48 protein-coding genes, 2 tRNA genes and 1 pseudogene (2 of these 51 cut by a window edge) are annotated in these 57,671 nt (G+C 36.1%); 29 read left to right on the top strand and 22 right to left on the bottom strand.

What is annotated here, in order from left to right; translation table 11 throughout:
* Together gltB and PBT89_RS14495 are read right to left on the bottom strand one after the other, a co-directional pair.
* A protein-coding gene (gltB, locus tag PBT89_RS14500) for a glutamate synthase large subunit (protein WP_270062478.1) crosses the window boundary here: on the bottom strand, window positions 1-847 show its 5' portion. Its footprint begins 3,677 nt before the window's first position; only the first 847 of its 4,524 coding nucleotides appear in the window; its start codon is at window positions 845-847; the stop codon falls past the left edge of the window.
* A 229-nt stretch (window positions 848-1,076) separates the two neighbouring features.
* Window positions 1,077-2,219: an acyl-CoA dehydrogenase gene (locus PBT89_RS14495; RefSeq protein ID WP_270062477.1), complete on the bottom strand. Its 1,143-nt coding sequence runs from the start codon at window positions 2,217-2,219 to the stop codon at window positions 1,077-1,079.
* A 90-nt stretch (window positions 2,220-2,309) separates the two neighbouring features.
* Between PBT89_RS14495 and PBT89_RS14490 the strand changes: the two genes are divergently transcribed.
* From PBT89_RS14490 to PBT89_RS14455, 8 genes are all read left to right on the top strand, one after another.
* Window positions 2,310-3,383: an anhydro-N-acetylmuramic acid kinase gene (locus tag PBT89_RS14490; protein ID WP_270062476.1), complete on the top strand. Its 1,074-nt coding sequence runs from the start codon at window positions 2,310-2,312 to the stop codon at window positions 3,381-3,383.
* A 39-nt stretch (window positions 3,384-3,422) separates the two neighbouring features.
* Window positions 3,423-4,649 carry a Glu/Leu/Phe/Val dehydrogenase dimerization domain-containing protein gene (locus PBT89_RS14485; RefSeq protein WP_270062475.1) on the top strand — a complete coding sequence of 409 codons (1,227 nt, stop codon included), beginning with the start codon at window positions 3,423-3,425 and terminating at the stop codon, window positions 4,647-4,649.
* Between the two features lie 136 nt (window positions 4,650-4,785).
* Window positions 4,786-5,487 carry a MotA/TolQ/ExbB proton channel family protein gene (locus tag PBT89_RS14480; RefSeq protein ID WP_270062474.1) on the top strand — a complete coding sequence of 234 codons (702 nt, stop codon included), beginning with the start codon at window positions 4,786-4,788 and terminating at the stop codon, window positions 5,485-5,487.
* Window position 5,488: 1 nt separating this feature from the next.
* Window positions 5,489-5,881: an ExbD/TolR family protein gene (locus tag PBT89_RS14475; RefSeq protein WP_084841259.1), complete on the top strand. Its 393-nt coding sequence runs from the start codon at window positions 5,489-5,491 to the stop codon at window positions 5,879-5,881.
* 1 nt (window position 5,882) lies between these two features.
* Window positions 5,883-6,713 carry an energy transducer TonB gene (locus tag PBT89_RS14470; protein ID WP_270060202.1) on the top strand — a complete coding sequence of 277 codons (831 nt, stop codon included), beginning with the start codon at window positions 5,883-5,885 and terminating at the stop codon, window positions 6,711-6,713.
* Window positions 6,714-6,716: 3 nt separating this feature from the next.
* Window positions 6,717-7,937: a bifunctional folylpolyglutamate synthase/dihydrofolate synthase gene (locus tag PBT89_RS14465; RefSeq protein WP_270062473.1), complete on the top strand. Its 1,221-nt coding sequence runs from the start codon at window positions 6,717-6,719 to the stop codon at window positions 7,935-7,937.
* A gap of 66 nt (window positions 7,938-8,003) precedes the next feature.
* Window positions 8,004-8,078 (top strand) — tRNA-Val (locus tag PBT89_RS14460).
* A gap of 55 nt (window positions 8,079-8,133) precedes the next feature.
* Window positions 8,134-8,208: transfer RNA gene (locus tag PBT89_RS14455), tRNA-Val, on the top strand.
* 54 nt (window positions 8,209-8,262) lie between these two features.
* Here PBT89_RS14455 and PBT89_RS14450 read toward each other — a convergent pair.
* Both PBT89_RS14450 and gldJ read right to left on the bottom strand, forming a co-directional pair.
* Window positions 8,263-9,552, bottom strand: a complete 1,290-nt coding sequence (locus PBT89_RS14450; RefSeq protein WP_270062472.1) for a UDP-N-acetylmuramoyl-tripeptide--D-alanyl-D-alanine ligase — start codon at window positions 9,550-9,552, stop codon at window positions 8,263-8,265.
* A 72-nt stretch (window positions 9,553-9,624) separates the two neighbouring features.
* Window positions 9,625-11,316, bottom strand: a complete 1,692-nt coding sequence (gene gldJ / locus PBT89_RS14445; protein ID WP_443089602.1) for a gliding motility lipoprotein GldJ — start codon at window positions 11,314-11,316, stop codon at window positions 9,625-9,627.
* Between the two features lie 356 nt (window positions 11,317-11,672).
* Here gldJ and porV point away from each other — a divergent pair, with 356 nt between their 5' ends.
* The 8 genes from porV to PBT89_RS14405 all read left to right on the top strand — a co-directional run bounded on the left by porV (window position 11,673) and on the right by PBT89_RS14405 (window position 19,890).
* A complete protein-coding gene (porV, locus tag PBT89_RS14440; RefSeq protein ID WP_270062471.1) occupies window positions 11,673-12,827 on the top strand; it encodes a type IX secretion system outer membrane channel protein PorV in 1,155 nt (384 codons plus the stop codon).
* Window positions 12,828-12,912: 85 nt separating this feature from the next.
* Window positions 12,913-13,395, top strand: a complete 483-nt coding sequence (gene cdd, locus PBT89_RS14435) for a cytidine deaminase (RefSeq protein ID WP_270062470.1) — start codon at window positions 12,913-12,915, stop codon at window positions 13,393-13,395.
* Between the two features lie 109 nt (window positions 13,396-13,504).
* On the top strand, window positions 13,505-14,503 hold the full coding sequence (gene pdhA, locus PBT89_RS14430; protein ID WP_270060208.1) for a pyruvate dehydrogenase (acetyl-transferring) E1 component subunit alpha: 999 nt from the start codon (window positions 13,505-13,507) through the stop codon (window positions 14,501-14,503).
* 5 nt (window positions 14,504-14,508) lie between these two features.
* A complete protein-coding gene (locus PBT89_RS14425; RefSeq protein WP_270062469.1) occupies window positions 14,509-16,137 on the top strand; it encodes a pyruvate dehydrogenase complex dihydrolipoamide acetyltransferase in 1,629 nt (542 codons plus the stop codon).
* Window positions 16,138-16,205: 68 nt separating this feature from the next.
* On the top strand, window positions 16,206-17,156 hold the full coding sequence (locus PBT89_RS14420) for a M28 family peptidase (protein WP_270062468.1): 951 nt from the start codon (window positions 16,206-16,208) through the stop codon (window positions 17,154-17,156).
* A gap of 1 nt (window position 17,157) precedes the next feature.
* Window positions 17,158-17,841 (top strand): SDR family NAD(P)-dependent oxidoreductase, encoded by a 684-nt coding sequence (locus PBT89_RS14415; RefSeq protein ID WP_270062467.1) that lies wholly within the window; start codon window positions 17,158-17,160, stop codon window positions 17,839-17,841.
* 9 nt (window positions 17,842-17,850) lie between these two features.
* The gene (locus PBT89_RS14410; RefSeq protein ID WP_270062466.1) at window positions 17,851-18,450 is read left to right on the top strand and encodes a SprT-like domain-containing protein; all 600 of its coding nucleotides are present in this window, start codon (window positions 17,851-17,853) and stop codon (window positions 18,448-18,450) included.
* Window positions 18,451-18,471: 21 nt separating this feature from the next.
* Window positions 18,472-19,890, top strand: coding sequence for a DUF389 domain-containing protein (locus tag PBT89_RS14405; RefSeq protein WP_270062465.1), 1,419 nt, complete (start codon window positions 18,472-18,474; stop codon window positions 19,888-19,890).
* Here PBT89_RS14405 and PBT89_RS14400 read toward each other — a convergent pair.
* On the bottom strand, window positions 19,887-20,651 hold the full coding sequence (locus PBT89_RS14400) for an ABC transporter ATP-binding protein (RefSeq protein ID WP_270062464.1): 765 nt from the start codon (window positions 20,649-20,651) through the stop codon (window positions 19,887-19,889). The two genes, PBT89_RS14405 and PBT89_RS14400, sit on opposite strands and share 4 nt — an antisense overlap.
* A gap of 2 nt (window positions 20,652-20,653) precedes the next feature.
* Window positions 20,654-21,391, bottom strand: a complete 738-nt coding sequence (locus tag PBT89_RS14395; RefSeq protein ID WP_270060215.1) for an MlaE family ABC transporter permease — start codon at window positions 21,389-21,391, stop codon at window positions 20,654-20,656.
* A gap of 115 nt (window positions 21,392-21,506) precedes the next feature.
* Here PBT89_RS14395 and pafA point away from each other — a divergent pair, with 115 nt between their 5' ends.
* Entirely contained in the window at window positions 21,507-23,147 is a 1,641-nt protein-coding gene (gene pafA, locus PBT89_RS14390) for an alkaline phosphatase PafA (protein ID WP_270062463.1), read from the top strand.
* A gap of 185 nt (window positions 23,148-23,332) precedes the next feature.
* On the opposite strand, the gene PBT89_RS14385 is transcribed toward pafA, so the two are convergent.
* From PBT89_RS14385 to gcvP, 4 genes and pseudogenes are all read right to left on the bottom strand, one after another.
* Complete coding sequence (locus PBT89_RS14385; RefSeq protein ID WP_270062462.1) at window positions 23,333-24,187, bottom strand: glycosyltransferase family 2 protein; 855 nt, start codon at window positions 24,185-24,187, stop codon at window positions 23,333-23,335.
* A 230-nt stretch (window positions 24,188-24,417) separates the two neighbouring features.
* Window positions 24,418-24,870: pseudogene (locus tag PBT89_RS14380) on the bottom strand (methyltransferase).
* A gap of 67 nt (window positions 24,871-24,937) precedes the next feature.
* Entirely contained in the window at window positions 24,938-25,996 is a 1,059-nt protein-coding gene (locus tag PBT89_RS14375; protein WP_270062461.1) for a 3-oxoacyl-ACP synthase III family protein, read from the bottom strand.
* Window positions 25,997-26,122: 126 nt separating this feature from the next.
* Window positions 26,123-28,972 carry an aminomethyl-transferring glycine dehydrogenase gene (gene gcvP, locus PBT89_RS14370; RefSeq protein ID WP_270062460.1) on the bottom strand — a complete coding sequence of 950 codons (2,850 nt, stop codon included), beginning with the start codon at window positions 28,970-28,972 and terminating at the stop codon, window positions 26,123-26,125.
* A 177-nt stretch (window positions 28,973-29,149) separates the two neighbouring features.
* Between gcvP and PBT89_RS14365 the strand changes: the two genes are divergently transcribed.
* Complete coding sequence (locus PBT89_RS14365; protein WP_270062459.1) at window positions 29,150-29,974, top strand: hypothetical protein; 825 nt, start codon at window positions 29,150-29,152, stop codon at window positions 29,972-29,974.
* Here the strand turns inward: PBT89_RS14365 and PBT89_RS14360 are convergent.
* The 5 genes from PBT89_RS14360 to PBT89_RS14340 all read right to left on the bottom strand — a co-directional run bounded on the left by PBT89_RS14360 (window position 29,952) and on the right by PBT89_RS14340 (window position 35,331).
* Window positions 29,952-30,215 carry a hypothetical protein gene (locus PBT89_RS14360; protein ID WP_270060222.1) on the bottom strand — a complete coding sequence of 88 codons (264 nt, stop codon included), beginning with the start codon at window positions 30,213-30,215 and terminating at the stop codon, window positions 29,952-29,954. The genes PBT89_RS14365 and PBT89_RS14360 overlap by 23 nt on opposite strands.
* A gap of 2 nt (window positions 30,216-30,217) precedes the next feature.
* Complete coding sequence (locus PBT89_RS14355; protein WP_270060223.1) at window positions 30,218-30,769, bottom strand: sigma-70 family RNA polymerase sigma factor; 552 nt, start codon at window positions 30,767-30,769, stop codon at window positions 30,218-30,220.
* A gap of 183 nt (window positions 30,770-30,952) precedes the next feature.
* Entirely contained in the window at window positions 30,953-32,983 is a 2,031-nt protein-coding gene (locus PBT89_RS14350) for a M3 family metallopeptidase (RefSeq protein ID WP_270062458.1), read from the bottom strand.
* A 495-nt stretch (window positions 32,984-33,478) separates the two neighbouring features.
* On the bottom strand, window positions 33,479-33,967 hold the full coding sequence (gene purE, locus PBT89_RS14345) for a 5-(carboxyamino)imidazole ribonucleotide mutase (protein WP_270062457.1): 489 nt from the start codon (window positions 33,965-33,967) through the stop codon (window positions 33,479-33,481).
* Between the two features lie 203 nt (window positions 33,968-34,170).
* A complete protein-coding gene (locus tag PBT89_RS14340; protein WP_270062456.1) occupies window positions 34,171-35,331 on the bottom strand; it encodes a 5-(carboxyamino)imidazole ribonucleotide synthase in 1,161 nt (386 codons plus the stop codon).
* Between the two features lie 122 nt (window positions 35,332-35,453).
* Here PBT89_RS14340 and hpt point away from each other — a divergent pair, with 122 nt between their 5' ends.
* From hpt to PBT89_RS14325, 4 genes are all read left to right on the top strand, one after another.
* Window positions 35,454-35,984: a hypoxanthine phosphoribosyltransferase gene (hpt, locus tag PBT89_RS16820; RefSeq protein WP_333474139.1), complete on the top strand. Its 531-nt coding sequence runs from the start codon at window positions 35,454-35,456 to the stop codon at window positions 35,982-35,984.
* A gap of 10 nt (window positions 35,985-35,994) precedes the next feature.
* Window positions 35,995-36,567, top strand: a complete 573-nt coding sequence (locus PBT89_RS16815; protein WP_333474138.1) for an adenylate kinase — start codon at window positions 35,995-35,997, stop codon at window positions 36,565-36,567.
* A 14-nt stretch (window positions 36,568-36,581) separates the two neighbouring features.
* Window positions 36,582-37,598 (top strand): GTPase ObgE, encoded by a 1,017-nt coding sequence (obgE, locus tag PBT89_RS14330; protein WP_270062455.1) that lies wholly within the window; start codon window positions 36,582-36,584, stop codon window positions 37,596-37,598.
* 149 nt (window positions 37,599-37,747) lie between these two features.
* Window positions 37,748-38,275, top strand: a complete 528-nt coding sequence (locus PBT89_RS14325) for a DUF4136 domain-containing protein (protein WP_270062454.1) — start codon at window positions 37,748-37,750, stop codon at window positions 38,273-38,275.
* 331 nt (window positions 38,276-38,606) lie between these two features.
* Here PBT89_RS14325 and PBT89_RS14320 read toward each other — a convergent pair whose 3' ends face one another.
* Genes PBT89_RS14320 through PBT89_RS14310 form a run of 3 tightly spaced genes read right to left on the bottom strand, consistent with a single transcriptional unit; the run spans window position 38,607 to window position 45,696 of the window.
* Window positions 38,607-40,214 (bottom strand): OmpA family protein, encoded by a 1,608-nt coding sequence (locus tag PBT89_RS14320; protein ID WP_270062453.1) that lies wholly within the window; start codon window positions 40,212-40,214, stop codon window positions 38,607-38,609.
* A gap of 11 nt (window positions 40,215-40,225) precedes the next feature.
* Window positions 40,226-41,164: a PorP/SprF family type IX secretion system membrane protein gene (locus PBT89_RS14315; RefSeq protein ID WP_270062452.1), complete on the bottom strand. Its 939-nt coding sequence runs from the start codon at window positions 41,162-41,164 to the stop codon at window positions 40,226-40,228.
* 20 nt (window positions 41,165-41,184) lie between these two features.
* Window positions 41,185-45,696, bottom strand: a complete 4,512-nt coding sequence (locus PBT89_RS14310; RefSeq protein ID WP_270062451.1) for a gliding motility-associated C-terminal domain-containing protein — start codon at window positions 45,694-45,696, stop codon at window positions 41,185-41,187.
* A gap of 204 nt (window positions 45,697-45,900) precedes the next feature.
* On the opposite strand from PBT89_RS14310, the gene PBT89_RS14305 reads away from it, so the two are divergent.
* The 6 genes from PBT89_RS14305 to PBT89_RS14280 are packed head-to-tail and all read left to right on the top strand — an operon-like array spanning window position 45,901 to window position 51,810.
* Window positions 45,901-46,788: a tetratricopeptide repeat protein gene (locus PBT89_RS14305; RefSeq protein WP_270062450.1), complete on the top strand. Its 888-nt coding sequence runs from the start codon at window positions 45,901-45,903 to the stop codon at window positions 46,786-46,788.
* A 54-nt stretch (window positions 46,789-46,842) separates the two neighbouring features.
* Complete coding sequence (locus tag PBT89_RS14300; protein WP_270062449.1) at window positions 46,843-48,195, top strand: UDP-N-acetylmuramate--L-alanine ligase; 1,353 nt, start codon at window positions 46,843-46,845, stop codon at window positions 48,193-48,195.
* Window positions 48,196-48,244: 49 nt separating this feature from the next.
* Window positions 48,245-48,943 (top strand): RadC family protein, encoded by a 699-nt coding sequence (gene radC, locus PBT89_RS14295; protein ID WP_270062448.1) that lies wholly within the window; start codon window positions 48,245-48,247, stop codon window positions 48,941-48,943.
* 11 nt (window positions 48,944-48,954) lie between these two features.
* Complete coding sequence (locus tag PBT89_RS14290; RefSeq protein ID WP_270062447.1) at window positions 48,955-50,244, top strand: polysaccharide deacetylase family protein; 1,290 nt, start codon at window positions 48,955-48,957, stop codon at window positions 50,242-50,244.
* Window positions 50,231-50,920, top strand: coding sequence for a YjjG family noncanonical pyrimidine nucleotidase (locus tag PBT89_RS14285; protein ID WP_270062446.1), 690 nt, complete (start codon window positions 50,231-50,233; stop codon window positions 50,918-50,920). The genes PBT89_RS14290 and PBT89_RS14285 overlap by 14 nt, the downstream gene beginning before the upstream one ends.
* 56 nt (window positions 50,921-50,976) lie before the next feature.
* A complete protein-coding gene (locus PBT89_RS14280; RefSeq protein ID WP_270062445.1) occupies window positions 50,977-51,810 on the top strand; it encodes a hypothetical protein in 834 nt (277 codons plus the stop codon).
* Here PBT89_RS14280 and PBT89_RS14275 read toward each other — a convergent pair.
* The gene (locus PBT89_RS14275) at window positions 51,807-53,081 is read right to left on the bottom strand and encodes a replication-associated recombination protein A (protein WP_270062444.1); all 1,275 of its coding nucleotides are present in this window, start codon (window positions 53,079-53,081) and stop codon (window positions 51,807-51,809) included. The two genes, PBT89_RS14280 and PBT89_RS14275, sit on opposite strands and share 4 nt — an antisense overlap.
* Window positions 53,082-53,167: 86 nt before the next feature.
* On the opposite strand from PBT89_RS14275, the gene PBT89_RS14270 reads away from it, so the two are divergent.
* Window positions 53,168-53,908: a rhomboid family intramembrane serine protease gene (locus tag PBT89_RS14270; RefSeq protein WP_270062443.1), complete on the top strand. Its 741-nt coding sequence runs from the start codon at window positions 53,168-53,170 to the stop codon at window positions 53,906-53,908.
* A gap of 3 nt (window positions 53,909-53,911) precedes the next feature.
* Here PBT89_RS14270 and rlmB read toward each other — a convergent pair whose 3' ends face one another.
* The 3 genes from rlmB to PBT89_RS14255 all read right to left on the bottom strand — a co-directional run.
* A complete protein-coding gene (gene rlmB, locus PBT89_RS14265; RefSeq protein WP_270062442.1) occupies window positions 53,912-54,646 on the bottom strand; it encodes a 23S rRNA (guanosine(2251)-2'-O)-methyltransferase RlmB in 735 nt (244 codons plus the stop codon).
* A 153-nt stretch (window positions 54,647-54,799) separates the two neighbouring features.
* Window positions 54,800-56,275: a SusD/RagB family nutrient-binding outer membrane lipoprotein gene (locus PBT89_RS14260; RefSeq protein ID WP_270062441.1), complete on the bottom strand. Its 1,476-nt coding sequence runs from the start codon at window positions 56,273-56,275 to the stop codon at window positions 54,800-54,802.
* Window positions 56,276-56,294: 19 nt separating this feature from the next.
* Window positions 56,295-57,671, bottom strand: the final stretch of a protein-coding gene (locus PBT89_RS14255; protein ID WP_270062440.1) for a SusC/RagA family TonB-linked outer membrane protein. Its footprint extends 1,791 nt past the window's final position; 1,377 of the gene's 3,168 nt are visible here — the last part of the coding sequence; the start codon falls outside the window, past its right edge; its stop codon occupies window positions 56,295-56,297.

Raw genomic sequence — 57,671 nt, 5'->3', positions numbered from 1 at the left:
CTGGTAATATTTTTTTGATGTCATCACCAAAAATCTCACTTTCAAAAAGCTCCTCACGGGCTTTCATTCGGCTTAAATTCCCTCTTAGTGTATTGATTTCACCATTATGACACATATATCTAAATGGCTGTGCCAAATCCCAGGTAGGGAATGTATTTGTAGAGAATCGTTGGTGAACCAAAGCAAGTTTGGTTACCAGATCTGGATCGTTAAGATCTTTATAGTAGATATTGATGTCTTGAGGCATCAATAATCCTTTGTAAATAATAGTTTTTGTTGATAAACTAGGAAGGTAAAAATATTCAGCTTCGCCTAAATTAGAACTATATATTTTATGTTCTGCAATTTTACGAGCTGCAAATAACTTAGCTCTAAAATGTAAGTCATTTGTATCTTCATCTTTACCAATAAAGATTTGTTGAACATTAGGTTCGCTTAAAGTAGCGATGCTTCCCAAACAGGATTTATCTACCGGGACTTCTCTCCAGCCGATAATATTTAATCCTTGATTAATAATTTCTTCTTCAAAAATCTCTTTACATATTTTCAATTGATTTTCTGATCTTGGGAGAAAAACCATCCCTGCCGCATACTCACCAAATTCTGGTAGGTTGAAATTGCAAACTTTTTTGAAAAAATTATGTGGAATTTCGATCAATATACCGGCACCATCTCCGGTTTTTCCATCTGCACTTACAGCCCCGCGATGCTCTAATCGAATTAAAATATCTAAAGCTTTATGGATAATATCATTTGTTTGCTTACCTTTTAGGTTACAAATGAATCCCGCGCCGCAATTATCTCTCTCAAATTCAGGCAAGTATAGCCCCTGCTCTTTTGGTGTCATATCCTATCTTCCTTATGTTATTACTACAAAAATATCTAAATTAGTAAAGAAAATGAAAGTAATAACACTAAAGAGCTTACAAAATTCAGCAAAACTAAATAAAATCTTAATTTTTATTAATCGTTCAAAGAATTAGAGTGTAAATTCCGAATTATGTAATGGTAAATTATAGATTTTGATATAAAAAAACTCGCTACGAATAGCGAGCTGATTTTATGGGTTTTAATGACTAATATTTAAGTACGCTTCTTGAAATTACAATTTTCTGTATTTCTGAAGTTCCTTCGTAAATCTGCGTAATTTTTGCATCTCGCATTAATCGCTCGACATGATATTCTTTTACAAAGCCATTGCCGCCATGTATTTGTACTGCCTCTACTGTCACATCCATTGCTGTTTGCGAGGCACTTAATTTTGCCATCGCACCACTTAAATCGTAACTTGTTTTCTGGTCTTTGTCCCAAGCAGCTTTCATTACTAAATGTCGTGAGCTTTCTATAGCCGTATACATATCTGCAAGCTTAAAAGCAATAGCCTGGTGATTGCTAATTTCAGTACCAAAAGCTTTACGTTGTTTACTGTAATCCCTAGCTAGTTCGAAAGCGCCAGAGGCAATTCCCAAAGCTTGCGCTGCAATACCTATCCTACCACCCGATAATGTTTTCATAGCGAATTTGAAACCAAAACCATCTTCGCCAATCCTATTTTCTTTAGGAACTTTTACGTCGTTAAAATTTAAAGAATGCGTGTCGCTTCCTCTAATTCCCAACTTGTTTTCTTTCGGGCCAATTTCAAAACCTTCCCATCCTTTTTCTACAATAAAGGCATTTATTCCGCGGTGTTTTTTATCTCGATCGGTTTGTGCGATTACCAGATAGTAATCTGCGGTACCACCATTGGTAATCCAGTTTTTGGTTCCGTTTAATAAATAATGATCTCCTTTATCGATTGCGGAAGTACGCTGAGAAGTAGCGTCACTACCAGCTTCGGGTTCAGATAAGCAAAATGCACCTAATTTTTCTCCAGTTGTAAGCTTTGCCAGATATTTCTCCTTTTGTTCTTTAGAGCCATAGGTGTCCAATCCCCAGCAAACTAAAGAGTTGTTTACCGACATGATAACGGATGCTGATGCATCGATTTTAGAAATTTCTTCCATGGCCAGGACATAACTAATAGTGTCCATCCCACCACCGCCATATTCAGGTGAAGCCATCATTCCCATAAATCCAAGTTCCCCCATTTTCTTAACTTGCTCTTTTGGGAATTCTTGTTTCTCATCTCTATCGATAACGCCGGGAAGTAATTCATTTTTAGCAAAATCGCGAGCGGCATCGCGAATCATTATATGTTCTTCGGTTAATTCGAAATTCATTGAATATAAATTTAGAAAAAGATAATTATACTTATCAAATATAAATTTTTAGTGTGTATTTTTCAACAAAAAATATTTATTTTTGAGAATATGAGAAAAAAAGACTATTTCGTAATTGGAGTGATGTCTGGCACTTCGTTGGATGGAATTGATTTGGCATACCTCCATTTCTCTGCTGAAAATAACTATAATTTTAAAATTCTTGAGGCTCAAACTATAGATTATTCTGAAGAATGGCGCGAATTGCTGAATTCAGGAATTTCTTTGAACCAAGAAGAGTTAAAAGATTTAGATAAAAAGTATACTAGATATTTGGCCAACGTGATTCTTCAATTTATTGCTGACTATAAGATCGACAATCTGGATGCTGTTTGTTCGCATGGCCATACGATAAAACATGAGCCACAAAATGGATACACTTTACAAATAGGAAATCTCCCTGAAATTGCAGATTATCTTCAAAGTAATGTGGTTTGCGATTTTAGAGTTCAGGATGTTGCGTTAGGGGGGCAAGGAGCGCCACTGGTGCCTATTGGCGATCAATTACTTTTTAGCGAATATCAATATTGTTTGAATTTAGGGGGCTTTGCAAATATCTCTGAAGAGCGAAATAAGAAAATGCTAGCTTACGATATTTGTGCTGTAAATACCGTACTGAATTATTTTACTAAGAAATTGGGAAAAGCTTACGACGATAAAGGCCAAATTGCTTCAGGGGGACGGTTACATAAAAAATTACTTCAGCAATTAAGCAATCTTAATTATTATGCTAAAAAACCTCCAAAATCTCTCGGCATCGAATGGGTAAAAGCTGAAGTTTTGCCGCTTATTGATTCCGAAGAAATACCTATTCCCGATATTTTACATACCTATACGGTACATGTAGCACAGCAATTAGCAAAAGTTTTGGATAATAATGTAGGATCTAAAATTTTAGTGACGGGTGGTGGCGCGTTTAACGATTTTCTTATTCAACAATTTAGAGAGTATTCAAATTGTGAATTTATAATTCCAGATAGCAAGATTATCGATTTTAAAGAAGCTTTAATTTTTGGATTGTTAGGTGTACTTAAATTAGAAGGGAAAGTGAACGTTTTAAGTTCGGTTACCGGCGCTAAAAAAGATCATTCTTCAGGAAAGGTATTTGCCTTTGAAGCTATTTAAATTTTATGAATAATTATCTTTGACGCAAATCACACATACATGAAAGAATTATTAAAAGTTTACGAGAATAAAGAACCGGAAATTGTTTTTCATTGGAATGATCCTGAAACGGAAGCTGAGGGTTGGACGGTAATCAACTCTTTAAGAGGTGGTGCCGCTGGAGGTGGAACCAGAATGCGAGAAGGATTGGATAAAAATGAGGTGCTTTCTTTAGCAAAAACAATGGAAGTAAAATTTACCGTTTCTGGACCTGCTATTGGTGGAGCAAAATCGGGAATAAACTTCGATCCTAAAGATCCACGTAAAAAAGGTGTTTTAGAGCGTTGGTATAAAGCGGTTTCTCCTTTATTAAAAAGTTACTACGGAACTGGCGGTGATTTAAATGTAGATGAAATTCATGAAGTAATACCTATTACTGAAAATTGCGGAGTTTGGCATCCACAAGAAGGTGTTTTTAACGGCTATTTTCAACCAACCGAAGCAGATAAGATTAATAGAATAGGCCAGCTTCGCCAAGGAGTAATTAAGGTTTTAGAAAATACAGATTACTCTCCAGATATATCCAGAAAATATACTGTAGCCGATATGATTACCGGTTTTGGTGTTGCTGAAGCTGTAAATCAATATTATAATATTTACGGTGGAGCTATAAAAGGTAAGAAAGCGATCGTACAAGGATTTGGAAATGTAGGTTCGGCGGCTGCTTATTATTTATCGCAGATGGGAGCAAAGGTAGTCGGGATTATCGATCGTGCCGGTGGTTTAATTAAAGAAGACGGTTTTTCTTTTGAGGAAATCAAAGACTTATTCTTGAACAAAGAAGGAAATACACTGAATGCACCAAACTTAATTCCTTTTGAAGAAATCAATGAGAGAATATGGAATATTGATGCTGAAATCTTTGCGCCATGTGCAGCTTCTAGATTGGTAACTAAAGATCAAATTTCTAATTTAATCGATAGAAAGTTGGAAGTGATTTCTTGTGGGGCAAATGTTCCTTTTGCAGATAAAGAAATTTTCTTTGGCCCTATTATGGAATTTATTGATGAGCGTGTAAGTTTAATCCCAGATTTTATTTCGAATTGCGGGATGGCTCGCGTATTTGCTTATTTTATGGAGCGTCGCGTACAAATGACAGATGAGGCTATCTTCAATGATACATCAATCACTATTAAAAATGCAATCCAGAATACGTTCAATAATAATAGTAGCAGTACAAATATTAGTAAAACCGCATTTGAGGTTGCTCTTAAACAGTTAGTATAACATATTCATTTCCTTATCTGTTAGTAATTTCTTAATGAATGCAGATAAGGAATTATTCTGATGATTATTTTACTAAATTTGGGCAACAATTTAAATCCGTTTATCACGTTAAACTAAAAAACCCTAATCAATTAGTATGCTATATTTTATTCAGCAGGATACCATTGCGCAAACAGCGCAGGATACTGCAGCGGTTTCAGAAGAAAAAACACTTTCTATATTCGATTTATTATTAAGTGGTGGTATTGCTGGGCAGATCATTATCCTTATTCTTTTTATTTTACTTTTTGCCGCGGTTTATATCTATTTTGAGAGATTGTTTGCTATAAAATCGGCAAGCCAGGTAGATAAAAACTTTATGCATCAAATTAAAGACAGTGTTTCTAACGGTAATATCGAGTCGGCAAAAATGCGTTGCTCTCAAGCAGATAATCCCGTAGCAAGACTAACCGAAAAAGGAATTTCAAGAATTGGTAGTCCACTAGAGGATATCAATACCGCTATTGAAAATGCTGGCCGTCTGGAAGTTTATAAACTTGAAAAAAATGTTAGTATTCTTGCAACTATTGCTGGAGCTGCACCTATGATTGGTTTCTTGGGTACGGTGATTGGAATGGTAATTGCTTTCCATGAGTTAGCAACTAGTAGCGGTCAGGCACAAATGGGACTGTTAGCTGAAGGTATTTATACAGCAATGACGACCACTGTTGCAGGTCTAATTGTAGGGATTATCGCTTATATTGGATATAACCATCTGGTGGTAAAGACCGATAAAGTTGTGCATCAAATGGAAGCTACTGCGGTAGACTTTTTAGATCTTTTAAACGAGCCAGCTTAATATGAATTTAAGAGGGAGAAATAAAGTTAGTCCGGAGTTTAGTATGAGCTCAATGACAGATATTGTATTCTTGTTATTGATATTTTTTATGCTAACTTCTCCGGTAATTACTCCAGAGGCTTTGGATCTAATTCTTCCAAAAGCTAAAGGAAAGACCACAAACCAGCAGAATGTTTCGGTAAGCATAACTAAAGAACTGCAGGTGTATATTAATGATGAGCGAATTAGTAATTCAGCCTTAGAAAGTACATTGAAAAGTAAACTGGCAGGAATAGAAAATCCAACAATAATTTTACGTGCAGAAGAAGGTGTGCCAATCGAAAAGGCAGTAAACGTAATGGATATTGCTAATAGAAATAGATATAAAATAGTCCTAGCGGTAAAACCGGAATAATATGGCGCTCTTAGAAACCAAACATGAAAAAAAATCTTTAACGATTACAGTAGTATTACATATACTGCTGCTAGTCATTTTATTCTTTTTTGGTTTTACTTATCTAGATCCACCACCAGAGGACGGTATAGCTATTAATTTTGGTACATCTGAAGTAGGGTCAGGAAACGATCAGCCTACCAAGCCTATTGAATCTGCACCTAAAAATACAAGTCCGGCGGTTACACCTCCGGAGCCTGAACCTGTAGTTGAAGATCAGGTGGTAACTCAGGAAGTGGAAGAAGCACCTGTAGTTGAAGAAAAAAAGGAGGTCAAAAAACCCGTCGAAACCGAAAAGCCAAAAGAAAAGCCTAAGAAGGAAGAGCCTGCAAAGAAACCAGATCCAAAGCCAGATAAATCTACTACCGATGCGATGAGTAGCATTTTAAATGGTCCTGAAAGAAGCGGAGAAGCAAGTGGAGGAGAAGGTAATGATAATGCAGCTGGAGATAAAGGTTCTCCAGATGGCGATCCAAATGCAAAAAGCTATTATGGTAATGGAGCTGGGCTTGATGGCGATGGTAATTATCGTCTTGGTGGTAGACGCGCTTTAAATAAAGAAAAATTTGTTCAGGATTGTAACGAATCTGGTATTGTTGTGGTTCGTATAGAGGTAAATCGCCAGGGACAGGTAATTGCAGCTACTCCTGGTGTAAAAGGAACCACTAATAATGCTACTTGTTTAACAGAGCCAGCACGGAAGGCAGCAATGGCAACTAAATTTAATAGTGATACAGATGCTCCTTCTCGTCAGGTAGGAACTATAGTTTATAACTTCAAATTATCTGAATAATTGATGACTTATCAGAAAACTGTTGATTGGATGTTTCAACAGTTACCCATGTATCAACGTGTGGGAAGTTCAGCTTTCAAAAAAGATTTATCCAATACCTTAAAACTAGCAGCGCATCTTAATAATCCTGAAAACGATTTTAAGAGCATCCATGTGGCGGGAACTAATGGAAAAGGTTCTAGTAGTCATATGATAGCTTCGGTGTTGCAGGAAGCAGGTTATAAGGTTGGATTATATACTTCACCTCATCTAAAAGATTATCGAGAACGCATTCGAATAAACGGTAATTATATTTCGGAAAAAGCTGTTGTCGATTTTATAGAAAATAATAGACCTTTTTTAGAAGCAGAAAGTTTGTCTTTTTTTGAGATGAGTGTAGGAATGGCATTTTGGTATTTTGCTGAAGAAAAAGTAGATATTGCAGTTATTGAAGTTGGAATGGGAGGTCGTTTAGATTCCACTAATATCATTACTCCTGAAGTTTCTTTAATAACCAATATTGGTAAAGATCATACCCAATTTTTAGGGAATACATTAGATGAAATTGCCGGAGAAAAAGCAGGCATTATAAAAGAGAATATTCCTGTTGTTATTTCAGAAAAACATCCTGAAACAGAACCTGTATTCAGAAAAATCGCAAAAGAAAGAAATTCTGAAATTGTTTTTGCTGAAGAACGTAAGATTCCTGTAGATCTTAGTACAGATCTATTGGGAAGTTATCAGCAAAAGAATATAAACGGAGTTGTTGCAGTTATCAATCAGCTTATTTTTCAAGATTGGTTAATTTCTGAAGATAATCTTAGAGAAGGATTAAATAATGTTCGAAGAAATACTAATCTTAGGGGGCGATGGGATGTTCTTCAGTATTCACCCAAAGTAATTTGTGATACGGCTCATAATAGCGACGGACTAAAATATGTGTTCGAGCAATTAAAAAATGAAAAGTACGAGCAATTGCATTTTGTTTTGGGCGTAGTTAGCGATAAAGATTTAGATGAAATATTACCAATGTTTCCTGAAAAAGCTATTTATTATTTTTGCAAGCCAGATGTTCCGCGAGGTTTAGAGGCTGAAAAATTAATGCAGAAATCTACTGAATTTGGGTTAAAAGGAAAGGTATTTGAAAGTGTTTCAATTGCTTATGATTTCGCTTTGAAAAATGCTAGAGCAGAAGATTTAATTTTTTGTGGGGGTAGTAATTTCACTATAGCTGAAATAATTTAAAATTTTTAATTTTTTTCTTTGTGCAGAAGAAAAACTAATCTATATTTGCACTCGCAATAATGAATGGGGCGCGTAGCTCAGTTGGTTCAGAGCACTTGGTTTACACCCAAGGGGTCAGGGGTTCGAATCCCTTCGCGCCCACAACCATTCAAAAGCTTCCGTAAAAGGAAGCTTTTTTTAGCTAAGGCATTCATTAGGGCGCGTAGCTCAGTTGGTTCAGAGCACTTGGTTTACACCCAAGGGGTCAGGGGTTCGAATCCCTTCGCGCCCACAAAAAGAAAAAGCTTCCAAATCTGGAAGCTTTTTTTATTTATTCTCTGTTCATTTATAGAACATCTGTTAATTTTTCTAAGGCTATGCCGCGTGATCCTTTTATCAAGATGTAAGAGTTAGTTATTGGTTCTTTGCTAAGGAAGTTTTTTAAGGCGTTTGTCGTCTCAAACTTTTTAAATGAGGTGGGAGTTATAGCTTCTTTAAAATGTTTTCCAATTAAATAGACTTTTTCGAATCCTGAATCTTTGCATATGTCTACAATAGATTGGTGCTCCTCGGCAGTATATTGCCCTAATTCTAACATATCACCAATAATCACTACTTTATTAAGAGCTGTAGATAGTTCTTTAAAATTTTTCAATGCCGAAAGCATGCTTGTTGGATTGGCATTATAGGCATCAAGTAAAAGTGTATTGTTTTTTGTCTTTTGAATTTGGGATCTATTATTGCTTGGTGAGTAATTGGCAATAGCGCTTTTAATATCCTCAAACGGAACTTTAAAGTATAATCCAATGGTTAAGGCTGCAGCTGCATTAAAAGCGTTGTATTGCCCGGTTAATTGACTCGTAAAGTTTACGTTGTTAAAGTTGAAAGATGCAAACTCTGATTTATTTTCAGAATTGTAATTAATAGTAACAGCGGCGCTCTCGCTGGTTCCGAAGGTGAAGATGTGGGAGTAGCTATCATGTAGTTTTTGAACTGTATCATCTAAATTCAGAAATAAAAGCTTCTTATGATCTATAAGATGTTGGTATAATTCGCTTTTCCCTTTAATAACTCCTTCAATGCTTCCGAAGCCTTCTAAATGGGCTTTTCCGAAATTCGTAATATAACCGTAATCTGGTAAAGTGAGTTCTGTAAGAAATTCAATTTCTCCCTGGTGGTTGGCTCCCATTTCAACTATACCAACTTCCGTAGTTTGGTCCATTTTTAATAAGGTGAGTGGGACACCAATATGATTATTTAAATTTCCACTTGTAGCTACAGTATGGTATTTTTTAGAGAGTACGGCGTTTAATAATTCTTTGGTGGTGGTTTTGCCGTTACTTCCGGTTATTGCAATAATGGGTATTCCTAAAAATTGTCGGTGAAAAGTAGCTAATTCCTGCAAAGCCTTTAGGCAATCATCCACAAGGATATAGTTTTCTTGTTCTTTAGCGTAAATCTCTTCATCTACAATAGCAACTTCAGCTCCTTTAGATAAAGCTTCTTCTGCAAACTGATTTCCATTAAAATTTGAACCTTTTAGCGCAAAGAATAGGCTGTTGGGTTTAATGTTTCTGGTGTCTGTGCTAACTCCTGAACTTGTTAGGAATCTACGGTGTATTTTTGCTATATTCATGAAATTAAGGTATAAAAAAAGCCCTAAATGAATAGGGCTTTTTCTGTGAATATTTCTTTAAAACTGAAAGCTCTATTTGCTTTTAGCTCTTTTTATGTTATCCATGGATTTTGATCCTACTTTAGACATTGCATTTCTAAAACCAATATAATCGGTAGCCATATCTTGTGGGAAATATCTTCTTTGTGATGGATCTAACCAGTAAGCACGGTCTCTCCAAGAACCACCTTTATAAACTCGAACGTCATCACTAATTAAGGTTGTTCTTTCCTTGCTGTCGTATTTTGGTTTAGCCTGTGTTGTATCTCCGGTAGCTACTCTGTCGTAGTCTGGAGAATTGTACATTCTTTTAGAAGAATTGTCGATATCCTGAAAAGGTTGATAGTAACGGCTAGAACTTTTATCTCCATCTCTAAAATCTCTGTTGTCGCTTTTAGAAAAGTTAGTTCTCATGTAAGTATCATCTTCAGTTATTGGTTTCTGAAGAATTTCACCTGGTAGATTTCTAGCTACAACTCTTCCTGTACTAAGAGTGTCGTATTTTATGTCGTCACTTCCTACTACCTGAACTGTACCATCTTCATTGATGCTGTTTTCAGTATAAACATTTCCTCTATAATAGTTGAAATCATTAAACTCATCATCAACGATTGGGCGATAAACATCAGCAACCCATTCTGCCACGTTTCCAGCCATGTCATAAAGGCCAAAATCATTTGCTTCGTAGCTCATCACCGGGGCGGTAATATCTGCTCCATCGTCACTCCATCCGGCAATACCACCGTAATCACCAGAGCCTTGTTTGAAGTTCGCTAATTGATCACCTTGTTTTCTTAAATCTCCACTACGAGTGTATCTTCCGTCCCAAGGGTATTTTTTTCTACCGCGATAATTATTATAGTCACGGATACCAACCAAGCCTAAGGCTGCATATTCCCATTCCGCTTCTGTAGGAAGACGATACTCTGGATATAAAATTCCGTCTTTACGCTGTACATATTGTTTACCACCAGAAGTATTCCCAAGACTATCTGTAGATTGATTCTCTAATAATTTTTGAGATTTCTTACCACTCTGGGTCATTTCTGTGTTTCCACCGTAAACCCGGCTTGGCGCATTGATATAGGTTTCTGTGCTAAATGTGGCACCTGCATCATTTTTATATAAAGTTTCTTCAGCAATATATCCAGTTTCAACTAGCTGTTTTTCGTTTACACGATCGGTTCTCCATTTACTGAATTCGGCAGCTTGAACCCAACTAACTCCAACTACAGGATATTCTGCATAGGCAGGATGTCTTAGATAGTTGTTTACCATAGTTTCGTTGTATCCAAGTCGGTTTCTCCAAACTAAGGTATCAGGAACTGCACCATAATAAATATTTCTATAATTTTCCTGGCTAGGTGGGAAAACTCTTTTTAACCAATCCAGATACTCTAGGTACATACGATTAGTAACTTCAGTTTCATCCATATAAAAGGACTGAACGTGCTGCTGAGTAGGAGTGTTATTCCAATCATGCATCACATCATCCTGTACTTGTCCCATTGTAAAAGTACCTCCTTCAATAAATACTAAGCCAGGAGCAGGCTCTTGTTCGTCGTAGTCTGTTTTTGATTGAAATCCACCGTCTTTAGAATTAATATCCCAACCGGTAGCTCTGGAGCTGTTTTTGTAATTTTTTGAATTGTTACATCCTACTAGACCAACGCCCAAAGCGATGGTAAAAAGTGCTCTGAAAGCAGTTTTCTTTCTCATTCTCATGTTCTCTTTAGGTAGAATTTAGGCTTTGCAATATAATAATTAACGCTAAAAGTACAAGTTTATTTGCCCTTAAACCAATACTTTAATCTCAATACATGTCAAAATAAGTATTTGCTCTCTTCAAATACTTAGGCAAATATGCACAAATAAAATGCCTAAAGCTGTAAAATTAATATTTTTTCTACGCTTTTTGCTTAAAAAATAATGTTTGTTATGTAGTGAAATTTTGTTTATCCAATCCAGCTGGTTCATTTTCTTTCTAACGAAGGATTAGAGTGTTTAATCGAAAATTAAAAAGAGCTTCCTTAGCTTCTAATAATATTGGCATATATTTGTTTATCATTTAGTTTACTGCGATGAAAAAACTTTCAACAATTTTATTATTAGGTCTAGTTTTCACTTCTAATCATTTTCGTGCACAAGAATTGAGAGATCGGGTAATTACTACAGCTGTCCCTTTCTTGCTTGTGGCTGCAGATGCTAGAGCAGCCGGTATGGGAGATCAAGGTGTGGCTACTCCTGTAGATGTCTTTTCTCAGCAATGGAATCCTGCAAAATTTGCTTTTGCAACTTCAGAAAATGGGATAGGAATGTCTTATACTCCTTATTTAAAAGATATTGTAAGTGATATCTTTTTAGGGGATTTAAGTTATTATCGTAAAATTGACGATCGTAGTGCGTTTGCGGCTAGTTTTAGATTTTTTAGTTTGGGAACTATAGAAACTAGGCAAACCATTGACCAATTTCCTTTGCCTGTAAATCCTAACGAACTAACTTTTGATGCTTCTTATGCTTTAAAGCTTAGTGAAACTTTTTCTATGGCAGTTGCGGGAAGATACCTGAGATCTGATCTTGGTTTGAGTGACGGCCAGGATCTAGGTGCAGCCGGAAGTTTTGGTGTAGACGTAGCAGCATATTATCAAAGTGAAGAAGTAGTATTTCAGAATTTCGACGGAATATGGAGATTAGGAGTTAATATAAGTAATATTGGTCCTAAGATGAAATATGATGATGCTGGGCAGGAAAATTTTATTCCTACTAATTTGAGACTCGGTGGAGGTTTTGATTTTATTTTTAATCCAGATAGTAAGCTCGGTGTTTATTTAGAGTTCAATAAATTGCTTGTTCCCACTCCTCAAGATTTTAATGGAGATGGTGTTATCGATCGAGAAGACGATGATACCTATAATAATGTAAGTGCAATTAGTGGTATTTTTAAATCTTTTTCTGATGCTCCAAATGGGTTTAGTGAAGAGATGAAAGAAGTTACCTGGGCGCTTGGTACAGAATATTCTTTTAGAGATGCTATAAAATTGAGGGCAGGTTATTTTAATGAGAGTGATGAAAAAGGCTATCGTAAGTTTGTGTCTTTTGGAGGCGGGTTTACGTATGATGATTTTGTGATAATCGATGTTTCGTATTTATTTTCTACTTCAGATTTTCCAAGTCCCTTAGATAAAACTTTACGATTTGGTCTTACTTTTAATTTTGGTGATGAATACATTAATTAGTGAAAATATAAAATAACAATTTGAAAAAAGCACCAATTTTATTTTGGTGCTTTTTTGTTTACTTTGGTAGCCCGAAATTTTCATTATGGAAAAAATTAAGTTTTCAGCAGAATTAGATGTTTTTCAGTCGAAATCTGAATTGCCAAAGCCTATTCAAATTTTAATGAATAAAGCTATAGTAGCAAGAGATAAGGCCTACGCTCCCTATTCAAATTTTAAGGTAGGCGCTGCAATTTTGATGGACAATAATGAAGTTGTTTCTGGTAGCAATCAGGAGAATGCTGCGTATCCATCTGGATTATGTGCAGAACGGACTGCAATTTTTTACGCCGGTTCTAAATATCCTGGAATGCCAATGAAAGCTTTGGCTGTTACGGCTAAATCGCTTAGCAAAGAAATTACTTCGCCTATCCCACCATGCGGTGCTTGCCGGCAGTCGATTTCAGAATATGAAGTGAATCAATCTACAGGAATTCCAATCTATTTTATGGGAGAAACTGGAAAAGTGTATAAAGCGAAATCGATAAAGGATTTATTACCGTTTATTTTCGATAAACTTAATCTGTAGTCCTATAAAGATTTTTGCACTAAAACTGTTTTCCATTCTTATTATAAATAGTATTTTTGTTACTCGCTTGGCGAAATCTATCTGTAAAGCCATAAAAATTTTTAAGTAAATGAAGAAAATAACAAAAGCCACCTATTTAAAGTGGTATGAGGATATGCTGTTTTGGCGTAAGTTTGAGGATAAGCTTGCGCAAGTTTATATTCAGCAAAAAGTAAGAGGTTTTTTACATTTGTATAACGGGCAAGAAGCTATTTTGGCAGGAGCTTTACATGCGATGGATACCGATAAAGATCGTATGATTACGGCTTATCGTAATCACGTACAGCCAATTGGTTTGGGAGTAGATCCTAAAAGAGTAATGGCAGAGCTTTACGGTAAAGGTACAGGGACTTCACAAGGTTTAGGAGGTTCTATGCATATCTTTTCTAAAGAACATCGTTTTTATGGTGGTCATGGTATTGTTGGAGGACAAATTCCTTTAGGTGCCGGGCTTGCATTTGCAGATAAATATTTTAAAAGAGATGCAGTTACTCTTACATTCATGGGAGATGGGGCAACTCGTCAGGGATCTTTGCATGAGACCTTAACAATGGCTGTGAACTGGAATCTTCCAGTAGTTTTTTGCGTAGAAAATAACGGTTACGCAATGGGAACTTCAGTAGCAAGAACTGCTAAAAGTACGGATATCTGGAAACTTGGGAATGGATACGAAATGCCATGCGCGCCGGTAGATGCGATGGATCCAGAGAAAGTTGCAGAGGCTTTAGATGAAGCAATAACGCGTGCAAGAAAAGGTGAAGGCCCAACATTCCTAGAGCTTAAAACGTATCGTTATAGAGGACACTCAATGAGTGATGCTCAGCACTATAGAACGAAGGATGAAGTTGCAGAATATCAAAAAATCGATCCAATTACTAAGGTTAGAAATATTCTTATTAAAGAGAAATATGCGACCGAGGATGATATCAAGGATATTGATAAGCGAGTGAAAGATAAGGTGAAAGAATGTGAACAGTTTGCTGAAGAATCTGCTTTCCCAGATAAAAACGTAATGTACGATGTGGTTTACGAACAAGAGGATTACCCTTTCTTACCACATAAACTATAATAATTATGGCAGAAGTAATTAACATGCCGCGATTAAGCGACACCATGGAAGAAGGTGTTGTGGCAAAATGGTTAAAACAAAAAGGAGATAAAGTAGCTGAGGGAGATATTCTTGCTGAAATCGAAACCGATAAGGCGACGATGGAGTTTGAATCTTTCTACGAAGGTACATTATTACATATAGGAATTGAGGAAGGTGAAACAGCTCCGGTAGATACGCTTTTGGCAATCATCGGGGAAGAGGGAGAAGATATTTCTGGACTTTTAAATGGAGGTTCTTCTGAAGCTGCTGATGATGATAAGTCTGAAGAAGGTGAAGAAGAGACTGCCGAAGACGAGGCTGCCTCATCTGAAGGAGGAGAAATTCCTGAAGGTGTAGAGATAGTAAAAATGCCACGTCTTAGTGATACTATGGAAGAAGGTACAGTTGCTTCCTGGTTGAAACAAGAAGGTGATGAGGTTTCTGAAGGAGATATTCTTGCTGAAATCGAAACCGATAAGGCGACGATGGAATTTGAATCTTTCTACGAAGGTACGCTTCTTAAAATTGGAATTGGAGAAGGAGAAACTGCTCCTGTAGATAGTCTATTAGCGATTATTGGTCCTAAAGGAACCGATGTTTCTAATATTACCGGTGCTAGTGCTCCAAAAAAATCTGCTCCTAAAGCTGATAAAGAAACTTCTGCAGCTAGAGAGAATGTAGAAGAAGCTACATCAGACGAAACGAAATCAACATCAGAAGATGGTAGAATTTTCGCTTCTCCACTGGCTAAAAAAATGGCAGAGGATAAAGGAATTGATCTATCTAAAGTAGAAGGTTCAGGAGAGAACGGAAGAATTGTTAAGAAAGATATAGAGTCTTACAAGCCATCTGCTGCTCCTGCCGCCAAAGAAGAAACTACAAAGAAAGAAGCAGAAACTTCTGTAGCTGCTCCTTATGTTCCTGCTGGTGAAGAAAGTTTTGAGGAGATCAAAAATTCTCAAATGCGTAAGACAATCGCAAAACGTCTTGGCGAATCTAAGTTTACTGCTCCACACTACTATCTTACTATAGAGGTAGATATGACTAATGCTATGCAGTCCAGAAAGCAGATTAATGCGATGCCAGATACTAAGGTATCTTTCAATGATATGGTAATTAAAGCTAGCGCAATGGCACTTCGTAAACATCCGCAGGTAAATAGCCAGTGGACTGGTGATGCAATGAAAATTGCCAAACATATCCATATGGGGGTTGCCGTAGCTGTAGAAGAAGGTCTTGTTGTTCCTGTGCTTAAATTTGCAGATCAAATGTCGATGACGCAAATAGGAGGGAATGTTCGTGACCTGGCAGGTAAAGCACGTAATAAAAAACTTCAGCCAAAAGAAATGGAAGGAAGTACTTTTACAGTGTCTAACCTAGGCATGTTCGGTATTACTGAATTTACCAGTATCATTAATCAACCAAATTCAGCTATACTTTCTGTAGGAGCTATCGTAGAGAAGCCTGTAGTTAAGAATGGCGAGATTGTAGTTGGTAATACAATGAAGCTCACTTTAGCTTGTGATCATAGAACTGTAGATGGTGCAACCGGTGCGGCTTTCTTAAAAGATCTTAAGACATTTATAGAGAATCCAGTGACTATGCTCGCATAAAATAATCTGGATATTAGAATAGATAAGAATCCCACGTTTAATCGTGGGATTTTTTTATTTTAGCTAACATGAGAAAACCAATTATAACTTTAGGAATCCTGGCTATTAGTATGGCCGGATTGTTTTCCTGTAACGCTCAGGGAACGGCAGAGATAGAAATTTCTGCAAACGATATGAAAGATAATTTGGAGTACTTAGCTTCAGATGATTTATTGGGCCGTAAAACGGGAACAGAAGGAATAGAAAAAGCAGCAAATTTCATTACAACCATATTTAAGGAAAATGGCGTAAAATCTTACTACGATACTTATCGTGATCATTTCACAATAGGGGATACCAAGGCATTCAATTTAGTAGGTTATCTAGAAGGGAATGATCCTAAACTTAAAGATGAATTTGTAGTTATTGGAGCGCATTATGATCATATTGGTGTAGTTAATGCCGTAGAGGGGGATTCTATCGCTAACGGAGCTAACGATAATGCAGCAGGAACCACAGCAGTGGTAGAGTTAGCTAAATACTTTGCAGAACTTAAAGATAACAAGCGAAGTGTTTTATTTATTCTTTTTAGTGGAGAAGAAATGGGATTAAAAGGATCTTACCATAGTGCAAAAAGACTTAAAGAAGAAGGAATCGATCTATACACCATGATTAATCTTGAGATGATTGGAGTTCCCATGGCGGGCAAAGATTATCTGGCATATGTAACCGGATTCAAGGAAAGTAATCTTGCTGAAAAATTTAATGAATATACAGGGGAGCAAACTTTAGGGTTTTTACCGGAGGCAAATCAAATGAATTTGTTTAAAAGAAGCGATAATTATCCTTATTATGCGGAATTTAAAGTGCCTGCACAAACCATTTGCACGTTCGATTTTACAAATTATCCGTACTACCATCATGTAAAGGATGAGGTTTCAGAAATGAATCCAGAACATATGGCGAATGTTGTAGAAGCTATTATTCCTGGAATCCATAAAGTGTTAAATACTCCGGAAAAGGAGATAAAGATGAATTAGAATGAAGAATGTGGTTATAACCGGAACAAGCCGGGGTATTGGTCTAGAACTGGTAAAAGTTTTTGCTGAAGAAAATTTTAATGTATTGGCGCTTTCAAGAAATCAGGCGCCAGTATCTGAAATGAAATTGGACAATATTAGCAGCTTTTCTTTTGATCTTGGAAAAGAATCCGACTTAAAAAAAGCTTCAGATTTTGTAGAAAAAGAATGGAATGGTAAAATAGATATTCTTATCCATAACGCAGGAGCTTTTTTGAATAAACCATTTCAAGAAACCACTCTAAGCGAGTTTAGAAATATTTACGAGGTTAATGTTTTTGGTTTAGTAGGTTTAACACAGCAGTTAATGCCATTTATGACTGCTGAATCTCATATTGTAAGTATCAGTAGTATGGGAGGCGTTCAGGGAAGTATGAAATTCGCTGGTTTATCGGCATATTCTTCCAGTAAAGCTGCAATTATAACTTTAACTGAACTTTTAGCTGAAGAGTATAAAGAATCGGGACCAGTATTTAATGTCTTAGCATTGGGAGCAGTACAAACTGAAATGTTAGCAGAAGCATTTCCTGGTCTTGAAGCTCCGCTTTCCGCAGCAGAAATGGCTTCCTATATTAAAAATTTCAGCTTAACAGGAAGTAAATTCTATAATGGGAAAATGCTTCAAGTTTCTAATAGTACGCCTTAAATTGGATTGATGAATCAGGTGCTTTCAAGATATTTGCCTAGTCATGCGGTAGAGCCGGCTTTTATGCTTATTCGTGATAATAATGTGCATTTAAAAGTGGTAAACGAACGCCGCACTCGGCATGGCGATTATAGAAGAATGCCAGATGGGACGCAGCAAATAACAATTAATGCTAATCTCAACCAATATCGATTTTTAATCACTTTGGTACATGAAATTGCACACTTGCTTGCTTTCGAAAAATACGGAAGAAGAATTAAGCCGCACGGTAGAGAATGGAAGTTGACTTTTAGAAACTTAATGCTGCCATTTATTCATCCTGAAATTTTTCCGTCAAAATTACTACCGCTAATAGCTAATCATTTTAAAAATCCAACAGCAAGTAGTGATACAGATGCTAGATTATCAATAGCTTTAAAAAGTTTTGATCAACCAAACGATAAAAACTATATTTTTGAAGTGCCAGCTGGTGCATTGTTCAGGATCTATAACGGAAAGGTCTTTAAAAAAGGTCCAAGAAGAATTAAGCGTTACGAGTGTCTGGAAGTGAATAGCGGTAAAATTTATTTATTTCAACCTAATGCTGAAGTAGAGCTGATTAAAGCTTAAATTCATTATCTGCTGAAGAATATGGAAAACGAAAACAAAAACGAAGAAATTCAAGAGGAATATCAGGCAAAGGCAAAAGGGTTTTTTCAGAGTACAAAAGTATTTATAAACGATCTTTTAGATATTCGAACCGATAGTGATCGCGAATCTACATTAGAAGCGGTAAGAAAAGATATTTCCTTTAAAGGTCACAATGCCTGGATTCTTATCTTTTCCATATTTGTAGCGTCCATAGGGCTTAATGTAAGTAGCACGGCGGTCGTTATAGGAGCGATGCTTATTTCTCCATTAATGGGACCAATTGTAGGTGTTGGAATGTCGGTTGCCATTAATGATGTAGATACGCTAAAAAAGTCGCTCAAAAACCTCGGTATCATGGTAGTGCTGAGTGTGCTTACGGCTTTTGTATATTTTAAAATCTCTCCTGTTACAGAAATTACTCCAGAGCTTGAAGCAAGAACCTATCCTACGATATTAGATGTTTTAGTGGCCATTTTTGGTGGTCTGGCATTAATAGTTGGTAAGTCTAAAAAAGGAACTATTGCGAGTGTAATTATGGGAGTGGCAATTGCTACGGCTTTAATGCCACCACTTTGTACTGTAGGTTTTAGTCTGGCAAATTCTCAATGGCAAAACGCAGGTGGTGCCTTTTATCTTTTTTCTATAAATGCTGTTTTTATTGCACTTTCGACCTTTGCGGTTGCTAAACTTTTAGGTTTTCCATTGGTGCGATATGCCAATAGCAAGAGGCGAAGAAGAACAGCTCAAATTGCGTCGGCAGTTGCGGTGATTGTAATGATTCCTAGTATCATTTTATTTATAAATCTTTTGAATAAAACCTTATTTGAGACTAAAGCAAAAGATTTTGTTAGTAATGATATTCGTTATTTGGGAGCAGAAGTTTTAAAGCAGGAATCCGATTTTGATAATAAAAGAATTGATGTCTATTTAATAGGTAAGCGAGTTCCGGAAGGTACAGTAGCCACCTGGCGGGCTAAGCTAAATGAAATTGAAGCTCTTAAAGAATCACAGCTTATTGTACATCAAAATGCTGAGGACGGCGGAAATCTAGATCAATTATCCTCACAGGTTCGTAGTGGTATTTTGGAAGATTTGTATATGAAAAATCAGGAAGTTGTTGAGAATAAAGATGCCAAGATTCGCTTATTGGAAGACCAAATAAAAAGATACCGAACTTCTTTATTCGATTTTGAAAGTCTTAGTAAAGAAGCTCAGGTGAATTATAGCGAAATTAGGAATCTTGGATATTCTAATCAGGTTATTACTGATTTTCAGAAAGTAGATACCATTCCAACATTTACAATTACCTGGAAAGATAAAGTTACTGCTACTGAAAAAGAAAATAGCAGAAAGAAATTCGAAGCCTGGTTAAATGTTAGGCTAGAACTTGATACATTAAGTGTAAAATCTACTAATTAGTAACCTTGCAGTTGCGCTTCTCTTACTTTTTTAAATAAGTCTGAAGAATACACAAAATCGGTCACTGTTTTGTCTGTGGTCTTAAAGATTTCGTCTTTGTTGCCTGTCCACGCTAAAACGCCATCTTTTAAAAACGCAATTTTTTCACCAATTTCCAGAACCGAGTTCATATCATGGGTAATGATAATTGTGGTTATATCATACTCATGTGTGATTTTCTGAATTAAATTATCTATAACAGTAGCGGTCGTAGGATCTAATCCCGAGTTAGGTTCATCACAAAATAAATATTTTGGCTGATTTACAATAGCCCGTGCTATAGAAACACGTTTTTGCATACCACCACTAATTTCTGAAGGGAATTTATCATCTGCACCAACAAGGTTTACGCGCTCCAAAACGAGACTAACTCGTTCTTCCATCTTCGCTTTCTTCATCTTGGTGAACATTTTCAGCGGAAACATAACATTTTCTTTAACTGTCATAGAGTCAAAAAGTGCTCCTCCCTGAAAAACCATTCCAATTTCTTTCCTTAGCTCTCTTCTTTCTTCATCAGAAAATGTACTATAAGGTTTGCCATCGTATTCAATTACGCCTTGTTCAGGAGTAAAAAGACCGAGCATATTTTTTAAAAAAACACTTTTTCCAGATCCAGATTGGCCAATTATTAAATTAGTTTTTCCGCGCTCGAAAACAAAATCGATACCTTTTAAAACTTCTTCGCCATTAAAAGCTTTATGTAAACCTTTTACCTCTATCATAATTAACTAAGTAATAATTGAGTAACAACATAGTTGGTTACAATGAGCACCACACTTGTCCAAACAAATGCAGTGGTACTTGCATGACCAACTTCTAAGGCTCCTCCTTTCATGTAATACCCATGGTATGCGGGCACAGTAGAAAGAATAATTGCAAACAAAAATGTTTTTATGAATGCATATATAAGATGGAATGTAGTAAAATCATCCTGTAATCCAGTAACAAATTGTTCGGGAGTTACAAATCCTCCAAACACCGCGGCAACATAGGCGCCTAATATTCCTAAAAACATAGAGATGGCGATCACAAAAGGATAGGTCATCATAGCTACTATTTTTGGGAAAATCAAGTAGTTTTTAGAGTTGATTCCCATAACCTCTAACGCATCAATTTGTTCGGTTACCCGCATAGACCCAATACTCGATGTTATAAAAGAGCCTACTTTACCTGCCATAATTATGGAAATAAAAGTTGGAGCAAATTCTAAAATCACCGATTGTCTCGCCGCATAGGCTACGAGACTTTTAGGGATTAAAGGGTTGTTGAGGTTTAGTGCTGTTTGAATTGCAACAACTGCTCCTATAAAAAAAGATAGGAAACAAACAATACCCAACGAACCGATAATAAGTTCATCGATTTCCTTAAAAATAAGATCCTTTAAGACCGATCTTTTGGTCATTCTGGCAAAAATACCTTTCAGCATGATAAAGTATTCGCCAATGGAGTGCAGGTAGGTCATTAAACAATTTTTGTAAAGCTAAAATACTAAATTTTACTTCGAAAGTATTTAACGTAGAATTAATCTTTAAGTTTATAAGTTTCTTACTTTTGAAGCATTCTTCAAATTAGTTATTATGAAACGAATATACCTGGCAACATTTATGTTGCTTTTTGCTTTCTCTACAAAAGCACAGCAATCAGAAATCAAAAATAAAAAACCAAAATTGGTGGTAGGAATCGTAGTCGATCAGATGCGATATGACTACCTGAATAAGTTTTGGAATAAATATGAAGAGGGTGGTTTTAAACGCTTAATAAAGGAAGGTTTTAACTTCAGAAATAATCATTTCAATTACGCGCCAACGTACACTGGACCGGGACATACGTCTGTTTGGACAGGAACCAGCCCAATGAATCACGGGATTATAGGGAATAACTGGTATGATAAGTTTACGGGAGAAATGGTGTATTGTGCACAGGACGATGATGTAGAATCGGTGGGTACAAAAACCGATGCAGGTAAAATGTCACCACATCGTGTAGAAGCAACGACACTTTCAGACCAAAACAGATTGCATACGCAGTTTAGAGGAAAAACTATCGGGGTTTCTATCAAAGATCGTGGTTCTATACTTCCGGCAGGCCATACGGCAAATGCAGCGTATTGGTATTCGGGCGGCGATGACGGGAAATTTATCACAAGTACTTATTATATGGAAGAATTACCTGCTTGGGTTAAGGATTTCAATAAATCTGGAAAATCAGATTCATATTTAAAAGAGTGGAATACACTCTACGATATTGAAACCTATACCGAAAGCGGGGAAGATGACAACGATTTTGAGAATGGTTTTAAAGGTAAAGACAAAGCTACTTTTCCTTATAATCTGAAAAAATTAAGTAAGAAAAACGGGAATTATAGCTTGATTCCGCAAACACCGTATGGTGATGACATCACTTTGGATTTTGCACTGGCAGCAATTAAAGGAGAAGATTTAGGTAAAGATGAAGACACCGATATTTTAACCCTTAGTTTTTCTAGTACTGATAAAGTAGGGCATAACTTTGGCGCAAACTCTAAAGAAGTAGAGGATACTTACCTAAGATTAGACAAAAATCTATCTGATCTTTTAAGTTATTTAGATGAAAATGTTGGAAAAGGAGAGTACACCATTTTTCTAACTGCAGATCACGGTGGCGGCCATGTAGGTGGTTTTCTTGATCAAAATAGAATTCCAACCGGAGATTTAGATTATGATAAATTGAAAGACGATTTTTCTGCTTTTTCTACGGAAAAATTTGGTGACGGACTTATCAAAAATGTATCAAACAATCAGATCTTTTTTGATTACGAGTACATGGCAGATAATGATTTAAATCCTGCTGAAGTTGAATCTAAAATTGAGCATTTTTTAATTCAGCAGCCGGGTGTTTATAAAGTATATACTCGAAATGAACTACAGGCTAACAACTTTTCAAATGGATTAGGTTATGTTGTTCAAAACGGATTTAACCAAAAAAGAAGTGGAGATGTAATTATAGTAACCCATCCGGGAAGTGGTTACGGGAAAGGTTCTACCCACGGTAGTGTTTTTAACTACGATACGCACACCCCATTACTGTTTTTTGGAGCTGGCGTGCCAAATGGTGAAACATACGAGCGTTCAGAGATTGTTGATATTGCGCCAACCATGGCAGCAATTTTAGGAATAGAATATCCAAATGCCACAAGTGGTAAGCCATTAGCGATAATGTTGGACAAGGCTTCAGAATAAAATAAACCGAAATAACTAAAAAGCTCCTGAGTTTCGACAAATTCAGGAGCTTTTTTTATTGGCACCGCCAAAGGGTTTAATACTTCATGGCTTACCTCGAAATTGAAAATTCGTTTCCGAATAACGACTCATGGGCTAGCTTTAAGGTAGTTTACTCAATTCTGTAGTCAAAAAAATAAATGTTGTTATTTGAAAATTTTGCCTTTCATTTTTTTCCAGCGTAAGTCTCTAATAAATTTTCCTTCTTCTTCGGAAACTAATAATTCTTCCTTTGATCTTTTTGCCTGAAAATATCCTTTTAAATATGCAGGAAATAAACCGAAGTCTTTTTTCATAAAAGCTAACTTAGCTGAAGCAATTCCGGTAATTAAAAATCCGTAGCCTAGTCGATAAAATGCTTTTCCTTGTTTATATCGTGAAGCTTTGTTATTATAATTAGCTCCTGTTGGTTTAAGATGTTTTACAAATAATTTGTCTGTAGTTTGGATTTTCCAGCCGTGAAACTGCGCTAAAAGTTCATCTACGGTATCCCATCCCATTGCTGGCTTTATCCCTTTAATAGCCTTAAAACATTCTTTACGATAGCATTTTAAAGCACCACGAATATGATCTTTATCGGTTAGATTTTCGATAATCCAATCGCCATTTTTTTCGATGGTACAATGTCCGGCGGCCATTCCGATTTTTGGATCTTTTTTGAAAATTTCAACGATAGTTTCTAAATAATTTTCAGGGAAAATCAAATCAGCATCAAACTTACAGATCAAATCATAATTTTCATCCAGTTCTGCTAAACCAGCGTTAAACGCATTAATCACTTTGCTTCCCGGTTGATGTGCTTCAGAAGAGGTGGTGTTTTTTAGCTGAATAAAAGGGTGCTTTTTGATAAAATCCTGAACAATTTTTGGAGTCGCATCGGTGCTTTGATCGTTTACAACCACGATTTTACTTGGTAGAAAAGTCTGGCTAACCAAAGATTGGAGGGTTAAACCAATAAAATCTGCTTCATTGTGTGCCGGTATGACGATATAAATTCTCAAAAGCTAAATTTTAGCGTAAACTTACGATATTCTATAATTTCAGGATAAATTTTATAAATCGAAGTTTTTTTTAAACCCGTTTATTTATGCATGCCGTTGAAGCGAAGAAGCAAGCTAGATTTATCGAATTTGAATAATTGATTTATAAAATAGTTTTCGGTTTTGACTAATCTTAGTTTGTTGGCCTGAATATTTTGGCCATGCTACATAAGCTTGTGATATTAGAAAATTTATTTTTGTTCAGCGTAAACGGCATAGTATCGCGGCGTAAATTGTCGTAAAATTCGCCGGATTCCAACCTTGTTTACAGGATTGGTCCAATTTGCGCGGTCTTTAATTTCCCAGCCATATTTTTCTAAAAGCCAATCGAATAGCCAGTCTTCGAACTCATGATAGTGGCGATCACGCATATCGGTTTTGCTACGATACGCTTCAGCAAACCATAATTTTAATGGTACGGTAGCAACTAATTTATCTGCCTTTATATTTTTTTAGAATAGTGTATGGGTTCAATAAATGTTCGAAGATTTCAAAAGCAGTAACGACTTCAAAATCTTGTTTTACATATCAAATTTCTCATCTAAATCTTCACCAGTTGTATTGGTAACCTTGTATCCTTCTTTCCGCATAATTTCAGAAAAAGGGTTTTGAATCCCAAGATCTAAAACCTTTGATGGAGCTATTACATGCTTGTTTAAAAATTCTAATGTTTTTTGGAATCGTTTACTGGGGTAGGTATCTTCCTACATTTTAATATTCGTATACTATTGCATTTATATTCATACCGGCACCAACACTGGCCAGTAAAATAATATCACCTTTTTGCAATTCCTGATTATCGATTTGTTTGTTAATCACCAGATCTAATAGAGTAGGGACCGTGGCTACACTGCTATTTCCTAATTCTTTAATAGACATTGGCATGACGCCTTCAGGAGTTTTTTTGTCAAATAATTTATAGAAACGTTTGATAATAGCTTCATCCATTTTTTCATTTGCCTGATGGATAAATACTTTTTTAAGATCGTCTATTCCTTTTCCGCTTTGCTCCAGGCAAGACTTCATGGCATTGGGAACATTGATTAACGCAAATTCGTAAATTTTACGACCATTCATTTTAATAAAACGCGTATCAGATTCAGATTCCTGATTATTAGATTTTCCAAAATAAATATATTCAGATTCACTTAAAGAATGCGTAGCTGTTTCGTGCGCCAAAATACCGCCGGTTTCTTCGCTTGCTTCTAAGATAGCGGCACCAGCGCCATCAGAAAATATCATGCTGTCCCTATCGTGTTTATCTACCACTCTAGATAGTGATTCCGCTCCTATAACGAGGCATTTTTTGGCCATGCCGCACTTGATAAAAGCCTGTGCTTGTATCATTCCTTCAATCCAGCCAGGACATCCAAAAAGAACGTCGTAACATACACATTTAGGATTCTTAATGCGCAACTTAGCTTTTACACGTGTGGCCATACTCGGCACCGTATCGCTTTGTATAGATCCTTTTTTAACGTCACCATAATTGGTGGCGACAATAATGTAATCTAGGGTTTCAATATCTACGTTAGCAGATGCTATCGCTTTTTGTGCTGCCATAAAAGCAATATCGGAAGTGTTAAGAGAGTCATCGATATAGCGCCGCTCCTCAATCCCGGTAATTGCTTTAAATTTTTTTATGGTCTCCTCATTGGAATTAGGGAAGTCGCTACCGTCCAGATTTTTGAATTGGTGTAAATGAAAATCGGCATTCTTCGTAATAACATTAGGGATATAGCTTCCCGTTCCTGTGATCTTAATATTCATCGCGCGTTTTGAATTATTAAGGGAAGATAATAATTAAATGTGATTTTGCTAATAAAGTGTTAATTGTTTTTAGTTATAAAAAAAGGCTATCAAATTGATAGCCTTTTTTATGATATATCTTAAAAGTTATGCTTCCATATATTCTTCAATAGGAGGACAGGTACACATTAAATTTCTGTCTCCAAAAGCTTCATCTACTCTTCTAACAGTAGGCCAAAACTTATTATCTGCAATATAATCTAATGGAAAAGCTGCTTTTTCACGGCTATAAGGTAAATTCCACTCGCTTGCGGTTAACATTTTAATCGTGTGTGGCGCATTTTTTAATACGTTGTTTGGCTCATCTGCACTAGATTCTTCAATTTCTTTTTTAATAGAAATCAAAGCATCACAAAAACGATCTAATTCAGCTTTGCTTTCACTTTCTGTAGGTTCAATCATTACAGTTCCGGCAACTGGAAACGATACCGTTGGTGCGTGGAATCCATAATCGATAAGTCTTTTAGCGATATCAGTCACTTCAATACCATTTTCTTTAAACGGGCGGCAATCCAAAATCATTTCGTGAGCAGCACGTCCGCGTTCGCCAGAGTATAACGTTTTATAATGATCTGAAAGACGTTCTTTAATATAATTTGCGTTTAAGATTGCATGTTCGGTAGCTTTCTGTAGTCCGCCGCTTCCCAGCATTTTGATATATGCATAAGAAATTAAACATACTAAAGAAGATCCCCAAGGAGCTGAAGAAATTGGGCCAATTGCTTGTTCTCCTCCAGTTTTAATTACTGGGTTTCCTGGTAAAAACGGTACTAGTTGCTTTGCAACACAAATAGGACCAACACCTGGGCCACCACCACCATGTGGAATCGCAAAGGTTTTATGAAGGTTTAAGTGACAAACATCTGCACCAATATTTCCCGGATTGGTTAAACCAACCTGAGCATTCATATTAGCACCGTCCATATAAACCTGCCCTCCATTATCGTGGATAATCTGAGTAATTTCTTTAATAGCCGATTCGAATACACCGTGAGTCGATGGATAAGTCACCATTAAAGCTGCAAGATTGTCTTTATGCTCAATAGCTTTTTCTCTTAAATCATCAACATCTATATTTCCGTTTTCGGTAGCTTTGGTTACTACTACTTTCATTCCCGCCATTACTGCAGATGCCGGGTTGGTTCCGTGTGCAGAAGAAGGAATTAGACAGACATCACGATGTCCCTGGCCTTGAGCTTCATGATAGGCTCTAATCACCATTAATCCTGCGTATTCTCCCTGTGCACCAGAATTTGGTTGTAAAGAAGTGGCAGAAAAACCAGTAATCTCGGTTAATTGATCTTCCAGTTCTTTAAGAATAATTTGATAACCTTCAGCTTGTTCTATAGGAGCAAATGGGTGAATATTTCCCCATTGAGGATTACTAAGAGGAAGCATTTCTGAAGCTGCATTCAACTTCATGGTACAAGATCCTAAAGAAATCATGGAGTGATTTAACGAAAGATCTTTACGTTCTAATTTTTTGATATAACGCATCAATTCAGTTTCTGAATGGTATGCGTTAAAAACTTCGTGAGTTAAGAAATCTGTCTTTCTAGAAACCGATTCAGGAATTGCGGTAATTTCTTTTAATGCTGAAAGTTCTTCAGTTTTTTTACTAGCTACTTCAGCAAAAATGGAAACTACTGCATTTACATCTTCTGTAGTAGTAGTTTCATTTAATGAAATCACTACAGTTTCAGCATTAGGATAATAGAAGTTATATTCTTTAGCTTCCGCAGCAGCTTTTATTTTTTCAGCATCTGCTTTTATCTGAAGTGTATCAAAATATGCTGAATTTACCTGCTCGTAACCTAATTTTTCTAATTGAGAAGCAAGGTTTGTGGTAGAATAATGAACGGTGTCAGCAATATATTGTAATCCTTTTGGACCGTGATACACCGCGTACATTCCTGCCATTACCGCAAGTAAAACCTGTGCAGTACAAATGTTAGACGTTGCACGATCACGTTTTATATGTTGTTCCCTGGTTTGCAACGCCATTCTTAGCGCATGATTACCATCGGCATCTTTAGTTACACCAATAATACGCCCGGGAAGGTTTCTTTTATAAGCCTCTTTAGTTGCAAAATAAGCAGCGTGAGGCCCGCCATAACCTAGCGGAATTCCAAAACGTTGCGTAGTTCCTACAACCACATCTACACCTAATTCACCAGGCGCTTGTAATTTTACTAAGCTTAAGATATCGGCAGCTACGGCTACTTTTATCGAGTTTTCGTTACAGTTATTTACAAAATCTGCATAGTCGAAAATTTGACCGTGCTTTCCAGGATATTGAATTAAAGCACCAAAAAATTCAGAGGAATAATCGAATTCGGCATGATCGCCAAGCACGATTTCAATACCTAAAAATTCTGCGCGGGTTTTAATTAATGAGATGGTTTGTGGTAAAACCTGTTCAGATATGAAGAACTTATTTACGTTATCCTTTTTTTGCTTACGATCTCTAACCGCAAATAGTAAGGCCATAGCTTCTGCCGCTGCAGTAGATTCGTCTAAAAGAGAGGCATTGGCGATTTCCATTCCGGTAAGATCGCTTACCATGGTTTGAAAATTAAGCAAAGCTTCCAATCTTCCTTGAGCAATCTCAGCTTGATAAGGCGTATAAGCCGTATACCAACCCGGATTTTCTAAAACATTACGTTGTATTACCGCAGGCATAATTCCCTGATGGTAACCTAGGCCAATGTAAGATTTGAAAACCTTATTTTTAGCAGCTAACTTTCCAATATGCTCGGCGTATTGATTCTCACTAAGCGCTTTTGGCAAATTTAGGGGCTGTTTTAAACGAATATCATCTGGGATTGTTTCGTAGATAAGTTGCTCCAAACTATCAACGCCGATAGTCTGTAGCATCTCTTTAAGATTTTCTTCTTTAGGACCAATGTGTCGAAGGGCAAAAGAATCTGTTCTCATCAATATTGTAGTTGTGTTTTGATGGCGCGAAATTACGTAATTTCATCGTAAATCTTTAAAGATTAGGCGACACAGTTTTAAAGATTTTTTAACGTCTAGTGAAGAGTTATAGCTTAAAATTTTTAGGTTCGATTTCCATAAAAACATTTAGAAATTAGAATTGCCTATTTTAGCCTGGTGAAGTCGCTAAAATACCTTTTTAATTTTTATTTAAATTCCAGTATCCATACCGGGATTGCTGTGGTTTGTTTTACCCTGGTTACTTTTTTAGAGTTTGGGATTGAGGTTGATCAAAACCTGCTTTGGTTTATTTTCTTCGGAACGGTTACCAGCTATAATTTTGTAAAATACGCCAGTGTTGCCGGTTTGCATCATTCCAGTCTTGCTGAGAATTTAAAGATTATACAGGTGTTCTCGTTTTTCTGTTTTATAGCTTTAATGTGGTTTACACTGAAACAAGATTACAAAACGCTTTTTGTTTCGACTATATTGGGAATGCTAACCTTGCTTTACGCAACGCCTGTCTTAAAAGGGCATCAAAATTTAAGGAATATCGCCGGTATAAAAGTTTTCGTAATAGCTATTACAGCTGCCGGAACCGGAGTATTGTTACCCTTATTACATCATTATGAGATTTCGCTTCAGGATAAAATTATAGCTATAATTCAACGAATATTAATACATGTGGTATTGATGCTTCCTTTTGAAATTAGAGATTTAAGATATGATCATGCTTCACTAAAAACCATTCCGCAGCTATTGGGAATAAAGAACACTAAAATTTTTGGAGGTGTTTTGCTTTTTTTAGCGGTAGGTTTAGAACTATTCAAAACTAGCGCTGTGGAATATAGCTTGCTAGGATTGGCGATATTCGTAGTTTTGGTTATCACAATGTTGTTGGCCTCAAGAACAAAACAAAACAAATTCTATTCTTCTTTTTGGGTAGAAGCTGCACCAATATTCTGGGTGCTAATTTTGGTTATTCTAGGTGAGATTTCCTAAGCTCTTCTTGGATAGCTTTACGCCAGCATTCTTTCTCATCTGGCGAGCAGCACTCTAATTTTGCTTTCTCGATAAGTTTAGTTAAGCGTGTGTTACGCTCGCTGTATTCTCTACAACGAGGACATTCTGCTAAATGCTCTAAAAGCTGCATTTTTTCCATCAAGTCAGCTTCTTTATACTGACCTTTATCACAGCAGCATTCCGCCTTATCGCAATCAATATATTTCTTTTCTTCCTGCATAGTTAAAACCAGTTTTTTTCCAGACAAGCTGCTAAAGCTGTTCTGGCTCTGTGGATTATTACCCAAAGATTAGACGGAGTGATATCGAATTCTTTACAAATTACATCGGTATCTATACCATCGATAGTTTTCATTTTAAAAATGGTCGCATGCTTAGTATTTATTTTTTCTAAACAGTCCAGAATTGCCATACCTAGCTCTGTGTTTTCCATTTCGTCCTCGGCAGTTTTATCAAATTGATCGGCAACCTGCTCTTCCAGCCAGTCACCATCGTTTTCACCGTCACGATAATTAATATGAACTTCGGCCTGTCCTTTTTTAGAATTGCTCCTGCGGTAATGATCGATAATTTTGCGTTTAAGGATAGAAATTAACCAGGTTCGTTCACTGGCTTCACCCTTAAAATTTTCCATCGATTTGAGACCGGCAAGAAAAGTTTCAGAAATAAGATCGTTAGCAACCTCACGATCGTTTACTCTTACAATTGTATAATTGAAGAGATAATCTGAGTATTTATCTACCCATTTAGTTGGATCTATGCTATGCGTTGACATTTTTTTGTCGTGAGATTATCAGGTAAAAGTAAGAAAACTTATTTATACCGAAGAATGGTTTGTATGCTTTGAAATTTTTTTCGATTTGAAGTAGTCGTCACCCTGAACATGATTCAGGATCCCATCACGTTTTCAACTGGATGAGCTTCTGGATCAAGTCCGGAATGACGATTTTTTCACCTTCTATCTTTCAATTAATCCTGCCCTTTTAAGTAGCGCATCGGGTTTTGGTTCTTCTCCTCGGAAGCGTTTATAAAGCGTCATAGGATGCTCTGTACCGCCCATAGAAAGAATATTGTTTTTGAATTTATTGGCAACTTCTTTACTGAAAATTCCTTGTTCTTTGAAATATTCAAAAGCATCGGCATCTAAAACTTCGGCCCATTTATAAGAATAATATCCTGCTGAATAACCTCCCTGAAAAATATGAGAAAATGCTGTACTCATACAATTTTCAGGAACATCTGGATATAATTTTGTTGGTTCAAAAGCTTGTTTTTCATGCGCTTTAACATCATTAACCTCTGTTGGGTTTATCGCATGCCAGCTTAAATCTAACATTCCGAAGCTTAATTGTCGAACGGTTTGCATTCCTTCCTGAAAGCTAGACGATTCTTTTATTTTTTCAACCAATTCCATCGGAATTGGCTCACCGGTTTTATAATGTTTAGCAAAAAGTTGTAGCGCATCTTTTTCGTAGCACCAGTTTTCTAGAACCTGACTTGGTAATTCAACAAAATCCCAGTACACGTTTGGTCCCGATAAACTTGGGTATACGGTATTGGCTAACATGCCGTGCAACGCGTGGCCAAATTCATGGAAAAGCGTAGTTACTTCATTAAAAGTTAATAATGAAGGTTCTGATTTTGTTGGTTTTGTGAAATTACAAACGATCGAAACATGAGGACGCTCTTCTTTTTCGTTTTTTACATACTGCGATTTATACTCGGTCATCCAGGCGCCACCACGTTTTCCCGGTCTTGGATGAAAATCGGCATAAAACAAAGCTACATCTTTGCCATCTTCGTCGGTAACATTGTAGGTTTTTACATCTGAATGATATTTTTCAAGCTCGTTGGTTTCGTTGAATTGAAGTCCGTATAATTTGCTCGCAACGGTGAAAACTCCGTCAATCACATTTTCTAATTTGAAATATGGTTTCAGCTTTTCATCATCTAAATTGAATAATTTTTGCTTCAATTTTTCACTGTAATAAGCCGAATCCCATTTTTCCAGTCGATCGATATTATCTAATTCTTTCGCAAAATCTTCAAGCGCTGCAAATTCTTTTTCCGCAGCAGGTTTAGCCTTTTCAAGAAGTTCATTTAAAAAACGATCTACTTTTTCCGGAGTTTCGGCCATTCGCTCTTGCAATACAAAATGCGCATGTGTTTCGAAACCTAAAAGTTGTGCTCGCTGATACCTAAGTTTAGCAATTTTAAGCACGTTTTCTTGGTTGTCTAACTCATCACCATGAAATCCTTTGGCGCCAAAAGCAATCGCCATTTTTTTACGGAGTTCACGGTTTTTCGCATACTTCATAAACGGGATATAACTTGGATAATCTAACGTGAAGATCCAGCCCTCTTTTTCGCGAGATTCAGCAACACCTTTAGCTTCTTCTTTAAAACTTTCCGGTAAACCTTCAAGATCGTCCTCGTTGGTTATTTGAAGCTCAAATTTATTAGTTTCCGCTAATACATTTTCACCAAAATGTAAACTTAACGCAGCAAGTTGCTTGTCGATTTCTCGTAATTCCTCTTGTTTTTCTTTCGGAAGATTGGCACCGTTTCTAGAAAAAGACTTGTATTTTTTATCTAAAAGCGTTTTTTGTTCGGTCGTAAGATCTAACTGATCTTTTTGATCGTAAACCGTTTTTACACGTTTAAATAAATCTTTATTTAAAATTATATCGTTACTAAATTCAGATAATAATGGAGAAACTTCCTGAGCAATTTTCTGAATTTCTGCGTTGGTTTCTGCGGAATTAAGGTTGAAGAAAATACTGGTTACACGGTCTAGTTTTTCACCGGCAAATTCTAATTCTTCAATAGTATTTTCAAAAGTAGGTTCAGTTTCAGCTGAAGCAATTGCTTCAATTTCAGCTTTTGCTAGTTGTATAGCTTCGGTAATTGCAGGTTTAAAATGTTCGGTTTCAATTTTAGAAAACGGAGCATAATTAAAATCTTGCAATAATGGATTATCTGTACTCATATACATTCAATTTTTTCGAATTAATGAAGTACAAAGCCTAAGCCATAATCAAGATTAGTTATTTTATTTCAGGTTTTTAAGATTGATTGCCAGAATTAAGGATTTTGAGTTATTTTATTCGGACGAATTGGCAGAGTTTTTAGAGTTTAGAAATTAGACCGCTTTGCTGCTAGAAAATAGAAAAAAGACTTTTGGAGTCAGGATGCAAGAAAATAAAAGTAATATGTGAAATGTTGAGGTTGAATAAGATTTCTAGACTCTTACCTCGCCTGCCTTGCCGGCTAGCAGGCTCGAAATGACATGCTTCATTAAGTCATTTCGACTGAAGCGAAGCAGAACGGAGAAATCTATTTCAGTATTCTAAATTCAAAGTAAATATCCTGATCATTCAATCTTGACTCTTGTTTCTGAAATCTATTGTCTATGTTCTAGATTCTAGAAACAAAGCAATCTCAATACTCCATTCTAACTACTAATAGCACAGCGATCTAGAAATTACTTTTTCTTAACTTCTTCGGCGCCTTTGATCACTTTTTCTTTAAGACCTTCTTTATAAACTAGCACTTTATCTTGAACGCATTTATCGGCAGCACCAATAATTTGAGCAGCTAAAATCCCTGCGTTTTTAGCACCATCTAAAGCAACGGTAGCTACGGGAACACCGCCCGGCATTTGCAGAATGGATAATACAGAATCCCAACCATCGATAGAATTTCTAGATTTTACGGGTACTCCAATAACGGGAAGGGGAGAAAGTGAAGCAATCATTCCCGGTAAATGTGCGGCGCCACCGGCACCGGCAATTATTACGCTAATTCCGCGAGTATGAGCATTTTTTCCGTAATCGAATAATTTCTCCGGAGTTCGATGTGCTGAAACAATATCTACTTCAACTTCAATATCAAAACCCTGTAAAATATCTATTGCTTCCTGCATCACCGGCAGGTCGCTGGTGCTTCCCATTATAATTCCTACTTTGCTCATTGTTTATGTTTTTGGGTACTAAACTTTTAATTTATGTATCTCTTGTTTTCGTTATTTCGTGCCTGACACGGAATCTCATCCCCGTTGAAAAATCGAATGAGACCCTGAAACAAATTCAGGGTGACGTGTAATTTATTCTTATGTCTAATTTGTTTATAAGTTTAGGAAATAGAAATTCAGACAAAAACCGATTTGATAATTTTCTAACTTCTGCTAATTACTTTAATTTCTCCTTTAACCTGCTCGGCCACTTTTCTGGCTTCGTCGATATTTTCGTTTACGATGGTTACATGGCCCATTTTTCGAAAAGGACGTGTGATCTTTTTTCCGTAGATATGCGGAGTAACACCGTCCATTTGCATGATTTTATCGATATTTTCGTAAACCACTTCACCTTCATAATCTTTGTCGCCAACTAGGTTTACCATTATTCCGCCTACTTTACTATCGGTATTTCCTAAAGGTAAATTTAAAATAGCACGTAAATGTTGCTCAAACTGATTTGTGTAACTCGCTTCAATACTATAATGCCCACTGTTGTGAGGGCGTGGTGCTACTTCGTTTACTAAAATTTCATCATTTTCGGTTTGAAACATTTCTACAGCCAAAAGGCCTACATGCTCAAAAGCTTCAGAAACTTGTTTTGCAATTGCTCTAGCTTTTTCAGCAACATGCTTATCAATTCTAGCTGGGCAAATTACATATTCTACTTGGTTGGCTGTTGGATGAAATTCCATTTCTACCACCGGATAGGTTTTAACCTCGCCACTCGGTGTTCTGGCAACAATAACGGCAAGCTCATTTTTAAACGGAATCATTTCTTCAGCAATACATTCAGCATTTGGCAGTTTTTGTAAATCTTCAAATTCCTTAATTACAGATACTCCTTTTCCGTCGTAACCACCCGTGGCACTTTTCCAAACAAACGGTAAAGATCTGGCGCCAGATTCTACATCTGCGATAAGACTCTCGATTTTTTGATACACTATGAAAGGAGCAGTTGGAATTTTTTTCTCTGTATAAAATTGTTTCTGTACAGCTTTATTCTGAATTTTTTCTAGTGTTGCCGCACTTGGGTAGGTTTTAATACCTTCAGTTTCTAGCTTTTTTAAAGAGTCTATATTTACGCTTTCAATCTCAAAAGTTAAAACATCAACTTTTCTTCCGAAGTTTAAAACAGTTTCAAAATCCATCAAATCACCCTGTTCAAAATGATCGCAAGCAATTCTGGAGGGCGCTTCGTTATTTGGATCTAAAACATAGGTTTGGATGTCATACTTACGTGTGTCGTAAAGCATCATTTTGCCCAATTGGCCACCGCCAAGAATACCCAGTTTAAAATTTGAAGAAAAATAATTAATCATATTTAAGGCTGTTTGTGCAAAAATAAATTTTTAAGGAAGACTGTACTATTTATTCTTGCAGAAATTGGGGGAGTGTTGTAAATGAGATTCCGTATCTTTGCTTCCTTAAAAAAAAGTAGATTTTGGTAAAAATACACGATATTGTTTTTGAACCTTATGTGAGTGAGGAAGAAATTGATACAGCAATAACAAAAATCGCAGAAAAGCTTAACGCAGATTATAAAAATGAGCGTCCTGTTTTTTTAAGCGTGCTTAATGGCTCTTTTATGTTTACTTCTGAAGTGATGAAAAAGTTCAAAAGAGAGTGTGATATTCAGTTTGTAAAATTAGGATCTTACCAGGGCACAGAATCTACAGGAGATGTAAGAACTTTAATAGGGCTTAATAAATCTCTTGCGGGTAAAAAAGTGGTGATTTTGGAGGATATTGTAGATACCGGAGGTACGTTGCAAGAGCTGGATAAAATTTTGAGAGAAAAAAATGTGAGTGATTATAAGGTAGCTACATTATTTTATAAACCCTCCATGTATCGCGGAAGTATAAATATTGATTACGCAGGAATCGAAATTCCTAATGAATTTATAGTGGGCTATGGTCTAGATTATGATGGTTTAGGAAGAAATCTTACAGCAGTATACAAACGTAAATCGTAAACAAAATAACATGACAAATTTGGTACTCTTTGGTCCTCCTGGTGCGGGCAAAGGAACTCAGGCAGATATTCTTAAAGAAAAATATCAGTTAGTACATATTTCTACAGGCGATGTTTTTAGATACAACATCAAAAATCAAACAGAACTTGGTTTAACCGCAAAATCGTTTATCGATAAAGGTCAGCTAGTGCCAGACGAGGTTACTATCAATATGCTAAATGCTGAAGTGGATAAAAATCCTGATGCTAAAGGTTTTATTTTTGATGGATTTCCAAGAACCGAAAATCAGGCAGATTCTTTGGCTGCTTCTCTTCAAGGTAAAGGCACCGAAGTGAAAGCAATGATTGCTTTAGAAGTAGAGGATGAGGTTTTGGTAAAACGTTTATTGGAGAGAGGAAAAACCTCTGGAAGGAAAGACGATGCCGATGAAGCAGTAATTAGAAATAGAATTAAAGTATACTACGACGAGACTGCGATATTAAAAGAGTATTACGAGAAACAAGATAAATATTATGGTGTTGATGGTGTAGGTTCTGTAGAAGAAATTACAGCAAGAATCAGCAACGTGATCGACAAATTATAATTCGAATTTAGATAATGAGAGAAGGGAATTTTATAGACTACGTTAAGTTACATGTATCTTCTGGAAATGGTGGATCTGGTTCTTCACATTTGCATCGCGAAAAATATGTAGCAAAAGGTGGCCCAGATGGTGGTGATGGTGGTCGTGGAGGTCACGTAATTTTACGTGGAAATAAAAACCTTTGGACATTATTTGAATTTAGTTTTAGAAGGCATGTGCGTGCTGAGCATGGCGGTAACGGAGGTAAGCAAAGAAGCTCTGGTGCCGATGGGCAGGACGAAATTGTAGACGTGCCTTTGGGAACGGTAATTAGAGATACCGAAACCCAAGAAATTATAGATGAAGTTACCGAAGATGGCCAGGAGATTATTATCGCTGAAGGCGGTATGGGCGGTCGTGGTAATTGGCATTTTAAAACTTCTACCAATCAAACGCCGCGTTATTCTCAACCGGGTATCGATGGACAGGAATTAGATATAACTTTAGAACTTAAAGTGTTGGCCGATGTAGGTTTAGTAGGTTTTCCAAATGCAGGAAAATCTACTTTACTGTCGGTGATCACTTCGGCAAAACCTAAAATTGCCGATTATGAATTCACTACGCTAAAACCCAATCTTGGGATCGTAAAATATCGTGACTTCAAATCTTTTGTGGTTGCCGATATTCCTGGAATTATTGAAGGTGCTGCGGAAGGAAAAGGACTTGGATATCGGTTTTTAAGGCATATTGAACGAAATTCGACATTATTATTTCTGGTTCCAGCAGATGCAGAAGATGTAACTAAGGAATATGAAATATTGGTGGATGAACTTCGACGTTACAATCCTGAAATGTTGGACAAAGACCGTTTAATAGCCGTTTCTAAAACCGATATGCTGGATGAGGAGCTAAAAGCTGAATTGAAAGCCGAATTAGACGAAAATCTACCGGTGCCTTATTTGTTTATATCTTCAGTCGCACAACAAGGCTTAACCGAGCTTAAAGATAAGCTTTGGGAAATGCTTAATAAAGATCCAGAGGACAAGAAGTAAACTACTTCATTGGATTTAATATCGATATCGATTACACTGTATTCGTAGATATTTTTGATTTTTTAAGCTTCTTTTTGCAAAGTTTAATGCAAACTAAGAAGTTGGACGATTTTTGCTTAATTTTAAAAAGTAGTTTAAAATTGTCAAATATGAAGTTAGTCATTAAACTTTTTTTATTCTGTTTGATTGTTAGTTCCTGCAATACGCCAAGAACGACTTTTGATTATGATGCGCAAACAAGTTTCGAGGAGTATAAAACGTATCAGTTATTCCCAGATTTTAAAACTGACATGAGTCAGCTTGATGAAAAAAGGATTATCAATAGTATCGATCATTTTACGCGTCAGGGAGGTTTAGCCTTAGCTGAAGAGAACCCAGATTTATATATCAATGTTTATACTGAGAAATTTCAGGAGCAAAGTAATAACACACTGGGAGTTGGCGTAGGTAGCGGCGGTGGAAATGTTGGAGTAGGGGTTTCTGGAGGAATTCCACTTGGTGGTCCAAAAGATTATGTTCGGTTTATAATCGATTTTATTGACGTCGAAAAAGATGCTTTAGTTTGGAAAGCCGAAGTTGAGGTAAAGTTCAATTATAATGCAAATCCAGATCAGCGCCAGGCTTTATTCGATAAAGTTTTTGCAAAAGCCTTAGCAGCTTATCCGCCCAAAAAGTGATTAAAGTCTTTTAAAAGAAACTTTTGAAAATTAACCAGTAGTTTTTTTTAAAGGGTATATTTCATCTTTTTACTGTCTCTCAAATACATTTCTAATATTAATTAGAGATCATTGCTAAATCACCTTCTATAATATTTGTTCGATTATTTCGGTATTTAAAATAAGTCTCGGTTCTTTTGTTATGCTAAAATTGAGCTTGAAAATTTTGATAATAGTGATGGCTGTAAATTAATTAGATAAGCCTGATTTAGTAAGTATCAACAGTAATATTTCTATAATAAAAAAGCTCCGGATATACCGGAGCTTCTTAGTTTTATGAAGTTAATTTTAATTATTCTTCAACAACTTCCATAGTAGTAAAGGTAATTACACTTCTACGGTTTTTAGCATATTCTTCTTCAGAACATCCTTTTGCTTCAGTACAATCATTTACTGGTTGTGATTCTCCATAACCTTTAGTTGTTATGTTCTCAGAAGCAATACCATTATTTACTAAATATTCCTTAGTAGAATCAGCTCTTCGCTGAGAAAGTTTAAGGTTGTATTCGTCAGATCCTCTAGCATCGGCATGAGAAGCTATTCTAATATTTGTAGCTTTACTATCTTTAAGAATATCTACTACTTTATCTAGTACTTCTTGATATTCAGGAGTTACTTCAGATTTATCAAACTCGAAGTAAATTCTATTTTCATGCGGAATATCAATTTGTCTGGTTTTCTTAACATACTTAGTTCTTGTGAAAGAATATAAGTTGTCGTTACCGCCTCTATTAGAAGTTAAGTATCCTTTTTTCTCTCCTTCATTGATAATGAAAGCAAAATCATCGTAAGCACTGTTAATAGAGCTACCAAGGTTTTCAGCTTCTGTAAAATCACCTTCAGATTTATAAACGTCTAAGTTTCCAAATCCTATGTGACCATCTGAAGCGAAGTAAAGAACATTGTCTTCACTAATAAAAGGAAACTGTTCTCTATGCTCAGTGTTTATTCCAGGTCCTAGGTTTTCTGGAGTACCATAAGTTCCGTCATCATTTACAGAAACTTTATAAAGGTCAAAACCTCCTTGTCCACCTGGCATATCACTAGCAAAGTAAAGTGTAGATCCATCAGGACTTAAAGCTGGGTGCTCTGTAGAGAACTCTTCGCTAGTAAAAGGAAGTGCTTCAATATTTGTCCATTGATCGTCAATTAATTCAGCTTTGTAAATTCTAATGTTAGCAACTCTAAGACCTTCTTCAGTTTTAAAACGCTTTTCATTAGTTCTGTCGAAATACATAACTGTACCATCTTCGCTAAATACAGCAGAGCTTTCGTGCTCATCTGTATTAATTGCATCAGAGAAAAGTACTACGTTGCTAATCTCACCTTCTTCAGAAATCTCACCTGTATATAAATCCAATGCAGGTTTTTTGTTCCAAGGGTAGATAGGACGAGCAGTATTTCTTGTTGAAGCAAATGCGATTTTATTTTCTCCAAAATATGAGATTCCAAAATCTGAAGATGCAGCATTATCTGCAGCTAACATTTTAGGCTCATAGATATAAAGATTACTAGAATCTACAATGCTTTCTTCGAATTCTTTCATATCTACATCTTTATCGTAGTAAGATGCGAAATACTTATCTGCTTCGTCGTTCTTATTTGTCGCACGAAGTGAGTGTGCATATCTGAATTCGTATTCAGGCGCTATCTCTTCATGTCTTTCAAATAAAGTTGAGTACACTCCAGCTGCATTTTGCATCTGATTTGTGTAGAAGTAAGCATCTCCAAGATTTTGAAGAACTTCCTGGTTCTTTTCTGATACTCCTTCGTAGGTCGAAGCAGCATCTATGTAAGCTCGCTGTGCGAAAAGCTTGTCGGCTTTCCTGATTTCAGACCTTTGTCCGAAAGCTGCGATGCTTACAAGAAATATTAATAATGTACTATAAATGTTTTTCATATTAATCTTTTTTAGAAGAATCTAGGAGACTTGTCGTATCCTTTGTTTAAACCGAATAAATCTATATCAAACAATACCATGATTTCATGAGTACCGTCGTTGTAGTTTCCAAAATTCGTAGTAGTATAATCATAAGCATATCCTACACGAAGTTGTGGCGTGATCTTGAAGTTTACTAATCCTGTAACAGATTCGTCGAATCTATAACCTAGACCAGCTTCTAAACGATTGTATAAAAGAACATTTGCAGTTACATCAACAGATAGTGGAGAGTTTTTTACTCCTCTAGCCATAAATGCAGGTTTCAATTTTACATTTTGGCTAAGATCAAAAACATATCCACCAGTAATGTAATAGTGAATTTCTTCTTCTCCTATTCCACTTATACCTTGCTCATTTTCGATATGCTTAGCGGTAAATAGGTTAGGTGCAGATACACCTAAATAATAATTATCGCTAAACCAAAAAGCACCTGCACCAAATACTGGGAAAGTCTCATTATAGTTTTGAAAAGCTAAATCGTTTGGATCTGGAAGAACAATACCTGTAGTGTTAGAATCGAAAGTGGTTAAACCAGCCTTAGCACCAAGGGATAACTTACTGTTATTTGTTAATGGTAATACATAAGCAAAATCTGCAGTAATATTATTCTCTTTAATCCAATCTCCAACTTCGTCGTGAACTACGGTTAAACCAACCTCAATTCTTTCGCTTATTGGAGTGTGGGCGAAGAAGTTGGCGGTGCGAGGTGCACCGTCAACATTTACCCACTGAGCTCTATAGATCCCACCAAGGTTTAACATCCCTGGATCGTCTGTAGCATATGCCGGGTTCACAACACTCATATTATACATGTATTGTGTGAACACAGGATCCTGCTGAGACATACCCTTTATAGAAAAAAGGATAATGCCTGTAAATATTAGATATTTTGTGATTATATTTTTCATTGCTTTCTAATTTATCCTGATTATCTGCTTAAGTATATTTTGCCTTGTTTAGCAGGAGTTGATCCGTCATTGAATTCAATCACATAGAAGTATACACCATTTGGTAAAATGTCATCTCCGATTGAAGATTCGCTTGATGTACCGTCCCATGGTTGAGTTGATGAATTTCCTTTATAAACCATTCTTCCCCATCTATTGTAAATCTCAACTTCATAATTTGGATAGTCAAGTTCTAAATATTGAAGATCAAAAGTGTCGTTAAGCTGATCACCATTTGGAGAAATACCTTCTTGGAATGGAGTCTCACAATCTCCGAAATCAACTACATAAGTTGCTCTAGTAGAACTTTCACAGCCTGTTGCATTGTTTGATGCACTAGCATAGTAAGTTGTTCCGTCAACTAAAACAGTATTATTGCTAAGTGCATTATCACTGTCGGCAGAATCATACCAAGTAATTACATTATCGCTATTTATAGCTTCAGTTATATCTTGAAGTGTAGTTCTGTTAAATCGATCGTCATACTCACATATTTCAATAGCCGGAATAGTTGGTGCTTGTGGATCCTCAACGGTTACGTTAATAGCAACTCTTTCAGATTCACATCCAGAAGCATTGGTTTGAGTAGCGTAATAGGTTCCCGAAGTTAAAACTTCAGTAGCGTCTAACGCATCTTCAGTAGTCTCATCGGCATAATATGCTACATTGGTTCCTGGAACATTAATGTCCCCAACAGTTGCGCCGTCAATAGCACAGAAACTTAAATCTGTAGCGTTAGGGGTAGGTGCATCAGGAACTTCATTAACTGTAATTGTTAATGTAGAAGCATCTGTTCCACAATTGTTTGTTACTGTGTAAGTGAATACGTAAGTACCTGTTGTGCTAATGTCGAAGTTAGAATCATCACGATCGTTTCCGTCAAGTGAGAAAACTCCATTATCATCTGCTCCATTTAGGAATATACTTAGGTCTATCGGAGTGTCAGCTACACAAACATTTTCGGTAGCATCATCACCTGCATTAGCAGTAGCATTTACAGTAATTGTGAAAGTAGCTGAATCAGAAGTTCCAGCATTCACACAAGTGTCATTTTCATCAACAGTGTAGGTTACGGTATAAGTTCCAGCTGTAGTCGCCATGAACATTCCTTGAGTAACCCCATCTCCATTGAATTCGCCAGAAGTGATTGCATTGTCAGAAAGGTAAGCTATAAGATCAATAGATTCATTAACACAAGCATCAAAAGCCATATCCTCACCAGCATTTGCATCAGCAGGGTTGTTTACAGTAATTGTGAAAGTAGCTGAATCAGAAGTTCCAGCATTCACACAAGTGTCATTTTCATCAACAGTGTAGGTTACGGTATAAGTTCCAGCTGTAGTCGCCATGAACATTCCCTGAGTAACCCCATCTCCATTGAATTCACCAGAAGTGATTGCATTGTCAGAAAGGTAAGCTATAAGATCAATAGATTCATTAACACAAGCATCAAAAGCCATATCCTCACCAGCATTTGCATCAGCAGGGTTGTTTACAGTAATTGTGAAAGTAGCTGAATCAGAAGTTCCAGCATTCACACAAGTGTCATTTTCATCAACAGTGTAGGTTACGGTATAAGTTCCAGCTGTAGTCGCCATGAACATTCCCTGAGTAACCCCATCTCCAGTGAATTCACCAGAAGTGATTGCATTGTCAGAAAGGTAAGCTACAAGATCAATAGATTCATTAACACAAGCATCAAAAGCCATATCCTCACCAGCATTTGCATCAGCAGGGTTGTTTACAGTAATTGTGAAAGTAGCTGAATCAGAAGTTCCAGCATTCACACAAGTGTCATTTTCATCAACAGTGTAGGTTACGGTATAAGTTCCAGCTGTAGTCGCCATGAACATTCCCTGAGTAACCCCATCTCCAGTGAATTCACCAGAAGTGATTGCATTGTCAGAAAGGTAAGCTATAAGATCAATAGATTCATTAACACAAGCATCAAAAGCCATATCCTCACCAGCATTTGCATCAGCAGGGTTGTTTACAGTAATTGTGAAAGTAGCTGAATCAGAAGTTCCAGCATTCACACAAGTGTCATTTTCATCAACAGTGTAGGTTACGGTATAAGTTCCAGCTGTAGTCGCCATGAACATTCCTTGAGTAACTCCATCTCCAGTGAATTCACCAGAAGTGATTGCATTGTCAGAAAGGTAAGCTACAAGATCAATAGATTCATTAACACAAGCATCAAAAGCCATATCCTCACCAGCATTTGCATCAGCAGGGTTGTTTACAGTAATTGTGAAAGTAGCTGAATCAGAAGTTCCAGCATTCACACAAGTGTCATTTTCATCAACAGTGTAGGTTACGGTATAAGTTCCAGCTGTAGTCGCCATGAACATTCCCTGAGTAACCCCATCTCCAGTGAATTCACCAGAAGTGATTGCATTGTCAGAAAGGTAAGCTATAAGATCAATAGATTCATTAACACAAGCATCAAAAGCCATATCCTCACCAGCATTTGCATCAGCAGGGTTGTTTACAGTAATTGTGAAAGTAGCTGAATCAGAAGTTCCAGCATTCACACAAGTATCATTTTCATCAACAGTGTAGGTTACGGTATAAGTTCCAGCTGTAGTCGCCATGAACATTCCCTGAGTAACTCCATCTCCAGTGAATTCACCAGAAGTGATTGCATTGTCAGAAAGGTAAGCTACAAGATCAATAGATTCATTAACACAAGCATCAAAAGCCATATCCTCACCAGCATTTGCATCAGCAGGGTTGTTTACAGTAATTGTGAAAGTAGCTGAATCAGATCCATTAGTAACACAACTATTAGTACTATTTACAGTGTAAGTGATCGTGTAATCACCTGCTGTAGTTGCAGAGAACTGTGTCCCCGATACACCGTTACCTGAAAAAGTACCGGTAGTAAGTGCATCACTACTTAGGTAATCGGTAAGTTCAATAGTTTCATTGATACAAACGTCAAAAGAAGCGTCGTCTCCAGCTTCAGGTGATACTGCAGGAGTTATAGTTACTTCAAATTCAGTATCGTCAGATACACAAGAACCATTAGTTTCCACAGCATAATAAGTTCCTGTTGTTAATGCAGTAGCGGGAGCTAGTTCTGTGGTTAAAGAAGCATCATCATAAATAGAAATGCTATCACCAGTGCCTAGATCGGCAACAGTTGCATTATCAGTTTCACAGAAAGTTTGATTAGCAATAATTGGAGCATCCGGAACTTCAGAAATTGCTACTTCAAATTCACTGGCTTCAGAAGTACAAGGTCCATCGCTGGCAACTGCAAAATAAGTTCCGTCTACTAAAGTTGTTGAAGGTGCAAGCTCATTTGATAAGCTGGCATCATCGTAAATAGCTATATTAGCATCGGTACCTAAATCAGCAACAGTTGCATTTTCAGTTTCACAAAACTCTTGATCTCCTATAACTGGAGCGTCTGGTTGCGCAGTAAGCGTAATTGTGAAAGTAGCTTCATCAGTAGTACAATCATCAGCTACACTATAAGTAACTGAATACTCCCCAGCAGTATAGTTCGCTGGATCAAATTGACCATTAAGATCTGTTCCGTCTAAAGTAAATGCACCATCTGTATCAGCATTTCCAGAAAGAAGAGTGAATAAATCTAGAGCTGAGTCATTTGAGCATACCACAGTACTAGCGTCATCACCAGCATTTACCGGTTCAAAAACGGTAACTGTAACTTCAAATCTCTCTTCACTTTCTGTAGGAGGAAGAGGGGAGTCTACATTGTTGATTATCTGAGTAGCGTAATAAGTTTCTCCATCAACTAATATGACATCATCACCCAAAGCTGGATTAGATGTAGCAGTACTATACCAACGAATTGCCTGAGTGTTTTCGCTTGTACCTTGTGCTACAAGGTCTGCAACCGTTGCTTCAGGACAAAAAGTTTGCTGAGCTTCTCCTGTTGGAGCTTCAGCAACTATCGGGTCGTATCGAATCGCTAATCTTTCAGAAGGACAAGTACTTCCTGTTTGCCCTACCCAATATGAGTTTTCAGCAATTAATGTTGTGTTTCCTGGAAGTGTATTAGTATCATATTGATCTGCAAATACAACTAAATTCATTCCTGGGTTATCATCTACTAAAGTAGTGATTAAATCATCTACATCGAAAGAATCTGAAGAAGATCCAAGAGTAGGGGAAAATGTAGTTCCGTATCCAGAAACTGGAGCCGGAGCTGAATTTACAGTTATATTTACAGCAATTCTTGTACTACAATCTCCATCTGCATTACCTATATAGTAAGTTGCTGCATTTTCAAGAAGCTCGTCACTAGGAATAGGATTCGTAGATGTTTCAGTTCTGTAAACTGTTGTTCCATCAGTTTCTATTTCTCCTACAGTCTGTAGGTAACAGAAAGTCTGATTCTGGTCGGTATTTGCCGCTGTTGGACAACCTTGCTGGCCGTACATAGACAATCCTCCCATAAATAATACAAAGGATAATAGGAACAATTTGGTTCCCCTAATCCTCAAAGTAAAATTTCGCATAGGCTAGGTGTTAAATTCGAATAATAATAATTAATAAATACAATATTTATAGCACAAATATTGTAATAATTTTTAACATGTGTATATAAAAAATGCGTGGATTTAGTAATTATTAGTATTTTTCCCCATATTAGGCAATAACTGTTAAAGCTATTTGGAAATGAAATCTTAAATTTATTATAAGTAATCTTAAAAAATTAACGTTTGGAGGTAAAATCTGTCTTAGGAATGCTGTTTTTTTTTATTTTATGTTGGAAAAGTAATGCGCAATCGAGCGAGGAATTACGCACAGCGAAAAAAATTATACAAAATTATGAACTTGATAAGGCTGAAATTTTTATCGATCGAAATTTTGAGTTTACCGAAGCAGGTAAGCTATACTTAGGTAACATTGCTAGTCATCTAAAAGAGTGGGATAAGGCTATCGATTACTATAAAAGTTTAGTAGAGCTGGATCCCAATTCTGCCGAATATCATTTTAAGGTGGGCGGTGCAATGGGCATGAAAGCTATTGAGATTAATAAATTTCAAGCAGCCTTTTTAATACCTAAAGTTAAAGAGCACTTAGAAAAAGCAGTTTCTTTAGATCCTAATCACATAGAAAGCAAAAGAGCTTTGTCTGAATTATATTTACAACTTCCTTCTGTACTAGGAGGTAGTTTTGAAAAAGGATTAGCACAGGCGAAAAGCTTAAATAAGTTAAGTAAGCTTGACTATTGCATTGCTATGGCTTCAGTTTATAATTACAAAGACGAAAAACAAAAATCAGCGAAATATATAAAAGAAGGTATTAAAGCTTTAAAAGGGAAACCATCTTTAGTTTTGCGTAATTATCTCTATTTTGAGTTTGCTCAGGAAGGATTAAGGTATGGGATACCTAAATCTGGAATTGATTCTCTAATGGATAAATATATACAGGGATTTAATTATTTGGATCTCAAAACTCCTGCGGAAGCTTATTTAAAACTTGCTCAAATTTCAGAAAAGAAATCAGATAAGTCCACCGCGCTATACTATATTAATAAATCATTAGAAATAGACGGAAATTCCAAAACTGCCTTAGATTTAAAAGAAGATATTAAGGATATGTAAGCTAGAACTTCGTGTTTAAAAAAGCAATAATTACATTTGCTGAAAATTGTTTCAATGAAAATTCATTTTATAGCTATAGGAGGGAGCGCCATGCATGCTTTAGCTATAGTTCTTCTTAATAAAGGGTTTCAAATTTCAGGTAGTGATGATGCTATATTTGAGCCTTCAAAATCTTCACTTCAGCAAAACGGTATATTACCAAATGATTTTGGCTGGTTTCCGCAGAAGATTACAAAAGATTTAGATGCAGTAATTTTAGGAATGCACGCTAGAAAAGACAATCCAGAATTATTGAAAGCTCAGGAATTGGGCTTGAAAATTTATTCGTATCCTGAATTTATTTTTGAGCAATCTAAAACCAAAACTCGAGTGGTAATTGGTGGTTCGCATGGTAAGACCACAATCACAAGTATGATTTTGCATGTGATGCATTACCATGATCGCGAGGTAGATTATCTTGTAGGAGCACAACTAGAAGGACTAGATAATACCATAAAGCTAAACGACAATAATGATTTTATGGTTATTGAAGGAGACGAGTATTTATCTTCACCCATAGATCGTCGCCCAAAATTTCATTTGTACGAACCTAACATTGCTTTGCTAAGCGGTATTGCTTGGGACCATATCAATGTATTTCCTACTTATGAGAATTATTTGGAACAGTTTAGCATCTTTATAGATAAGATTGTAAACGGTGGCATTCTTGTTTATAATGAGGAGGATTTAGATCTAAAAACTATTGTTGAGAATAATACTAATCCTATAAGAAAACATCCTTATAAAACGCCAGAATATAACATTGAAGATGGGGAAACAGTTCTAATCACTCCGGAAGGTGATATGCCTCTAGAAATTTTTGGTAAACATAATTTAAACAATCTTGCAGGAGCAAAGTGGGTTTGCCAACATATGGGGATAGATGAAGAAGATTTTTATGAAGCCATTGCAACTTTTAAAGGAGCTTCAAAAAGACTTCAGAAAATTAAAGAATCTGGAGATTTTATCGCTTTTAAAGATTTTGCTCACAGCCCTTCAAAAGTTAGAGCCAGTGTAAATGCAGTAAAAGAGCAATTTCAAGATAAAAAAATCATTGCTTGCTTAGAATTGCATACGTTTAGTAGTTTAAATGAAAGTTTTATTGCTGAATATAAAAAATCCCTGGATGCAGCCGATACGGCAATTGTGTTTTATTCTTCTGAAGCTGTTGCGCACAAAAAATTAACAGCTATTTCAACTGAAGCTATAAAGTCTGCTTTCGATCGAAATGATTTAGTAGTAATTACTGAGACCTCAGAATTAGAAAATCATCTAAAAAAATCAAATTTCGATAATTCAGCTTTGCTTTTTATGAGCAGTGGAAATTATGGAGGTATCGATTTAGAACAGTTTGTTACTGAATTATAAAATTGGTTAAATTCTTTAATGCTTTTCTAATGTGTTGTATTTTAACTGAATGGAGGATCAATCAGAACATTTTAGTATTAAGAATTGGGCAATAGATGATAGGCCAAGAGAAAAATTGCTTAGAAAAGGGAAGCTATCTTTAAGTGATTCAGAATTGATTGCTATTTTAATTAGTTCTGGCAATCGTAAAGAAACCGCAGTAGAGCTTAGTAAGCGAATTTTGGCCTCAACACAGAATAATCTTAGTGAATTAGGAAAGCTAACGGTTAGCCAACTTTGTAAGTTTAGCGGAATTGGTGAGGCGAAAGCAATTACCATCATTGCAGCTTTAGAGCTTGGTCGAAGACGACGTTTAGAAAATGCCTTAGAAAGAACCAAGATTACCTCTAGTAGATCTGTTTTTGAACTAATGCAACCTGTTATTGGCGAGTTGCCACACGAAGAGTTTTGGATTATTTATTTAAATAATTCCAATAAAGTGATTGATAAATTGCAATTAAGTAAAGGCGGAATTACCGGTACTCTGGTGGATGTGCGACTCACACTTAAAAAAGCACTAGAGCTGGGTGCAGTTTCTATAATTCTGGCGCATAATCACCCCTCTGGAACATTAAAGCCTAGTACGGCTGATAAGAATTTAACGCAAAAATTAAAAACAGCATCAGAAAGTCTGGATATAAAAGTGCTTGATCACATAATTGTAACTGAAATGTCCTATTTTAGCTTTGCGGACGAAGCGATTCTTTAAAAATTCCCTAAATGCTACTGGTCTACACGCAAAAAGTTACTCCTAGAATTATCTATATTTTTAAGCATATATGTACAAATATGCTGGGGATAGAGATCAAATTTACCTCAAAAATAGAGGAATTTGTAGCGCATGATGGATTTAAAATGTCTTACGGAAAACAGCCGTTAGGGAACGAGTTTTTTATTCAGAATACAGATTTATTACTAGAACATGGTTTTGAAGAGTTGGAAATTAAGGTGCAGCCTTGGGGAAATACAGTTTGCTTTTTTCCGGTAAGTGACCATAGCAATTTGCCTTTCGATATATTTGCCGCCTCTTTTTATTTACTTACTAGATACGAAGAATATCTACCACATGTAAAAGATGAGGCTGGCCGGTTTCCGGTTTCAGAAAGTTTGGCCTATAAAGAAAGTTTTCTAAAAACACCTGTTGTAGATATTTGGGCGTACAAATTTAAAGAAGTTTTAAAAGAGAAATTTCCAGAGATGCTTTTTAATACAACCAATTTTAGAGCAGAGACTATTTTTGCTATAGAGCACGGTTTTGTTTTTAGTAATAAGGGAGTTATTAGGAGCATGGTTGGATGGGGCAATGATTTGGTAAAATTGCATTTTCATCGATTTGTAGATCGTGTAAAATCTTGGATGAAAGTTAAAAGAGATCCATACGATATTTTTGATGAGTTGGTGCAGTTAGTAAAAAAACATTCTTTATCTACGATTTTTATGTTCAAGGTTGCAGATTTTACACTGTATGACAGGAATATAAACTACAACCGAATGCCTTATCGATCCAATATAAAATATGTGTCAGATTATGCTAAAATTGGATTGTTGTTAGGTCATTATTCTTCTCAGGTTATTAAAACATTGCGCGTAGAAAAGGTGCGATTAGAAAATATTATCCATTATCCTTTAGAAAATGTTTTAAATGCAAGTTACGATCTTGGCATCCCCGAGCATTTTAATACATTGGCAGAATTAGAATTTGAAAATGATTACTCTATGGGATACCCAGACGATTTGGGATTTAGAGCCGGGACGTGTTCTTCATTTTTATTTTACGATATTAATATGGAAATTACCAGTCCGCTGCAAATTCATCCTTATATCTTCAATTCTAATGTGGGTAAGAAATATTCTTCCGAAGAATTGAAAAAAGAAATTAGTAAAATTCATGAAAGGGTAAAAAGCGTAGGAGGAACCTTTAGGACGATTTTCAAGAATGAAGACTTTTCAGAATATTATAATAGCAATAGGTATTATTCACTATTAAAACAAATTCATGAAATTGAATAATATAGAGGATGTTTTTTTTGATTTAGACCATACGCTATGGGATTTTGATAAAAATTCTGCACTCACTTTCGAATATATTTTTAAGCTGAATAGCATTGAGATAGATCTATCAAAATTTTTGGAAGTATATGTTCCTGTCAATTTTAAATATTGGGAGAATTATCGCAAAAATTTAGTTTCTAAAGAGAAACTGCGCTATGGCAGGTTAAAAGATTCTTTTGAAGCCTTGTCTTACAATCTCTCTGATAAAGATATTGCCAAGTTATCTAATGATTATATTCTTTATCTTTCTGAATATAATCATCTTTTAGAGGGTGGCTTGGAAGCTTTGGATTATCTTTCTGATAAATATAAACTTCATATTATTACCAATGGATTTGATGAAGTGCAGCATAAAAAAATGAAGAATGCTAATATTCTTAATTACTTTGAAACAATAACAACCTCTGAAGAAGCTGGCGTTAAAAAGCCACATCCAACTATTTTTGAAATGTCGCTTAAAAAAGCCAAAGCTTTACCGGCAAAATCGGTAATGATAGGGGATAATTACGAAGCAGATATCGAAGGTGCTGCCGCCTTTGGATTACATACGATTTATTTTGATTATTACAATAAGTCGGTTTACAATAATGTTTTAGGTTTAAACAATTTAAAGAAGATTAATCAGTTTTTATAAAAAGTCATTAATAATTACTTTTTTATTTTTGAGCTGAAAATTAAAATAAAAAGACAATGAGAAAACTTTCGGTTTTATTTGCAATATTATTTACCGCTATTATCTATGGTCAAAAAAGCGTAGATGATTATAAATATGTGATTGTTCCAGAGAAATACGAATTTTCAAAAGAGAAAAATCAATATCAGGTTAATGCCCTTACAAAGTTTTTATTAGAGAAGTATGGATTTTCAACGGTGATGAAAAGCGCTGAAAAACCAGCTGAATTGCAAAATAATAATTGTTTAGCCTTAGAGGCAGATGTTCAAAATAATTCAGGTTTATTTGTGACCAAAATGGTGCTTCAATTAAAAGATTGCTACGGGAATGTGATTTATGAGTCTAAAGAGGGGAGAAGTAGAGAAAAAGAGTATAAAAGCGCTTACCATGAAGCCTTAAGAGATGCTTTTACATCTTTAGAAGATTTAGATTATTCATATAACGAGGACCCTATAGTAGAACAAGCTTCAAATAAACAGGTTGAAAAACAACCAAAAGCTGTTGCAGCTACTGAAGTTTCCAATGCTGTAGAAAATGAAGTAGAAGTGGTTGAAGAAAACGAAATGGATACTGAAGATTCTATTGTTGCAACTTCTTCAGAAAAGTTTTTTGTGAAAGATAATTCTGTTTATTTTCTTAAAGAGAATGAATCTGGATTTGGTTTTTATCAAAAAGGAATGTCAGAACCCTTTGCAATGCTTATAAAATCTGATGGTTCAGACAATTTTATCTACAATTCACTCACTAAACAAGGAATTGCTTATTTTGCTGAAGACGGAAGTATTGTTGTAGAGATTTTTGATCGCCAAAGCAATAAAACGGTAAAAACCGTTTATAAACTTCAGGATTAATAATTGTATTTTCCAGACCATCTTTTCCGAAGAAATTCGCGTTGAGAGTTTTCTCTAGGGTTATTGCCCGGCTCGTAAAGGATGGTGTTTTTTATCTCATCTGGTAAAAATTCTGCTTTTACAAAATTGCCTTCATAATTGTGGGCATATTTGTAGTTTTCCCCATATCCTAAATCTTTCATTAATTTAGTTGGTGCATTTCGAATATTAAGGGGTACAGAAAGATTTCCTGTTTGCTTTACTAAGCTCATAGCTTGATTTATGGCTTGATAAGAAGCATTACTTTTTGGTGAGGTCGCCAGGTAGGTTACACATTGGCTTAAAATAATTCTGGCTTCAGGATAACCAATAGTTGTTACCGCCTGGAAGGTGTTGTTGGCAATTACTAACGCTGTAGGATTTGCATTCCCTATATCTTCACTGGCAAGGATTAATAATCTTCTGGCGATAAATTTCACATCCTCGCCACCTTCAATCATTCTGGCGAGCCAATAAACAGCTCCGTTAGGATCACTACCTCTAATCGATTTTATAAATGCTGAAATGATATCATAATGCTGTTCGCCTGTTTTATCGTAGAGCACCGTGTTTTGTTGTACTTTTTCAAAAACCAGATCATTCGTAATTTCAGATCCTTCGTCGCTAGAATTAACTAAGAGTTCGAAAATGTTGAGTAATTTTCTCGCATCACCGCCACTTAATCGCAGCAAAGCTTCGGTTTCTTTAAGCTTTACGTTTTTCGAAGCTATAATTTTATCCTCTTTCATCGCTCTGTTAAGCAAAGCGATTAGATCTTCTTTAGAGAAAGGTTTGAGTACGTAAACCTGACATCTGGAAAGTAATGCTGAAATAACCTCAAAACTTGGGTTTTCTGTAGTTGCACCGATTAAAGTTACCCAGCCTTTTTCTACGGCACCAAGAAGCGAATCTTGCTGAGACTTACTGAAGCGATGAATTTCATCTATAAAAAGAATCGGACTTTTTGTCGTAAATAAACCATCACTTTTTTTTGCTTTCTGAATGACTTCGCGTACATCTTTTACACCACTACTTATCGCACTTAGGGTGAAGAATGGACGATCAGATTCATTAGCGATGATATTTGCTAATGTCGTCTTACCAACGCCGGGAGGCCCCCAAAAAATCATCGAAGGGATTATTCCTCTTTGTATTTGCTGTTTTAAAGCTCCTTTTTCTCCAATAAGGTGCGCCTGACTCAAATATTGCCCTAACGTCTTTGGTCGAAGTCTTTCTGCTAGTGGTTCACTCATATTGCAAATGTAAAAATTAGAATGACAAAATATCTACTATGTTGAATTGGTTATTTTTTTGTAGTATGCTATAAAATTAATTGAGATTGAGTAGCAAGGAAAATTTTCAATTCACACCGGGAGTTATTGGTTATCCCTTAGCTTTTGTGTTAATTATATGGATTGTATTTTGGGCTGAAGTGAGATTTGGTTTCAGTCTAAATCATTTGGGAGTCTTTCCCCGAACTCTTGTTGGGTTAAGAGGTGTGCTTTTTTCTCCATTTATCCATAGTGGAATAAAACATTTATTTAATAATACGATTCCGCTTTTAGTACTTTCTATGGCCTTATTTTATTTTTACCGAAGTATACGGTGGAAGGTTTTGGGCTACGGTTTTTTCTTAACTGGTATTGTTACGTGGTTAATAGCAAGGCCGGCTTTTCATATAGGCGCTAGCGGAATTATTTATCTATTAGCAAGTTTCTTGTTTTTCAAAGGAATATTTTCAAAACACTACAGGTTGGTTGCGCTATCCTTAATCGTTGTTTTTCTGTATGGCGGATTATTATGGTATGTAACACCAATTGATCCTGAAATTTCTTGGGAAGGTCATTTATCCGGCTTAATAGTAGGTTTGATCTTTGCGTTTACATTTAAAAAAGATATCGCAATTTCTCCGAAATATAGATGGGAGCAAGAAGATTATGATGAGGAAGAAGATGAATTTATGAAGCATTTTGATGAAGATGGAAATTTCATCGAAAAATTACCTGAAGATGAAACTGCTGATGAAGAAGATCAAATTCAGGTAAATTATATTTTTAAAAAAGCGGATAAAAAAGATTGAAATTTAAAATCGCTGTCTAACTACTTCATAAAGAAAAGCACCACACGCCACAGAAACATTCAAAGAAGCAATCTCTCCGTGCATTGGTAATTTAACCGAATGATCTACTGTTTTTAAAATTGAAGGCGTTACTCCTTTTGCTTCGTTACCCATAACTATTGCTGAAGGTTTTTTGAAATCGACATCATATAAATGCATTTCTGTTTTTTCGGTAGCAGCAATAACCTGTATTCCGCTAGATTGTAAATAGAAAACAGCGTCTTTAATATGGCTTACTTTGCAAATTGGAATTTTAAATACCGCACCAGCTGAAGTTTTAACGGTATCAGCGTTAATTGGAGCAGCTCCTTTTTCAGGAATAATTATCGCATCTACTCCGCAACACTCTGCAGTTCTTATAATCGCACCAAAATTACGCACATCGTTTACCTGGTCTAAAAGTAGAAAAAAAGGAGCTTCTTTTTTAGCTAATATGGGTTCTACAGTATCTTCTAAAGTTAGAAAATCGATTGGGCTTATCTTCGCAACAACACCCTGATGGTTCCCTTTGCTTAAATTATGTAATTTTTCCTGCGGAACGTAAGATATATTGTATTGTCCTTTAGCAAGGGTTCTTTTTAATTCTGAAAACAGATCTCCCGATAAACCTTTTTGAATAAAGATTTTATCGATAGTCTCTCCGCTTTCAATAGCCTCTATTACTGCCCTAATTCCAAATATTGTTGTAGCCTCTTTCATGTGGTAAAAGTAATAGAAGAATTTGAGAAATTTAAAGCTTGGGATAAATTATTTGCGGATTGTATTTAATATGATTTTTTTTATAGGAATAAGAGATTCTAAATAAGAAAGGGAATGCATTTTTTACATTCCCTTTCTTCTAATAAATACATATTATTCACCTGTTATTGGGTGAGGTTCATCCCACCAAACGTACGTAGAGAGATCGTCAGGACCTTGCTCATCAATAGCGGCATCATAATTTACAGTATTAGAGGAGGACCAATCCAAATCATAACCTTGTCTTACAGGTATATCTGTCCCAGTAAGTGGCTGAGCAGCCGGTGTTAATTGCGGATATCCTGTTCTTCTCCATTCAAACCAAGATTCCCAACCTTGCATATATAGTGCTTTCCATTTCTCATAGGCTATTTGTTGCATGGCGATTTTATCATCATTATTCAAACTTACAGAATCTATATAATCTGAAGCCCCACTTGCATTCCATTGGTCGAAAGAGGCTTGAATTGCATCTTCATAAAATTGATTTGCGTCTCCTGAAATCCATCCAAGTTTCACAGCTTCTGCATAAGAAAATAGAACTTGCGCATAGGTGTATATTATACCAGGGAAATCACCATCATATATGATCTCACTTTTGATAAATGAATAATTATCGGCTACTGCTTCAGATGTTGTTAAACCATAAGGCATTCCGACATATTTAGGATTATCGTCGGCAACAGAAGCATCTGTATATTCAGCATATTCATCAATTCTCGGATCTTCATCTTCTAATAGTGCATCTATAAAAGTATCACTTACAGCATAATCTTCTCTTGTTTGAAAAGCATCTTGCCAAGGACTATCGTTGTTATCATCTGTAAGAAATGGGTATTCAAGATTTTCATTGACGCTGCCTATTACACCAGCATTGATTGCTTCCTGAAATTTAGTTGCTGCATATCCACCAGCTTCTGGATAGACATTTGAAAGGCGAAGAGCCATGACCAGTTTCATAGTATTGCCAAACAATATCCATCTGTCCATATTTCCTTCAAACATCTGATCTCCTGTAGGTCCTTGCAATGATGGATCAATGAGTTGTAAGGACTCATCTATTTCTGTGAATAGATTATCATAAATTTGTTCTTGCGAATCAAATACGGGTGTGGTATTTTCAAGACCTTTCAATGCCTCTGAATATGGTAACATACCCCAGCGGTCTGTTAAATTTTGATAAATATAAGCGCGCAGTAGTTTCGCTACTGCTAATTGATTCACAGTTGCTCCGTAATTGGCCTGGCTTTCAATTGTCTCTTCATTAGAGTTCAATTCTATAATAAGATTTAAATTGTCTAGAGGATTGGTATAGTAAGTATCAATATCGTAATTTCTTGTGCCGTATCTTGAAGTTTCTGTATAAGTAATTTCTGAAATATGCTGTATCCAAAGTTCTGGAAGTTCATCGGTAACCAAATTACCAATGTATTTTTCGGCATAAGTGAGCAATCCATTACTTACAGGTTCAGATGTTGCATCTGGGTCTATATTAGTGTCTGCGAAATCTACTGTGTCACAGGATTGGATAATTAATCCTATTATACCTAAAAGGATTAGGGTTTTTCTAATTTTATATTTGTGGATCATAATTTTAAGTTTTTTTCTTTTAGAAAGAAATTTTTAAATTCATACCGAATGTTCTTTGGCTTGGGCTTTGTCCGCCTTCTTGCCATCTTAAATCTAAATCACTATCATCTTGATAGGATTCTAATTCAGATGGATCAATCCCATCAATGTCGGAATAAATTAGCCAAAGATTATTTGCATAAGCTCCAAGGTAAACTTCGTTGAAAGGCAGGTTTTCTAATGTAGATTTAGGAAATGTGTACCCTAATTTAAGCTGTCGCAATTTAACGTAGGACGCATCATAGATCCATTCTTCCGGGGCGCTAGTTAGATTTCCGAAATAGCTATGGGCATCTATATAGTAAGAAACAGGTTCTCCAGTTTCAGAATCTACACCTTCGACATATACACCTCCACTGCTTTCTCCAGCCTCATCGGCAATTATGTAAGTTCTAGGATTTCCGTCAATATCTAAGGGAGTTTCTCCATTTGAATTAACCAAACCACTTCTTATTTTATTATTTAAATTGTTATTGCCTACAGTCATATCACCTATACCCGAACCGGCATTGAATCTTCTTGAAACAGAATAGAAATCTCCACCTTTTTGGAAATCAATCGAAAAATTTAGACTAAAATTCTTATAGTATATATTATTAATCATACCTCCCGTAAAATCGGGTTGAATATTACCTATTTTTTCAATATTATTGGTGTATTGGCGAACACCCGCTGAATTATAAACATATTCACCATTATCACCTCGTAACCATCGATATCCGTAGATATTTCCGTAATCTTCTCCTTCTTTATTTAAAACATATCCTCCCCATGCTGAAGCAATTTCATTTGAAGTGGAGGTGCTACTAACTTTTTCTACTGTTTTTTTATATCCTGCAATGTTGAAAATTAAATCCCATGTTAAATCTTGTGATTTAATTGGAGTTGCTGTGAACCCAAGCTCCCAACCATTAGTTTTATTAAAGGCTTCATTACCATAAGTTGCAGAATATCCGGATGCGCCATTTAGTGTAACTTGGGTAGGTAATTCTTTATCTTCTCTATGGTAGTAAGTAAAATCTAAGCCTAATCTGCTTTCTAAAAATCGAAATTCTAAACCTAACTCTTGTTCTTCTCGAACTCCACCTTTTAAATTTTGATTTGGTAATTGATTAGGGGTATAAGTAGATACTTTAGCTCCAGAAGAACCGTTGTAAGGATTTCCGATCGTATATGTTTGATTAAGTTGATAAATTTGAGGGAAGCTAGGAGCTTGAGCGAAGCCTGCTCTAAGCTTACCAAAAGTTACGAAATCATTGTCCAACAGTTCAGAGAAAATGAAACTTCCAGAAATCCCGTAAACATCCACACTGTTGTCTTCTACAGATGCAGTAGAACCCCATTCTTTTCGGTAGGA

The organism is Zunongwangia sp. HRR-M8 (genome assembly GCF_027594405.1).
Taxonomy (GTDB): domain Bacteria; phylum Bacteroidota; class Bacteroidia; order Flavobacteriales; family Flavobacteriaceae; genus Zunongwangia.
Note: the sequence above shows the minus strand (reverse complement) of the source record. Positions and strands in the feature narration are given on the sequence as shown.

What these genes read in the sequence shown, in the direction of transcription:
- PBT89_RS14495 (WP_270062477.1), bottom strand. Translation starts at nt 2,219, where the DNA reads ATGAATTTCGAATTAACCGAAGAACATATAATGATTCGCGATGCCGCT.
- PBT89_RS14490 (WP_270062476.1), top strand. Translation starts at nt 2,310, where the DNA reads ATGAGAAAAAAAGACTATTTCGTAATTGGAGTGATGTCTGGCACTTCG.
- PBT89_RS14485 (WP_270062475.1), top strand. Translation starts at nt 3,423, where the DNA reads ATGAAAGAATTATTAAAAGTTTACGAGAATAAAGAACCGGAAATTGTT.
- PBT89_RS14480 (WP_270062474.1), top strand. Translation starts at nt 4,786, where the DNA reads ATGCTATATTTTATTCAGCAGGATACCATTGCGCAAACAGCGCAGGAT.
- PBT89_RS14475 (WP_084841259.1), top strand. Translation starts at nt 5,489, where the DNA reads ATGAATTTAAGAGGGAGAAATAAAGTTAGTCCGGAGTTTAGTATGAGC.
- PBT89_RS14470 (WP_270060202.1), top strand. Translation starts at nt 5,883, where the DNA reads ATGGCGCTCTTAGAAACCAAACATGAAAAAAAATCTTTAACGATTACA.
- PBT89_RS14465 (WP_270062473.1), top strand. Translation starts at nt 6,717, where the DNA reads ATGACTTATCAGAAAACTGTTGATTGGATGTTTCAACAGTTACCCATG.
- PBT89_RS14450 (WP_270062472.1), bottom strand. Translation starts at nt 9,552, where the DNA reads ATGAATATAGCAAAAATACACCGTAGATTCCTAACAAGTTCAGGAGTT.
- gldJ (WP_443089602.1), bottom strand. Translation starts at nt 11,316, where the DNA reads ATGAGAATGAGAAAGAAAACTGCTTTCAGAGCACTTTTTACCATCGCT.
- porV (WP_270062471.1), top strand. Translation starts at nt 11,673, where the DNA reads ATGAAAAAACTTTCAACAATTTTATTATTAGGTCTAGTTTTCACTTCT.
- cdd (WP_270062470.1), top strand. Translation starts at nt 12,913, where the DNA reads ATGGAAAAAATTAAGTTTTCAGCAGAATTAGATGTTTTTCAGTCGAAA.
- pdhA (WP_270060208.1), top strand. Translation starts at nt 13,505, where the DNA reads ATGAAGAAAATAACAAAAGCCACCTATTTAAAGTGGTATGAGGATATG.
- PBT89_RS14425 (WP_270062469.1), top strand. Translation starts at nt 14,509, where the DNA reads ATGGCAGAAGTAATTAACATGCCGCGATTAAGCGACACCATGGAAGAA.
- PBT89_RS14420 (WP_270062468.1), top strand. Translation starts at nt 16,206, where the DNA reads ATGAGAAAACCAATTATAACTTTAGGAATCCTGGCTATTAGTATGGCC.
- PBT89_RS14415 (WP_270062467.1), top strand. Translation starts at nt 17,158, where the DNA reads ATGAAGAATGTGGTTATAACCGGAACAAGCCGGGGTATTGGTCTAGAA.
- PBT89_RS14410 (WP_270062466.1), top strand. Translation starts at nt 17,851, where the DNA reads ATGAATCAGGTGCTTTCAAGATATTTGCCTAGTCATGCGGTAGAGCCG.
- PBT89_RS14405 (WP_270062465.1), top strand. Translation starts at nt 18,472, where the DNA reads ATGGAAAACGAAAACAAAAACGAAGAAATTCAAGAGGAATATCAGGCA.
- PBT89_RS14400 (WP_270062464.1), bottom strand. Translation starts at nt 20,651, where the DNA reads ATGATAGAGGTAAAAGGTTTACATAAAGCTTTTAATGGCGAAGAAGTT.
- PBT89_RS14395 (WP_270060215.1), bottom strand. Translation starts at nt 21,391, where the DNA reads ATGACCTACCTGCACTCCATTGGCGAATACTTTATCATGCTGAAAGGT.
- pafA (WP_270062463.1), top strand. Translation starts at nt 21,507, where the DNA reads ATGAAACGAATATACCTGGCAACATTTATGTTGCTTTTTGCTTTCTCT.
- PBT89_RS14375 (WP_270062461.1), bottom strand. Translation starts at nt 25,996, where the DNA reads ATGAATATTAAGATCACAGGAACGGGAAGCTATATCCCTAATGTTATT.
- gcvP (WP_270062460.1), bottom strand. Translation starts at nt 28,972, where the DNA reads ATGAGAACAGATTCTTTTGCCCTTCGACACATTGGTCCTAAAGAAGAA.
- PBT89_RS14360 (WP_270060222.1), bottom strand. Translation starts at nt 30,215, where the DNA reads ATGCAGGAAGAAAAGAAATATATTGATTGCGATAAGGCGGAATGCTGC.
- PBT89_RS14355 (WP_270060223.1), bottom strand. Translation starts at nt 30,769, where the DNA reads ATGTCAACGCATAGCATAGATCCAACTAAATGGGTAGATAAATACTCA.
- PBT89_RS14350 (WP_270062458.1), bottom strand. Translation starts at nt 32,983, where the DNA reads ATGAGTACAGATAATCCATTATTGCAAGATTTTAATTATGCTCCGTTT.
- purE (WP_270062457.1), bottom strand. Translation starts at nt 33,967, where the DNA reads ATGAGCAAAGTAGGAATTATAATGGGAAGCACCAGCGACCTGCCGGTG.
- PBT89_RS14340 (WP_270062456.1), bottom strand. Translation starts at nt 35,331, where the DNA reads ATGATTAATTATTTTTCTTCAAATTTTAAACTGGGTATTCTTGGCGGT.
- PBT89_RS16815 (WP_333474138.1), top strand. Translation starts at nt 35,995, where the DNA reads ATGACAAATTTGGTACTCTTTGGTCCTCCTGGTGCGGGCAAAGGAACT.
- obgE (WP_270062455.1), top strand. Translation starts at nt 36,582, where the DNA reads ATGAGAGAAGGGAATTTTATAGACTACGTTAAGTTACATGTATCTTCT.
- PBT89_RS14325 (WP_270062454.1), top strand. Translation starts at nt 37,748, where the DNA reads ATGAAGTTAGTCATTAAACTTTTTTTATTCTGTTTGATTGTTAGTTCC.
- PBT89_RS14320 (WP_270062453.1), bottom strand. Translation starts at nt 40,214, where the DNA reads ATGAAAAACATTTATAGTACATTATTAATATTTCTTGTAAGCATCGCA.
- PBT89_RS14315 (WP_270062452.1), bottom strand. Translation starts at nt 41,164, where the DNA reads ATGAAAAATATAATCACAAAATATCTAATATTTACAGGCATTATCCTT.
- PBT89_RS14310 (WP_270062451.1), bottom strand. Translation starts at nt 45,696, where the DNA reads ATGCGAAATTTTACTTTGAGGATTAGGGGAACCAAATTGTTCCTATTA.
- PBT89_RS14300 (WP_270062449.1), top strand. Translation starts at nt 46,843, where the DNA reads ATGAAAATTCATTTTATAGCTATAGGAGGGAGCGCCATGCATGCTTTA.
- radC (WP_270062448.1), top strand. Translation starts at nt 48,245, where the DNA reads ATGGAGGATCAATCAGAACATTTTAGTATTAAGAATTGGGCAATAGAT.
- PBT89_RS14290 (WP_270062447.1), top strand. Translation starts at nt 48,955, where the DNA reads ATGCTACTGGTCTACACGCAAAAAGTTACTCCTAGAATTATCTATATT.
- PBT89_RS14285 (WP_270062446.1), top strand. Translation starts at nt 50,231, where the DNA reads ATGAAATTGAATAATATAGAGGATGTTTTTTTTGATTTAGACCATACG.
- PBT89_RS14280 (WP_270062445.1), top strand. Translation starts at nt 50,977, where the DNA reads ATGAGAAAACTTTCGGTTTTATTTGCAATATTATTTACCGCTATTATC.
- PBT89_RS14275 (WP_270062444.1), bottom strand. Translation starts at nt 53,081, where the DNA reads ATGAGTGAACCACTAGCAGAAAGACTTCGACCAAAGACGTTAGGGCAA.
- rlmB (WP_270062442.1), bottom strand. Translation starts at nt 54,646, where the DNA reads ATGAAAGAGGCTACAACAATATTTGGAATTAGGGCAGTAATAGAGGCT.
- PBT89_RS14260 (WP_270062441.1), bottom strand. Translation starts at nt 56,275, where the DNA reads ATGATCCACAAATATAAAATTAGAAAAACCCTAATCCTTTTAGGTATA.